Consider the following 54915-nt stretch of genomic DNA (forward strand, 5'->3'; position numbering starts at 1 on the left):
CGGCATCGAAGACCGCATTCGCCACCACCGCGCCGACCATGCCGATCACGATATTCATGAAGATGCCGAACCGGATGTCCATCAGCTTGCCGGCAAGCCAACCCGCCAGACCGCCGATGATGATCCCCGCCAACCAGCCCACTTCCATTCGGCATTCCCTTCGCATTCGTTCATCGGGCGGTACTCGCGCCGCCCAATCGTCATATGGGCGAGCCTATCGCCCCCTACAATGTGGCACGCCGCAAACGACGCTTCAGTCTCGCTGCCACCCTGCACGACACGTCCTCAACTCCCGTCATGCCGGACTTGATCCGGCATCCAGCCCGCGCAAGTCATTGCGCGAGAAATGCATTCCCTGCGCCGCGGACGCGACGCCGCTGGATCCCGGATCAAGTCCGGGATGACGGTTGAGAGTGGCTGACCGCTTTGCCCCAACCGCGAGAACCTGCGTCCGCGCCCCTCATCCGCCTGCCGGCACCTTCTCCCCGCAGGCGGGGAGAAGGACGGATGCCGCAACACCTCCGTCGATCGCCAGCCGCGCGTGGGCCACGTCCCCTCTCCCCGCTTGCGGGGAGAGGGCTAGGGTGAGGGGCAGCCCGAGAGGTTCGCTTGCCTTCCCTTAAGCGTTCAGCGCCCGCCCGTAAGCATCAAGCACGCTTTCCTTCAGCGTCTCCGAGATCGTCGGGTGCGGGAAGATCGTGTGCATCAGTTCTTCCTCCGTCGTCTCGAGGTTCATCGCCACGACGAAGCCCTGGATCAGTTCGGTCACCTCGGCGCCGACCAGATGGGCACCCAACAGCTCGCCGGTCTTCTTGTCGAAGATCGTCTTCACCATGCCCTGGTCCTCTCCAAGAGCAATGGCCTTGCCGTTGGCGACGAAGGGGAAGCGGCCGACGCGGATATCGCGGCCCTGCTCCTTGGCCTTGGCTTCCGTCAGCCCGACCGAGGCAACCTGCGGATGGCAGTAGGTGCAGCCGGGGATCTTCAGCTTGTCCATCGGATGGACGTTCGGCAGGCCGGCGATCTTCTCCACGCAGATCACCGCCTCGTGCTCCGCCTTGTGCGCCAGCATCGGCGGACCGGCGACATCGCCGATCGCATAGATGCCCGGCACGTTGGTCTTGCCGTAGCCGTCGATGGCGATGAAGCCGCGGTCGGTCTTCACGCCGAGAGCCTCCAGCCCGATGTTCTCGATGTTGGCCTGCACACCGACGGCCGAGATCATCCGGTCGGCGGTGATCTTCTCGACCTTGCCGTCCTTCATTTCCACATGGGCGGTGACCGAATTGGCGCCCTTCTCCACCTTGGTGACCTTGGCCTCCAGATGGATCTTCATGCCCTGCTTCTCGAACTGCTTCTTGGCGAGCGCCGAGATTTCCGCGTCCTCGACCGGCATCACCGTCTTCATCACTTCGACGACCGTGACGTCGACGCCGAGCGTGCGATAGAACGAGGCGAACTCGATACCGATCGCGCCCGACCCCATGACGAGCAGCGACTTCGGCATCGCTTCCGGCTTCATCGCCTCGAAATAGGTCCAGATCAGCTTGCCGTCCGGCTCGATGCCGGGCAGCGCACGCGGGCGGGCGCCGGTGGCGACGATGATGTGCTTGGCGGTGTAGGTGCCTTCCGGCAGCACATTCTTCGGCAGCGGCGCCTGCGGCTCGACCGGCGTCTTCGAAGTCTTGGAGACGACGATCTCGCCGGGTTTGGTGAGTTTCGCCTCGCCCCAGATGATGTCGACCTTGTTCTTCTTCATCAGGAAGCCGACGCCGCCGTTCATGCGGCTCGCGATGCCGCGCGAGCGGGCGACGATCGCCTTCAGGTCCGGCGTCACGCTGCCTTCGATCTTGATGCCGTAGTCGCCCGGATGCTTCGCGTAGTGGAAGATCTCCGCCGAGCGCAGCAGCGCCTTGGTCGGGATACAGCCCCAGTTTGAGCAGATGCCGGCCAGGTGTTCGCGCTCGACGATCGCGGTCTTCAGGCCAAGCTGGGCGGCGCGGATCGCGGCGATGTAGCCGCCGGGACCCGAACCGATGACGATGACGTCGTAGGCATTCGACATGAGCGCTTCCACTCCTCTTTATCTCTTCTGCGGGCAAAGGCCCCGCTCCGGGGACCGCGCGCCCTTCGTTGCAAGAGGAGCGGAAGCTGCCTTCCGTCCCTCAGGGAAGCTCGTCTGCGGCCTCAAACCGCGTCAGCGTCCCGTAGATCTCGTCCTTCAGCCGCATCCGTTCCTTGCGCATGTCGGCCATGCGAAAATCGTCTGCGGGCTCGATATCCGTCTCGGCCCGATGGATCGCCCGGTTCACCGCATCATAGGCATCCGTGATGCGGTGAAAGTGCCCGTCGACCTCCCGCAGGTGCCGGATCGTGCCGACATGCTCCGGAAATTCCTCTGCCAGCTGGTGCGGCGTGTTCGACATGGTCGCATCTCCTCTTCGAGTTTGATGCGACCAGCCTAGCCTACCCGTCCCCCTGCTCCTTGATCCCCGTCAACCCTCAAAGCCCGAGCATCATGCGCACCACCGGCTCCAGCCCGCGTCCGATCGCCCGTGTGTTCTCGGCGTCCAGATGCACGCCGTCGAGCGGCGACGTCTTCGCCACCGAGCCCGCGTCGAAGAAGCCGCAGCCCTTCTCGTCGGCAAGGTCGGCATAGAGTGTTGCCAGCATCGCCGACTGCTCGACTCCGCCCGAAAACATCGCCGCGAATGCCGTGTTCGCCGTCTCGCAGAGCGGCGGCGGCGAGACGATCAGGATCTCCGGCTGCTCCGTGCCGTCGAAGGACCAGGCATGGTGCCGCACCAGCTCGACCAGCCGCTCCATGCCCCGCATCGCGCCGAAGGCCGTGCCGCAGACGATAGGCTTCATGTCGTTGGCGCCGAGCATGATGACGACGAGGTCGATCGGATCGTGGCTGTGCAGGATCGTCGGCAGGATGCGCGCGCCGTTCCTGTCGCAATCGGCGAGGTTGTCATCATAGGCAGAGGTGCGGCCGTTCAGCCCCTCGACGATCACCTGCACGCCGGGCCCGAGCGCCCTTTGCAGCACGCTCGGCCAACGGTCCTCCGGCGCATGGCGCCCGAGCGTCACCGCGTCATAGCCCCAGGTGAGGCTGTCGCCATAGCAGAGGACCGTTTTCATGGCCGAATCTCCGCGCGTTAGACCAGCATCCCGATCGGACTTTCGATGTAGCGCTTGAACGCGCTCAGTAACTCCGCTCCCAGCGCGCCGTCGACGCAGCGGTGGTCGGTCGAGAGCGTGACCGTCATCGCCTGGACGATGACCATCTCGCCGCCCTTGACGACGACGCGCTGCTCGCCCGCGCCGACGGCCAGGATCGTCGCATGCGGCGGGTTGATGACGGCTGCGAAGTTCTTCACGCCCATCATGCCCATGTTGGAGACCGAGGTCGTGCCGCCCTGGTATTCCTCGGGCTTCAGCTTGCGTTCCTTGGCGCGCTTGCCGAGGTCCTTCATCTCGTTGGAGATGGCCGACAGGCTCTTCGTCTCCGCATGGCGGATGATCGGCGTGATCAGGCCGCCCGGGATCGACACCGCAACGCCGACGTCCGAATGCTTGTGCTTGACCATCGCGGCATCGGTCCAGGAGACGTTGGCATCCGGAACATCCCTCAGGGCGAGCGCCATGGCCTTGATCACCATGTCGTTGACCGAGAGCTTGTAGGCCGGCTTGCCGTCCTTCTCGTGCGCGGCGGAGTTCAGTTGCGCCCGCAGCGCCATCAGCGCATCGAGCTCGCAATCGACCGAGACATAGAAGTGCGGCACGGTCTGCTTGGATTCCACCAGCCGGCGGGCGATCGTCTTGCGCATGCCGTCATGCGGCACGAGCTCGTAGGAGCCTTCCTCGAACAGCTTCAGGACAGCATCGTCGGACGCGCCCTTTGCCAGTGGTGCGGCAGGCGCAGCAGCGGCAGCAGGCGTTGCCGCCTTCTTTGCGCCACCGCCGGAAACGGCGGCCTCGACGTCGGCCTTGACCACGCGGCCATGCGGACCGGAGCCGGAAACCGCCGAAATGTCGATCCCGGCTTCCTTTGCCAGACGTCGGGCCAGCGGAGAGGAGAAGGTGCGATTGCCGTCCGCCTTGGCGGCGGGAGCAGCCGCGGCAGGTGCCGATGGCGCCTGGGCCGGCGCAGCCTCGCTCTTTGCGGCAGGCGCGGGTGCCGCGGCCGGAGCCGCTTCCGCCTTCGGTGCCGGAGCGGCGGCGCCAGCACCACTGGCGGCAGCCTTCACGTCCTCGCCGTCCGCGGCAAGCACCGCGATCAGCGAATTGACCTTCACCCCTTCGGTGCCGGCCGGAACGACAAGCTTGGCGACGATGCCCTCGTCGACGGCCTCGACTTCCATCGTCGCCTTGTCGGTCTCGATCTCGGCGATGACGTCACCGGACTTGACCGTGTCACCCTCCTTGACGAGCCACTTGGAAAGGTTGCCCTCCTCCATGGTCGGCGAAAGGGCAGGCATGGTGATGTTGATCGGCATGTCTCCACCCTCCCGTTACTTGTAGCAGACGGTCTTCACCGCCTGGACGACTTCACCGACGTTCGGAAGCGCGAGCTTCTCGAGGTTCGCAGCATAGGGCATCGGAACGTCCTTGCCGGCGATCGTCAGGATCGGCGCGTCCAGGTAGTCGAAGGCCTGCTGCATGACGCGGGTGGCGATCTCGGTGCCGACCGAATTCTGCGGATAGCCTTCCTCGACGGTGACGAGGCGACCGGTCTTCTTCACCGATTCGATGATCGTCGGCAGGTCCATCGGGCGGATGGTGCGCAGGTCGATCAGTTCGACGTCAATGCCGTCCTTTTCGAGTTCCACGATCGCCTTCGTCGCATAGGTCATGCCGATGCCGAACGAGACGATGGTGACGTCCTTGCCGGTCTTGTGAATGCGCGCCTTGCCGATCGGCAACACGAAATCATCGAGCTTCGGCACGTCGAAGTGCTGGCCGTAGAGGATCTCGTTTTCCAGGAAGATGACGGGGTTCGGATCGCGGATCGCAGCCTTCAGCAGGCCCTTGGCGTCGGCTGCCGTATAGGGCATGACGACCTTGAGGCCCGGGATGTGGCTGTACCAGGCGGCATAGCACTGCGAGTGCTGGGCGGCGACGCGGGCGGCCGCGCCGTTCGGGCCGCGGAAGACGATCGGCGCACCCATCTGGCCGCCGGACATGTAGAGCGTCTTGGCGGCCGAGTTGATGAGCTGGTCGATCGCCTGCATGGCGAAGTTGAAGGTCATGAACTCGACGATCGGCTTCAGGCCGGTCATCGCCGCACCGACGCCGACGCCGGCAAAGCCGTGCTCGGTGATCGGCGTATCGATCACCCGGCGGTCGCCGAATTCCTGCAGCAGGCCTTGCGTGATCTTGTAGGCGCCCTGGTACTCGGCCACTTCCTCGCCCATGACGAAGACGTCGCCGTCGCGGCGCATTTCCTCGGCCATGGCGTCGCGCAGCGCTTCGCGCACGGTCGTGGAGACCATCTCGGTGCCTGCCGGAATGTCCGGATCGGCGGCGATTTCAACCTTGGGCGCTGCCGGAACCGGTGCCGCCGGAGCAGCCTCAGCCTTGGCCGGCTCGACTTCGGCACCCTTCGGGCCGGCCTCGACCTCGTCCTCGCCGACGCCCTTGCCGAGCTGGTCGACATCTTCGCCTTCCTCGGCGAGCACAGCGATCAGCGCGTTGACCTTCACGTTCTCGGTCCCGGCGGGCACGACGATCTTGGCGATCGTGCCCTCGTCGACGGCTTCCACTTCCATGGTCGCCTTGTCGGTCTCGATCTCGGCGATCACGTCGCCCGCCTTGACGCTATCGCCCTCGTTCTTGAGCCACTTGGACAGCGTGCCCTCTTCCATCGTCGGAGACAGGGCGGGCATGAGAATATCGATTGGCATGGTGTTTCCTCCGCCCGGATCAGATCAGAATGTCGGTGTAGAGCTCGGATACATCCGGCTCCGGATCGGACTGGGCGAAATCGGCCGAATCGGCAACCACGTCGCGGACGTCCTTGTCGATCTGCTTCAGTTCGTCCTCGGAAGCCCACTTCTTCTCCAGCAGGCGCGCGCGAACCTGCTCGATCGGATCGTGCTCGGAGCGCATCTTCTGCACTTCGTCCTTGGAACGATACTTCGCCGGGTCGGACATGGAGTGACCGCGATAGCGATAGGTCAGCATCTCGAGGATGATCGGCCCCTTGCCGGAACGGCAATGCTCGACAGCCTCGTCGGCAGCAGCCTTGACCGCGCGAACGTCCATGCCGTCGACCTGGTAGCCCGGAATGTTGAAGGAGGCGCCGCGCTGGGAGAAATCGGTCTGGGCCGAAGAGCGCGAGACCGAGGTGCCCATGGCGTAGCGGTTGTTCTCGATGATGTAGATCACCGGCAGCTTCCACAGAGCAGCCATGTTGAAGCTCTCGTAGACCTGGCCCTGGTTGGCAGCGCCGTCGCCGAAATAGGCGAGCGAGACGTTGTCGTTGCCGCGGTAGCGGTTGGCGAAGGCGAGACCGGTGCCGAGCGAAACCTGCCCGCCGACGATGCCGTGGCCGCCGTAGAAGTTCTTTTCCTTGGAGAACATGTGCATGGAGCCGCCCTTGCCCTTGGAAAGGCCGCCCTGGCGTCCGGTCAGTTCCGCCATCACCCCGCGTGCGCTCATGCCGCAGGCCAGCATGTGGCCGTGGTCGCGGTAGCCGGTGATGACCTGGTCGCCGTCCTTCAGCGCCATCTGCATACCCACGACGACCGCTTCCTGGCCGATGTAGAGGTGACAGAAGCCGCCGATGAAGCCCATGCCGTAGAGCTGCCCGGCCTTCTCCTCGAAACGCCGGATCAGCAGCATTTCGCGGTAGGCGTTCAGATCCTGTTCCTTGGAAAAGTCGACGACGGTGCCGCCGTTGAAGTCTTTTTTGACAGGCCTTGCCGCTGATTTGCGGCTCGATACGGTCGCGGTCTTGCGCGGAGCCATACAATCCTCCCGAGTTTCTGCCTTTGGCGGCAACATAGGGGAAGAAGGCGGCCTCAGCAATGCCATAAATGCATGGCTAGCATTCGCCATAAATATTTGAAATTGTTCAAATATTTTGAATTAACTTACTTCCGGTTAATCGCCGAAATCAGTGAAAAATCACGATCTCGTCGGCCCGGGACATGTTCAGCGCGAAGCGCGCCTTCTCGTCCAGCATGTCCCTTTCGAGCGAGCCGTCGCTCATCAGCGCCACCTCGCGCTCGAGCCGCTTGCGCTCGGCAACGAGCACGTCGAGCTTGGCCTGCCGCGTGACGCGCGTTCGCTCGAACGTCTCCATCGCCCGCAGGCCGAAGTCGCCATGGACGGAATGATAGCTGAAATAGGACAGAAAGGCGACGGTGATCGCCGGAACGATGAACCGGCCGAGCCGGCGCTTCTTGTGATGCTTGGTCCACATGGAAAAGTCCCGATACGCAGTACACAGGGACTCTAGCGCCGATCGGTTAACCGAGCGTTGACCATGATGGAATTGCGGAAGGATATACCTGTCGGGAGAGCGCCCCTCATCCGCCCTGCCGGGCACCATCTCCCGCACGCGGGGAGAAGGAAGCATGTGGCGAGGCTGCGTCACCTCTCCAGCCATTCAGGGAATCGCGAGGACGCAAAGCGTGCCAAAGTTTTGAGATGATCGATGCAAAGGCCGCAACGTCGGCAGCTCATGCCGCGTCCCCTCTCCCCGCCTGCGGGGAGAGGGTTAGGGTGAGGGGCAATCGCCTCACCGGCAAATGGTCGGCCGTCTCAGCCGCGCAGGATCGAGCGGCCGGCGTACTTTGCCTGCGGGCCGAGCTGCTCTTCGATACGGATCAGCTGGTTGTACTTCGCGGTCCGGTCGGAACGCGCCAGCGAGCCGGTCTTGATCTGGCCGCAGTTGGTGGCGACCGCGAGGTCGGAGATGGTCGAATCCTCGGTTTCGCCCGAACGGTGCGACATCACCGCGGTGTAGCTGGCCTTGTGAGCGGTCTCGACCGCGTCGAGCGTCTCCGACAGCGAGCCGATCTGGTTAACCTTGACGAGGATGGAGTTGGCAACGCCCATCTTGATGCCATCGCGCAGGCGCGAAGAGTTGGTGACGAACAGGTCGTCGCCGACGAGCTGGACCTTGGAACCAACCTTGTCGGTCAGCGTCTTCCAGCCGTCCCAGTCGTCCTCGGCCATGCCGTCCTCGATCGAGAAGATCGGGTACTTGGCTGACAGTTCGGCGAGGTAATCGGCCATGGCACCCGGCTCCAGCGTGCGGCCTTCGCCTTCGAGCACGTACTTGCCGTCCTTGAAGAACTCGGTCGAGGCGCAGTCGAGCGCGATGAACATGTCGTCGCCCGGCTTGTAGCCGGCCTTCTCGATCGACTTCATGATGAAGTCGAGGGCTGCCGGCGCAGACGCCAGCCCCGGCGCAAAGCCGCCCTCGTCGCCGACATTGGTGTTGTGGCCGTCGGCGGCGAGCTGCTTCTTCAGCGTGTGGAACACTTCCGAGCCCATGCGGACGGCGTCGCGGATGGTATCGGCGCCGACCGGCACGATCATGAATTCCTGGAAATCGATCGGATTGTCGGCATGCGCGCCGCCGTTGATGATGTTCATCATCGGAACGGGAAGGACGCGAGCATTGGGGCCGCCGACATAGCGGTAGAGCGGCAGGCCGGAGGCGGCCGCTGCTGCCTTGGCCACGGCGAGCGAGACGCCGAGGATGGCGTTGGCGCCGAGGCGGGCCTTGTTGGGCGTGCCGTCGAGCTCGATCATGGCGTCGTCGATCTCGATCTGGTTCTCGGCCTCAAGGCCGCCGATCGCCTCGAAGATCTCGCCGTTGACCGCATCGACGGCGCGCTCGACGCCCTTGCCGAGGTAGCGGGTGCCGCCGTCGCGCAACTCGACCGCCTCATGCGCACCGGTGGAGGCGCCCGACGGGACTGCGGCGCGGCCGAAACTACCGTCCTCGAGATGAACGTCCACTTCGACGGTCGGGTTGCCGCGGCTGTCGAGGATCTCGCGGCCGATGATGTCGATGATTGCGGTCATGGTTTTCTTCCCTGTGTATGAGCGGGTCAGCGGTGATCTAATCGATTGAAAGCTCTTAGTCGAAGCCGACGGAATTGCAAGCTCGCCGTCTCCGGCTAGCTGAGCCTTGTGACACCATCGTGATGACGGTGCCACGAATCCCGGTCAGCCCTTGGCGACGGCGTCGAAGGCGAGCAGCTTTTCCAGAAGCCGCGGCATGTCCTTCAGCGGCACCATGTTCGGCCCGTCCGAGGGCGCGTTATCCGGATCCTCATGCGTCTCGATGAAGACGCCAGCGACGCCGACGGCAACCGCCGCCCGCGCCAGCGTCTCCACGAACTCGCGCTGGCCGCCGGAGGAGCCGCCCTGCCCGCCCGGCTGCTGCACCGAATGCGTCGCGTCGAAAACGACCGGCGCGCCGAGCGAGGCCATGATCGGCAGCGAGCGCATGTCGGAGACGAGCGTATTGTAGCCAAAGGACGCGCCGCGTTCGCACAGCAGCACGTTCGGATTGCCGCTCTGGGTGAATTTCGAAAGCACGTTCTTCATGTCCCAGGGCGCCAGGAACTGGCCCTTCTTGACGTTGATCACGCGCCCGGTCTTGGCAGCGGCGACAAGGAGGTCGGTCTGGCGCGACAGGAAGGCCGGGATCTGCAGGACGTCTACGGTCGGCGCCACCAGCCCGCACTGTTCCTCGGTATGGACGTCGGTCAGGACCGGGAAGCCAAACTCCTTCTTGAGATCGGAAAAGATCTCCATCGCCTTTTCCAGGCCGATGCCGCGCTTGCCGGAAATCGAGGTGCGGTTGGCCTTGTCATAGGACGACTTGTAGACAAGGCCCATGCCGAGCTTGCCGCACAGTTCCTTCAGCGTGCCGGCGATCATGAAGGCATGGTCGCGGCTCTCCATCTGGCAGGGACCGGCGATCAGCGTCAGCCGCTCCTTCTGCGAGAACGTGACCTTGCCCTTGCCTTCCCCGGCGGTGACGACTGAATTGGTTTCCATATCATTCTCCAAAGACGAAAAGGGCGCCCTGCCCTGGCGCGGCCGGCACCAGCAGGCGACCGCCGCGCTCCATATATTCGATGGCGTTGTCTTCCAGATGCCTGCGGCAGCGACCGAGATCGGTCACCCGAAATACCACCGCCTCGCCCTTCAGCCCGCGATCGGTCGATGCCGGGTCGATGCCATAGAAGCCCTGCATCCCGGCGAAATTGAGCACGCTGATGCGGCCGCGTGGCGTATCCACGCTCATGCCGAAGGAATGGGCCTCGACCTCGCGCTCGTCCGCGGCTGTCTGCAGCAGATACTGAAAATCAGTCGGGTTCTGCTCCGACAGTACGACCTCGGACAGCGCGACCGCGCCATTGGCATGCTGCCCCAGGGCCTTGCGGTCAGACGGCAGGGCGACGACACGCTGCGAGGAGAAGAAAAAGAAATCGGGCGCGCGCGCATCGGCGGCAAACGCGAGCCGGAAGCTGCCGGTGGCGCTGCTGCCGTCCGGCAGCAGCATATCGCGGGAAAATTCCAGCATCTCGCCACCCGACAGGCCCTCGGCGCGATAGCGGGCATCGTCGTCGCGCGCGTCGTCGGTCGCCATCGCAATCCCCGAGAAGCCGTCGGCGCCGCGGCGAAAGCGGAAGGCCTGGTCCCGTCCAACAAAGACGTTGCCGGCCCGCGCTGCCGCCTCGCATTCCTCCCGGTTGGCGATCCCGAGCGGCTCCAGATAGCTGCCGTCACCGAGAAACACGCAGCAGTTTTCCGTCCCGAAGGGATGGCGCGCGTCGGCCGCGACGGTGAACCCCAGCATGGTCAGCCGCTGCCGTGCCGTTGCGATCTCGCAGACCGGCAGGATCAGGTGATCGATCGGACGCGCTGTCCTGGGCTTCGCACTCATGAAGGTGATCCGGGCTCATCCATTGGCCGTGCTTTGCCCTTTTTGAGACTGCATTGCAAGGGCGGCACGCGCGTGCATGCGCATGGGCGAAAAAGCTGCCGCTAAACTACCGTAACGTCAGGCTGCAGGACGGTTCCAACGGTTCAAAAAAAGCTGTTGATTACCTCCGGTTGCCTCGATCCGTGCAGGATCCCGTTTTGACAATTTTACCGCGAACGTCTTACCTGCTCGCGAAAGCCCGGAAGCGGGCCGACCATGCGAACATGCTGAAATACGGAAGTAAATGCGCAATTCGGGGGCCCTGGGGCGGGGTGTCGGGTTGCAGGACAGTTTGACGTCGCCGAGGGGCTGAGGGATGGTCATGAACCTTTTTCGTCGTAGTGAGGACAGCGGCAGGCATGCCGGCAATCCCGCAACCAGGTACCTGCCTGACGGAATTGGGATTCCCATTTCTGCAGCGCCGTCCGTCGATCCGGTGGCGCCTGCCGCATCCGCCGATCCGCTCGACTTTGAGGCCTTCGGCCTGGCGCTCGAGGAAAACAAGCAATCCTCGGAGGAACTCGTCACGACGCTCGCCCTCGTGCAGGATCGCGTATCGACGCTCGTCACCGGCCACGCGCGCCTGCTTTCCGAAGTCGGCGGGCTGCGGTCCGAATGCAACCGGCTCGGTTCGCTTCTGGAACACGAGACCGGCACCCGCCGGAGGCTCGAACAGGACAACGGCCGGCTTGCTTCCGACAGCAAGGAGGTCCGTGCCAGCAACGCACAGTTGCGCGTCGAGATCGACGCGATCCGGCAGGAGTTCGTCAAGCTCCAGGCGCTGCATGGGGTGACCTGCGAGGAACTCTCCATCGTGGAGATGCGACTGGCCGACGCCGAACGCGAGATGTCCGACAGAAGCGGCCAGTTCGACGAGGCGAACGCGCTGATGAAGCGCACGCAGAGGGAGCTGGAGGTCCGCAGCCGCGAACTCTCCGCACTGCGGGAGAAGCTCGACGTCGAATCGACAGCCCACCAACTGCTGATCGAGACCTCGCGCCGGGAGACCGCCGCGCAGGCGCGCGAGATCACGCGCGTCAACGAGGAAAAGAGCCAGCTGAAAAACACGCTGACCCAGCAGGAAACTCTCGTTCGCAGCCTGCAGGCAAGCGTCACCGGCCTCCGCCAGGAGATCACCGTCCTCGAGGAAAAGAACCGCAACCTCGAGGAGGAACTGGAGGGCGTCCAGAACGCAACCGCGCTGCAGATTGCCCATATGAACACGCGCCAGGAGGCTATCGGCTCCAAGGCGGATCTGGCGGAGAAGCTGCTTGCGACCGCCAACGGCCGCAACCGCATGACCGACGAGGAACTGCGCACGACGCGAGCCGAGCTGAAGCGCCTCAAGAGCGACGCGCACTCGACCACGGCACGTGCCGAACGGCTGGCGGACGAGCTGACGCGCGCACGTTCCGCCGGCAGCGAGAGCGAAAATGCACGCCGCGACCTTGCCATGCAGAACAGCGAACTCTCATTGAAATTGCGCGAATTCGAGGGCGTGCGCAACCAGCGCGATCGCGACTGGGAGGAAGCGCGCCGTGACATGGAGACCCGCGCCGATAGCGATCGCCACGAGATCAGCCAGTTGCGGACGAGCCTGGAGATCGCCAAGTCGGAGATCCGGCAGCTTCGCACCGATCGGGCGATCCTCACGGGTCAGTTGGAGGCCGCCCGCGGCAACCGCGCCGGCAACGTCCCGGCGCCGCTCCGCCAGGAGAGCGATCTTGAGCCCGTGCCTTCGGTTTCGCGTACCGGGACGTCGCAGCCGATCATCGATATCTCGGAGAATTCCCTGCGCGGCCGGGCCGCGCCGGGTGACGCGTCGGCAATCGGTGACAGGCTGCAGACGATGGATGTCAGCGAGTTGCCGCCGGCTGAGTGAAGCCAGCCGGATTGCCGGCGGGGGACATGATGTCCTCCGCCGGCAACGTCCATTCCACGATCGCCCGCCGGTCCTGATCGACCGGCGGGCGATTTTCGCTGGAATAATCCGACGGCTTCAAACGTGAGAGCGAAAGACCTTGGCGGGCCGGGGTCCAACCGCAACCCAACGAAAATGACGACAGGCACGGACGTGGCTACCCCTGACCAGATATCCGCCGACGCGCGCAGCCGCGGCCGCCACCCGATCGCCGGTCCCGTTTCGACGCTGATCCTCCTGTTCGCCCGTGCTGTCACAGCCGTCCGTGCCATCTGGTCGCCCGACGGTCCGCCGTCGCGCCAGCACGTCTACTTCGCCAACCACAGCAGCCATGGCGATTTCATCCTGATCTGGACTGTCCTGCCGCCGCGCGAGCGTCGCCGGACGCGACCGGTGGCCGGCGCGGAATACTGGCTGAAGTCGAGGCTGACGCGCTTTGTCGGCCGCGACGTCTTCAACGCGGTGCTGATCGAACGCCAGCCGGAGACCCGCAGCGACGATCCCGTCGCCCGCATGGCGGGCACGCTCGACGAGGGCGCCTCGCTGATCCTCTTCCCCGAGGGTACCCGCAACCAGACCGACGATCCGCTTCTGCCGTTCAAGAGCGGGCTCTATCACCTGGCGAAGCTGCGACCGGATGTCGAGCTCGTCCCGGTCTGGATCAGCAACCTCAACCGCGTCATGCCGAAGGGCGAATTCGTGCCGATTCCGCTGATCTGCACCGTGACCTTCGGCCAGCCCCTGCGCGTGTGCGCCGACGAGCCCAAGCAGGACTTTCTCGACCGCGCCCGCGCCGCCCTCCTTTCGCTCTCGCCGCACACGGACACCGCCGCATGACCGAGGCCCGCTCCGATCTCCTCACCCTCGTGCTCGGCATCTGCGCCTTCCTGATCATCGCGACCGTCATCGGCCAGGTGCTGCAACGCCGGCTGTCGCCGGATCGCAGCAACGCCTCCATCGAAAACCTGAACGCACGCATCAATGCCTGGTGGGTGATGGTGGCGCTGATCGGCATTGCGTTTCTGGCCGGCCGCGCCGGCGTGATCGTGCTGTTCGCCTTCTGCTCATTCGCAGCCCTGCGCGAATTCGTGACGCTGACCCGCACCCGCCGCGCCGATCACTGGGCGCTGGCCGCCGCCTTCTTCGTCGTTCTGCCGGTGCAGTATTATCTCGTGGCGACCGACTGGTACGGCCTCTATGCAATCTTCATTCCCGTCTATGCCTTCCTGCTGATGCCGATCGCAGCGGTGCTGCGCGGCGACACGGAACGGTTCCTCGATCGCGTCGCCGAGGTCCAGTGGGCGCTGATGATCTGCGTCTTCTGCATCTCCCATGTGCCGGCCCTGCTGACGCTGCAGATCCCCGGCTACGAGGGGCGCAACGTTCTGCTGATCGCCTTCCTCGTCATCGTCGTCCAGATGAGCGACGTGCTGCAGTATGTCTGGGGCAAGCTCTTCGGCCGCACCAGGATCGCCCCCCGCCTGTCGCCGTCCAAGACCGTCGAGGGTTTCTTAGGGGGCGTGGCGAGCGCGACGCTGATCGGCGCGGCGCTCTGGTGGATCACGCCGTTCACGCCGCTGCAGGCCGGGCTTCTCGCACTTGTCATCACGCTGATGGGATTCTTCGGCGGGCTCGTCATGTCGGCGATCAAGCGAGACCGCGGCGTCAAGGACTGGGGCCATATCGTCGAGGGTCACGGCGGACTGATCGACCGGCTCGATTCGGTGATCTTTTCCGCCCCGATCTTCTTCCACATCGTCCGCTACGGCTGGTCGCTGACATGACCGGAGCGATCCGCCGACTGGCAGGCAGCGGTCTCGGCCACATGGCGATAGCCTTTCTCGCCATGGGCGGCTGGGCCCTGTTCGCCAATCGCGATCACAGCCTGCCCCGGATGTTGGCGGCCGGCGTCGTGCAGGGCATGCTCTCCGCGCTGATCACGCTGTTCCTGAAGTCCACAATCGAACGGCTCGCCCGCCGCTTCAAGGGATCGGCTGCGCTCGGGGTGCCGCCCGCAATCGCAATCGCCCTCTCGGCCACGCTGCTTCTGGCCGTCCACATGCTCGCAGGCACGCCGGAAGTGGCAGGCACGGTCGCCCTTCCCCTGCTCGTCTCGACGAGCTATGCCGCCCTCTACAACTATTCGCTCTACCGCAAGGAGCAGCGCGCGCCATGACCGCCAGCGGAGACCGCCGCCCCCTTTCCAGCCGCGATACGCAATGGGCGAGGTCGATCGCCCGCTGGCTCGCCGCCCGGTCGGTCACGCCCAACCGCATCTCGCAGGCCAGCATGGCCGCGGCTGCCGTAGCCGGCGCCTGCTTCTGGCTCGGAGCCTCGCGGGAAGGCGCCCTCTCCATAATCCTGCTGCTTGCGGCCGCCCTCTTCTGCCAGTTGCGCCTGCTCTGCAACCTCTTCGACGGCATGGTCGCCGTCGAAGGGGGCAAGGCCGAGACCGACGGGCCCTTCTGGAACGAGTTCCCAGACCGGATCGCCGACATCCTGATCCTCGCCGGCGCCGGCTACGGGATCGGCTTGCCCGCGCTCGGCTGGTCGGCGGCCGCATTCGCCGTCCTGACCGCCTATGTCCGCGAACTCGGCCGCGCCAGCGGCGCCCCGGGCGACTTCTCCGGCCCGATGGCCAAGCAGCACCGGATGGCGGTGATGACGGCGGCAGCCGTCCTCTCCGCGCTTTCCGTCGCATGGGACCGGCAGCAGACGGTCATCGAGACAGCCCTCTGGATCGTCGCCGCAGGTGCAGCGCTCACCGCACTCCGCCGCTGCCACAAGCTGGTCCGCAGGTTGCGCAACGGCGGCTGACCCCGGAAACTCTCCGCCCGGACATGGATATGAAAACGGCCCGGCGTCGCCGCCAGGCCGCAAAAACAGAACCCTGTTCGTGAGAGGGCTACACCAGCCGCGACTGTTCCAGCGCCGCCTCGATGAAGCTTGCGAACAGCGGATGCGGATCGAGCGGGCGGCTCTTCAGTTCCGGATGATACTGCACGCCGATGAACCAGGGATGGTCGGGATATTCGATCGTCTCCGGCAGCACGCCGTCCGGCGACATGCCGGAGAAGACGAGGCCGCAGCTTTCGAGCCTGTCCTTGTAGTCGACATTGACCTCGTAGCGGTGGCGGTGGCGCTCGAAGATCTCGTTGGAACCATAGATATCGGCGATCTTCGTGCCGGACTTCAGCGTCGCGCGGTAGGCGCCGAGACGCATGGTGCCGCCGAGGTCACCGGACGCCGTGCGTTTCTGCAGCTCGTTGCCCTTCACCCACTCGGTCATGAGACCGACCACTGGCTCCTCGGTCTTGCCGAACTCCGTCGAGGACGCCTTTTCGACGCCGGCAAGATTGCGCGCTGCCTCGACCACGGCCATCTGCATGCCGAAGCAGATGCCGAAATAGGGAACCTTGCGCTCGCGGGCGAAGCGCGCCGCGTTGATCTTGCCTTCCGAGCCGCGCTCGCCGAAGCCGCCGGGCACCAGGATGCCGTGCACCTTTTCGAGGTAGGGCGCCGGATCTTCCTTCTCGAACACTTCCGACTCGATCCAGTCGAGCTTCACCTTCACATGATTGGCGATGCCGCCGTGATACAGCGCCTCGATCAGCGACTTGTAGGCGTCCTTCAGGCCGGTGTATTTGCCGACGATCGCGATCGTCACCTCGCCTTCCGGCGTCTTGATGCGGTCGGATACCGTCTGCCAGGCTTCGAGGCGAGGTTTGGGCGCCGGCTCGATGCCGAAGGCGGCCAGCACCTCGTCGTCGAGGCCTTCCTTGTGGTAGGCGAGCGGCACGTCGTAGATCGAGGCGACGTCGAGCGCCTGGATGACGGCCGTCTGGCGGACGTTGCAGAACAGCGACAGCTTCTTGCGCTCGGCCTCGGGGATTTCTCGGTCGGCACGGACCAGCAGGATGTCCGGGTGGATGCCCATCGCCTGCAACTCCTTGACGGAGTGCTGCGTCGGCTTGGTCTTCAATTCGCCGGCCGCCGGAATATAGGGCATCAGCGTCAGGTGGACATAGACGGCCGTGCCGCGCGGCAGGTCGTTGCCGAGCTGGCGGATCGCCTCCATGAACGGCATCGCCTCGATGTCACCGACGGTGCCGCCGATCTCGCAGATGACGAAGTCGTAGTCCTCGTTGCCCTCGGTGACGAAGGCCTTAATCTCGTTGGTGACGTGCGGGATGACCTGGACGGTGGCGCCGAGATAGTCGCCGCGCCGTTCCTTGTCGATGATGTTCTTGTAGATCCGGCCGGTGGTGATGTTGTCGGTCTTCGTCGCCGAGCGCCCGGTGAAGCGCTCGTAGTGGCCGAGATCGAGGTCTGTCTCCGCACCGTCGTCTGTGACGAACACCTCTCCGTGCTGCGTCGGGCTCATCGTGCCCGGATCGACGTTGAGATAGGGGTCCAGCTTGCGCAGGCGGACCCGGTAACCACGGGCCTGCAGCAACGCTCCGAGAGCGGCGGCGGCAATTCCTTTTCCGAGGGAAGAAACCACGCCGCCAGTGATGAATACATATCGCGCCATGGGATTCACCGGATACCTTTTCATAAATGATTCCGCCACCGAAAAATCGCCCTTGCGGGAATCTTTCCGTGGAGGAACGTCACTGGTCTACACAAGAAGAAGGCCGGCGGGCTTTACGCCTGCCGGCCGGTTCACGTCTTTTCCGACGATTACTGCCCTGTCGGAACGCCCGTGTTCGGGGCCGGCGCCGCAGGAGCGGCTGCACCACCCGTCGCCGGAGCGGTGCCGGGTGCCGCACCACTATCGGTCGGCACGCCGTTGGTCGGTGCCGCGGGAGCGGCCGGGGTTGCCGGGGCCGGCTGTTCGGTCGAGGGCGTCGCCTCGCCGCCGAGCGAATCCAGCACGCCGTTGCCCGTACCCGTCGTTCCGGGGATCCGGTCGAGAATGTCGGTCGGCTGCGTCTCGTAGCGCGACAGGATGCCCATGGCGAGCGCCAGCACGAAGAACAGCGTCGCGAGGATCGCCGTCGTCCGGGTCAGGGCATTGGCCGCACCGCGCGCCGACATGAAGCCGGAGCCGCCGCCGATGCCGAGGCCGCCGCCTTCGGACCGCTGGACCAGCACGATGCCGATCAGCGCCACAACGACCATGAGATAGATGACAAGCAATACGGTCTGCATGATTAAATCCTGCCCGAAGGCGCAAACGAGAAGATTGGCGGCTCAATATACCAAGCCGCCGGCCATTCCAAGCCCTGCGCGACAATTGCCGCCTTCAGGCCACCAGTTCTTCGTAAGCGCGGTAGATGGCAAGGAAATCGCCGGATTTCAAGCTCGCGCCGCCCACCAGCGCGCCGTCGACATTCTCCACCGCCATCAGTTCCTTCGCGTTCGCGGGCTTCACCGAGCCGCCATAGAGGATGCGCATCTTCGCCCCCTCCCCGCCGAACCGCGCCTTCAGTTCCGCGCGCATGAAGGCATGCGCCTCGGCGACGTCGGCCGAAGTCGGCGTCAGCCCTGTCCCGATCGCCCAGACCGGCTCGTAGGCGATCACGGTGTCGGCCGCCGTGGCGCCGTCGGGAACCGAGCCTGCAAGCTGGGTTTTGAGAACCTCGAGCGTCCTGCCGCCCTTGCGCTCGGCCTCCGTCTCGCCGATGCAGACGATCGCTACGAGCTCGGCCGCATGCGCGGCCTCCGCCTTGGTACGCACCAGCTGGTCGGTGTCGCCGTGGTCGGTGCGCCGCTCCGAATGGCCGACGATGACATGGGTGCCGAAGCAATCGGCGATCATTTCGGCGGAGACGTCGCCGGTATGCGCACCGGAAACCTTCTCATGGCAGTCCTGCGCACCGATCAGCAGCGGGCTGTCGTCGCAGAGCGCGGTGGAGACATAGAGCAGCGTCACCGGCGGGCAGATCAGCGCCTCGACCTTCTCCGAAAGCGGTCCCTTCACGCCTTCGCCCATCGCCTTGATCTCGTTCAGCGAATCGCGGGTGCCGTTCATCTTCCAGTTTCCCGCCACGAGCGGTGTCACATCCGGGGTCATCTTGCCTCCTCAAGGTTACGTTCGGCTCAGGGCGCGCCCTAGCAGAAGCGCGCGGTCAAAGTAAGGGCTGCGCGCCGGATCCGGGGACCTGGCGATATCAATGCGCAAAGATCCAGTTCAGCGTCTCGCGCCAGTCGGTCATGCGGACCGGCGTGCCATGCGATCCGGTGCGAAAGAGGACGAACCGGGTTGGGATCCCCGCGCCCAGCAGCTTGCGGAACAGGGCAACCTGGTCCTGCGCGGCATAGACCTTGTCGCCTTCGCCATGGGTGAAATAGACGGGCAGCTTCGCCTTGTAGGCGGCGCTGCCGACGTAGCCGGGATCCGTCGCACCACCCATGACGATGATGCCGGCAAGGTTTTCCACGGCCGCAGGATCGCGGGCGATCTGCCAGCAGATGAAGCTTCCCATGGAAGCGCAGCTGAGAACGATCGGCGTCCCCGGAGAATTCCGCCGCGCCACTTCGATCAACCCTGCGATCGCTGCTGCCCCCTTCTCGTCGAAGCTCGTGACGCTGGCGGAATAGTAGACACCGCCGTTGCGCACGGCGAGGTTCTTGAGGCGGTTGAAGTTGCCGCCGAAGCTCCAGTCGTTGTTGCCGAGCCTGCGGTCGCCGCCGCGCCCGTGGATGAAGATGACGGAAAAGGCGGCCCCCTGTTGCCTGCCGGTGACGGCGACGTCGACCGGTCCGGCAGGCGTCGAAAGCGTCAGGTTCTCCTGCTGCCGCTTCACCGCGGTCGAGACATAGGCCGCCTTGGCGCGCCGCTCCGGCACCTGGTCGCGGCCGTTGATGTCGCGCATTTCCTGATAGTCGACCACCCGGAGCGCGCCGCCGTCGCTGCTCTCGATGACAGCCGGATAGCCGAACAGCTCGTCCTTCCAGGGCGCGAGCTCGGTGGCCAGGGCGGAAAAGGCGGGCAGCGCCGACACGACGAATGCGGCCAGAACAAGCCGCGTCCGTGCGAAAACGGCCCTTGCGCGGCAATGAATTGTGGACTGCGACATCAAGTCTGGTTCCCTTCGGGCGGAAAGTCTTGCCATTCCGGGTCCGGCGACGCAATCCTCGGGCGACGATTTCATCGGCGCGATGCCGGCCTCAAACGAGAACGAATCGCGAAACCGGCCGAAATCTGGCAAACTGCCGGTGATTCGCCGATCCGGTGCGAACCCTTGAAATTCCAAGCCGAAGCGGCCTACCTCCCCAGGCAGCCTCCCACGGCCGCAAGCTTAGAAGTCTGAAAAGCCCGATGGACGACAACAACGATCTCTTCGCCAACATCGACAGCACGCCGAAGTCCGCCCCTGCCGCCGCGGAGACGCCGGCCACGCCGCAGCCGCCGGCCGCTGCCGTGCCCGTGCCTCCCGCGGCCCCGCGCCCGGCGACGCCGGCAGCCGACGGCGGCAACTACGATGCCTCCGCCATCCGCGTGCTCGAAGGGCTCGAGCCGGTCCGCATGCGGCCGGGCATGTATATCGGCGGCACGGACGAGAAGGCGCTGCATCACCTCTTCGCCGAAGTGATCGACAACTCGATGGACGAGGCGGTCGCCGGACATGCCAACTTCATCGAAGTCTCGCTCGACGTCGAGGGCTACCTGTCGGTGACCGACAACGGCCGCGGCATCCCGGTGGAAAACCACCCGCAGATGCCGGGCAAGTCGACGCTGGAGGTGATCCTGACGGTGCTGCATGCCGGCGGCAAGTTCGACGGCAAGGCCTACGAGACCTCGGGCGGCCTGCACGGCGTCGGCGTCTCCGTCGTCAATGCGCTGTCCGACGATCTCGAGGTGGAGGTCGCCCGCAACCGCAAGCTCTATCGCCAACGCTTCTCCCGCGGGGTGCCGCAGGGGCCCCTGGAAGAGATCGGCGACGTGCAGAACCGCCGCGGCACCAAGGTGCGTTTCCATCCCGACCCGGAGATCTTCGGGCCGCATGCCCGCTTCGATCCCGCCCGCGTCTTCCGCATGGCCCGCTCCAAGGCCTATCTGTTCGGCGGCGTCGAGATCCGCTGGAGCTGTGATCCGGCGCTGCTGCCGGAAGGCTCCGAGACGCCGGACAAGGCCGTCTTCCATTTCCCCGGCGGCCTGAAGGACTACCTGCAGGCCACGCTCGGCAAGGAGTACACCGTCACCCGGGAGATCTTCGCCGGCAAGACGGAGAAATCCGGCGGCCACGGCGCGCTGGAATGGGCCGTCACCTGGTACGGCGGCGATTCCCTCATCCACTCCTATTGCAACACGATCCCGACGGCTGACGGCGGTACCCACGAGGCGGGTCTGCGCATCGCGCTGACCAAGGGCCTGAAGAACTATGCCGAGCTGACGCAGAACAAGCGCGCGGCGGCCGTCACCACCGACGACGTCATGATCTCCGCCGTCGGCATGCTGTCAGTGTTCATCCGCGAACCCGAATTCGTCGGCCAGACCAAGGACAAGCTCGCTACCGTCGAAGCCCAGCGCATCGTCGAGAACGCGCTGCGCGATCCGTTCGACCACTACCTCGCCGACAACCCTGCCGAAGCGGACAAGCTGCTCGAATGGGTGATCGAGCGCGCCGAGGAACGTCTGCGGCGCCGCAAGGAAAAGGAAGTCAACCGCAAGACCGCGGTGCGCAAGCTGCGCCTGCCCGGCAAGCTTGCCGACTGCTCGCAGAATTCCGCGGCCGGCGCCGAACTCTTCATCGTCGAAGGCGATTCGGCCGGCGGTTCGGCCAAGCAGGCGCGCAACCGTGCCAACCAGGCGATCCTGCCGCTGCGCGGCAAGATCCTCAACGTCGCCAGCGCCGGCCGCGAGAAGCTCGGCGCCAACCAGCAGCTCGCCGACCTGATCCAGGCGCTCGGCTGCGGCACCCGCTCGAAGTACCGCGAGGAGGACCTGCGCTACGAGCGCGTCGTCGTCATGACCGATGCCGACGTCGACGGCGCCCATATCGCCTCGTTGCTCATCACCTTCTTCTACCAGGAAATGCCCGAGCTGATCCGCGGCGGCCACCTCTATCTCGCAGTCCCCCCGCTCTATCGGCTCAGCCAGGGGGCGAAGGTTGGCTATGCGCGCGACGACGCGCACCGGGAGGAGCTGATGCGGACGGAGTTTTCCGGCCGCGGCAAGGTCGAGATCAGCCGCTTCAAGGGCCTCGGCGAGATGCTGCCGGCGCAGTTGAAGGAAACGACGATGGATCCCAAGAAGCGGACGCTGCTGAAGGTCGCGATCGACGACGTCGATTTCGAGGGCACGCGCGATGCGGTCGACAACCTGATGGGCACCAAGGCCGACGCCCGGTTCCGTTTCATCCAGGAACGCGCCGTCTTCGCCGAGAACCTCGACATCTGATTGCAGGATCACACGCCACAATTCCGTGCCATTGACCCCGTCTAAGCCCTGGATCGGCGCAGCTTTTGCGAATCGGTGAAACGCAATTTCGGGGACAGGCAAAGGTCGTGTCCCCGGACAGGAAGGACGCCCGCGCATGAAGGCCGCACTCATCGTCATGACCATCCTCGGCTGCGACGATTCGGTCACGCAGTGCCACTATATCGACACCGTCGACAGCACCTGGCAGTCGGTGGCCCTGTGCGACGCCCAGTCCGAAGCGCAGATGACGCGCTACCAGAACGCCAACTATCCTGTCGTCGTCGCCGTCTGCGAAAGCAGGAATGGCCAGCAGAATGCCGAGGCACCGGACGTCCTCGCGCCGCAACCCGGCGCCCAGGCAACCGCCCTGCCGACTCCCGCGACCGAACCGGCGGCGCCTGCCCCGCCCGAACCGTCATCGGCCGCGTCCAAAGAAGGCGGCATCACCACGCGCACGATCGCCATGCTCCGCCGCAATCTTCCGGACACAGGCGCCATTCGCGACACGGTGACAAAACCGTTCCGTTATGCGGAAGACGGCTATAGCTGGGTGGTGCGGAAGTTCGCCGACTGACGCCTGCCGCGCGGAAGCACGGGGCGCTCTGCGGCAAGGGCAGGAAGCGCCAGGAACAAATCTGGAAGCTCGCGACGTATCTGGAGCCTGAAGGCCTACGCGGCGTCCTGCGCAGCCAGCAGGGCAAAGCTGCGGGCGGATTGGCGCTGCTCGGCGAGCGCAAGCCCTTCGATCATCTCCAGTAAGGCTGCAGACGCGGCCCCTCGCGCTTCGCGCGTGCGCATCGCAAGCCGCGCCGTCACCGTCATCCTGCCGGCGCCGTCGCGCGCATCGTTTCGCCACAACAGCACGGCCTCGGCAAAGAGCGCGCTGATGTCGCGCCCGAGTCCCGCCGTCTCGAACAGCGCACCGATCGCCTGCCGACGGCCATCGGCCAGGATCGAACGCACGCGCCTCTCGCTCTGTCCCGAAAGATTGACCATGGTGGCCGCGAAGAACGCGATACGCCCGGCGCAGAGCGCCTGCATCAGAAGCACCGGCGTCAAGCGGCCGCCAATGCGCAGGTGCTCGACCAACTGGTCCATCTCGCCCGTCTCCAGCTCCGCGGCGAGCGTGATCGTGGCGACGTCACAGGCCTCGCGCGCGACCCGTTCAATCCGGCCGCTGCCCACCATCGCCTGAACGAGCGCGTCGCCGGCAAGGGCTGCGCCCACCTTTTCGACAAGGGCATGCCGCGCATCGCAGGGAAGGTCGTCCCGATCGAAGAGAAGAGCGCGAATTTCGGCATCGTCCCCATGCCTCTCGCAGATCCGCTTGAGGCTGCGGGCGCCGATGCAGGCGCCGTCGTTTTCGAGCAGCGTACGCACGTCGAAGACATTGCCGACCTCGATCACGGCCGCGCACACGGCGCGCGACACGCTGGGCCGGTGGGCGATCAGCGCACGGGTCAGGGCGCTGGCCCGGGCGGCGAGATCGACGAGATCGGCATCGGTAAGGACCGGCGAACGCAGGATGACCTGGGCGGCGATTTCCGGCTGATCCTCCGAAAGCGGCACGATGACCGCGCGCGGTGCGTCCGGATGATCCGCTATCCCCTCTGCCATTGCGAGGCGGACCTTCGGCGCGGGATCGTCGAGCAGGAAGATCATCGCCATTTCCGCGGCGTGCCGCTCGTCGATGCCGATCGATGCGTTGGCATAGGCACGCGCCAATGCGCCTGCCGCCCGCGCCCGATCGCCCGCCTTGGCGGTTTCCACCCATCGGAGAAAGGCGTTGATGATCACAATGTGCCCCAGCGTTCGGATATTCTGTGCGATGGGGAAACGTTAGCGATAAATGGTTTACGTTTGGTTCACCATGTTCCTTAACGACCGCCGGGCACCCCGATTGCGGCGATTTCGCAGCCGGCTTACAAGGAGCGATGATCGGAAGCCTGCATTCCCTCCTCGAATGGACCGAAGACACCGCGGCCGAAGAGATCGCCGCGGCCGATGCCCTCGTCTGCCGCGCCCCGCCCCTGCCAGCGCCAGGAACCTGCATCGTCCTTGTTCCCGCTGACGAAAGCGAGGCCACCCTCCGTGCTGCGGTTCGTCTGAAACCGTTTGCGCTCGCACTCATGGGTTGCCGGTCGGGCGCAGACGTCCAGCGGCTGGATGTGCTGCTGTCGGTCGCAGAGGCGATCGAAGGCGTGGCTCCGGGGACGACGCGCATTCTCGCCTGGACCGACGGTATCCTGCCCGCCCCCTTCGACGACGCCGGATTCGACGGAAAATCGGCGCGGCTTTCCGGCCTCGTCTGGGACTGGCGGGCGCTGGCACGCCTCCTCGGCGCCTCACGCTGCCGCAACGATGACGGCGCCTGGACGCATGCCTTCGCCAGCGCGCGCACGGCGACGCTGATGTCGGCGAAGGTTGCCGGTGTCCCGGTTTACGAGGTGGCAGAAGGCGGCAGCGATTTTGCGGCCGATTGCCGCCGCGCCCGCGCGGACGGATTCGACGGCCGCGTCGCCGTCGCTGCCGGCCAGCTCGCGATCATAAACCAGGCGTTCGCATCGCCGCCCTGAGCGACCCGCCCCGCAGGCCCGGCCTACCGCCGCTGCGGCCGCATCATCTCGAACACGTCGCCGGCATCGCAATAGTCCATGTAGCCCATGCGGCCGATCGGCCGCGCCGCCGCCATGTCGAAGCGTCCGTCACGGATCGCCTCTTCCTTGATGTGTATTCCGACCACCTGGCCGAACACCACCCAGCTTTCCGACAGCGTCCCGTCCACGTCGCGCGGGCGCATAACCTCCGTCATCCGGCACTCGAGCACAGCCAGCGCCTCGGCGACGAAGGGCGCGTCGACGAGATTGGCCTGCTGCGGGGTCAGGCCAGCCAATTCGAACTCGCTCTCCTCGTAGGGCGCCGTCAGCGAGGTCATGTTCATCTGCTCCATCAGGCCGCGACCGACAAAGCTGCAGGTGAAGACGCCCGTCTCCTCGATGTTACGCACGCTGTGCTTGTGGCCGCTGGAAGAAAACATGACGAGCTTCGGCTTGTCGCTGATCGCGTTGAAGAAGGAATAGGGTGCGAGATTGTGGATCCCGCCCGCGCCCCGGGTGCCGATCCAGCCGATCGGCCGCGGGGAGACGATGGCCTTGAACGGATCGTGGGCCAGGCCATGCGCATTCGCCGCCGTGTCGTAGAACATTGCTTGCGCCCTCACCCCTCTTCGCCGACCCAGGAGACGATCTCCTTCAGGTCCGGCCGTGGCCTTTCGGTGGGCGGCACCATTGCGGTTCCGATATGGATGAAGCCGGCCACCTTCTCTCCGGGCTTCACGCCGAGGATCGGATAGGCGCGCGCGTCGAAGGCGAACCATTCCGTCAGCCAGTTGGAGGCAAAGCCGTGCGCATTGGCCGCCATCAGAAGGTTGAGGCACACAGCCCCTGCCGACATCAGCTGCTCCCACTCGGGAACCTTGAAATGCGGCGCTGCCGTGCTCACGACCGCGACCACGACCGGAGCGCGCGACAGCCGCGTGTTCTCCACCGTGACCATCTCCGCCGAAAGGTCGGGCTTGTCGGCGATCGCGATCCTTGCCAGCTCGGCGCTGATTCGCTCCCGCTCCTGGCCGCGATAGACGATGAAGCGCCAAGGTGCGAGCTTGCCGTGGTCCGGCACGCGCGAGGCGAGCCTGAGCATCTGCTCGATTTCCGCGCGGCCGGGTCCCGGCGCCGCCATCTGGAAGGCGGGGATCGAGCGGCGGTTGGAAAGATAGTCGATAAGTCTGATATCGGTTTTCATCAGGGGGAAGTTCCACTAACGTGCGGCCATCGGTCGGCCATGAAAATGCCATTTGCCGGGCATTGAAGTGGAACCAACGATTAAGGAAGTCAACCTTCGCCATGCCCACCCCAAGCATTTCCGCCCTTGCCAGGATCGCCTGCCTCTGTACGGCGGTATGCGCGGCATTTCCGGCATTGGCCCAGGAGACGCTGGACAGCTTTTCCCAGATCACCACGCCGAAGAAGAGCGGCAAGCTCACTTCCTTCAATCCGCTCGTCACTGGCGAGGTGGAGCCGAAGAACCTGCGCGATATCCTGTGCGAGGCGCTGCTGACCAAGGACGGCAAGCCGATGCAGCACGGGCTCAGCTGGCGGGTCTTCTCGCCCATTCCCGACGCCGACGGCAAGCTGCCGCTGCTGGCCTCCTCGGAGGGCGGCTCGGCCGCCTTCCAGCTGGTTCCGGGCGAATACTTCGTCAATGTCGCCTTCGGCCGCGCCGCCGCAACGAAGAAGCTGCTGGTGCCCGAGACCGGCCCGGTCGAAAACCAGGTCATGGTTCTCGATGCCGGCGGCATCATGCTCAATGCCGTGTCCGGTTCGGACGTGCGCATTCCGCCGAACGAACTCACCTTCTCGATCTACGCCTCCGAAGTCGGCGAGGACGGCGAGCGCAGCCTCGTCGTGCCGAACGTGAAGGCGAGTACGGTCGTCCGGCTCAATGCCGGAACCTATCACGTGGTTTCCGACTACGGCACGGTCAATGCCGTGATTCGTGCCGACATCCAGGTCGAGGCCGGCAAGCTGATCGAGGCCACGATCCAGCACCGCGCGGCGAAGCTCACGCTGAAGCTCGTCTCCGAGGAGGGCGGCGAGGCGATCGCCGACACCGCCTGGTCGATCCTCACCTCGTCGGGCGACGTCGTCAGCGAAAGCGTCGGCGCCTTCCCGACGCTGGTGCTCGCCGAGGGCCAGTACACGGCCGTCGCCCGCAACAAGAACAGGATCTACCAGCGCGACTTCACCGTCACCGCCGGGCAGAACACCGATGTCGAAGTGCTGCTGACCGAGAACCCCGACCAGCAGGCGCAGATCGCCACCGAAGCGGACTGATCCCCGGCGGATCGCCGTTTGCGCCCTACCCCCGTCAACCCGCCCGCTTGAACCGCAGCCGCCGCGGCGGCTGCATGGCAAACACGGCGTCGTAGATCCGCGTCAGGAGATCCTTGCGGTCCGGGATCGCGCTCAGCTGGTCCCAGCCGATCATGGCGCCGATGCGCACCGAGATCGTCGAGCCGGACAGCCGCTTGAATTCCCGGATCAAGAGCGACAGCCGCAGCGTCAGCGAGATCTTGCTGGCGATGTGGAACAGCGCGCCGTTCTGCCCCTCGAAGAAGATCGGGATGACATTAGCCTGCGCCGCCTGGATCAGCTTGGCCGGAAAGATCTTCCACGGCAGGTCCTGCGCCCGGCCGAAGCCGCGCTTCGCAGTCGCCACCCCGCCGGCGGGAAAGACGATGATGGTCACGCCTTCCTTGAGCAGCCGCACCGCTTCGTGGCGTGTGCGCATGTTGATTGCCAACGCCTCCTTCGTCTCCTCGAAGGAGACCGGCAGCGAATAGGGCTCCATTTCCGGCACCTTGAGGAGATCCTTGTGGATCATCACCCGGAACGGCCGGCCGAGCTGTTCGGCCAGCGCCAGCACGGCGATGCCGTCGCCGATGCCGAAGGGATGGTTGGCGACGATGACGAGCGGCGCGTCGGGCAGGTCGCGCGGCGGCCAGCTGCCCGCCACGTCCATCTTCACGTCGATGATGTCGAGCATCTCGCCGAAGACGCGTTCGCTGCAGCCGACGCTCTCGGCACGCCAGCGCTCATAGAGCGCCGCATAGCGGTTGCGGCCCGAAAGCCCCTCGATCGAACGGATGAACCAGCGCTTCAGCCGCGGGTCGTTTTCGTTGGCGTAGGACAGTTCCTTGAACCGCACCGGCATCCCCTGCACTTCACAATTGCGAACAGTCTACGACAGTTTTGTTGCATTCATCTGACAGATGCAGGGGTCGAGGGGTACGGGCGCACCCCTCGAGCGGCAGCCTTCAGGCGGCAGCGCGGGCCGCAGCCTTGCGCTTCACGTCGGGCGGCGTCGCTTCGTCGATCAGCGTCGCCATCGCCTCGTCCAGCGACATCGCCGTCTGCTTCTGCGAACCCAGCCTGCGGATGTTGACCGAGCGTTCCTCGGCTTCGCGCTTACCGCAGACGATGATGACCGGCACCTTGGTCACCGAATGCTCGCGGACCTTGTAGTTGATCTTCTCGTTACGAAGATCGGTCTCGACCGTGAGCCCGGCGTCACGCAGCTTTTCGGCCACCTCGCGGGCATAGTCGTCGGCTTCCGAGGTGATGGTCGCCACCACCACCTGCAGCGGCGAGATCCACAGCGGCATGTGGCCGGCGAAGTTCTCGATCAGGATGCCGAGGAACCGCTCCATCGAGCCGCAGACGGCGCGGTGGATCATCACCGGCTGCCGCTTCTCCGAGGCCTGGTCGATGTAGAAGGCGCCGAAGCGTTCCGGCAGGTTGAAGTCCACCTGCGTCGTGCCGCACTGCCATTCGCGGCCGATCGCGTCCTTCAGCGTATATTCGAACTTCGGTCCGTAGAACGCGCCCTCGCCCGGCAGGCTGCCGGTCTTGATCTTGCCGCCGGACTGCGCCTCGATCTGCTTCAAGACATCCGTCATCACGCTTTCGGCGCGGTCCCAGAGCTCGTCCGAACCGACGCGCTTGTCGGGCCGGGTCGAGAGCTTCACCACCACCTCGGAGAAGCCGAAGTCCTCGTAGACCGACAGGATCAGGTCGTTGATGCGCAGGCATTCCGCCGCCATCTGCTCGTCGGTGCAGAAGACGTGCGCATCGTCCTGGGTGAAGCCGCGCACGCGCATCAGCCCGTGCAGCGCACCGGAGGGCTCGTAGCGGTGGACGTTGCCGAATTCCGCAAGACGGACAGGCAGTTCGCGGTAGGACTTCAAGCCGTGCTTGAAGATCTGCACATGCCCCGGGCAGTTCATGGGTTTAAGCGCAAACACGCGGTCGTCGTCGGTGTCGTCGCCGGCCACCGTCACCTTGAACATGTTGTCGCGGTACCAGCCCCAGTGACCCGAGGTCTCCCACAGCGACTTGTCCAGCACCTGCGGCGCGTTGACTTCCTGGTAGGTGTTGGCGAGCCTCCGGCGCATGTAGGCCACCAGCGTCTGGAAAATGCGCCAGCCCTTGCCGTGCCAGAACACGACGCCCGGCCCCTCCTCCTGGAAGTGGAACAAGTCCATCTCGCGGCCGAGGCGGCGGTGGTCGCGCTTCTCGGCCTCGGCGAGGATGTTCAGGTAGGTGTCGAGCTCTTCCTGCGTGTGCCAGGCGGTGCCGTAGATGCGGGTCAGCATCGGGTTGTTACTGTCGCCGCGCCAGTAGGCGCCGGCCACCTTCATCAGCTTGAACGCCGTGCCGATCTGCCCGGTCGAGGCCATGTGCGGCCCGCGGCAGAGGTCGAACCAGTCGCCCTGATAGTAGATCTTCAGGTCCTGGCCTTCCGGGATCGCATCGACGAGCTCGACCTTGTAGCTCTCGCCCTTCCTGGAAAAGACCTCCCGCGCCTTCTCGCGCGGCCAGATTTCCTTGGTGAAGGGCTTGTTGCGCTGGATGATCTCCTTCATCCGCTTTTCGATCTTCGGCAGGTCTTCGGGCGTGAACGGCTCGTTCTTGGCAAAATCGTAGTAGAAGCCGTTCTCGATCACCGGACCGATCGTCACCTGCGTCCCCGGCCACAGTTCCTGCACGGCCTCGGCCATCACGTGCGCGGCATCGTGGCGGATCAGTTCCAGCGAGCGCGGGTCGTCGCGGGTGACGATCTCCAGCCGGCCGTTCGAAACTGGATCGGACAGGTCGCGCAGTTCGCCATCAAGCGCGATCGCCACGGCCTTCTTCGCCAGCGACTTCGAAATCGCCTCGGCAACATCGCGCCCAGTCGAACCGGCGGGATACTCGCGGACGGAACCATCGGGAAAAGTGAGGGAAACGGGTGCAGACATGAAATTCTCCTATCCAGTCCCGCCAACGAATGCGGGTGGTATGCGGTGAAAGCGCCAAAAGCGGGCGCATGCGCTGCGCGATATAAGGGGAAAACGGGGGGATGGGAAGGGGTGGCCCGATGGCGGCGCTACGGGCTTTGGATCTGCAACACGAAAACAGGGCGGCAACACCGATTGCCACCCCTGCCGCCGGAACCCTGTGCTATGTGCGGGTGATCGATACCCCGCCGTCTACAAGCGATGCCGTGCCGGTCACGAAGCTCGCGTCATCGGAGGCGAGGTAGAGAACCGAGCGCGCCAGTTCCTCCGGGGATGCGACCCGTTTCAGCGCATGCAGCCCCGTCACAAATGCCTGCTTCTCGGCGGTGTCGTTCACGTCGCGATACATGTCCGTATCAACGGCGCCGGGAAGTATGGAGTTGACCCGCACGTTCTGCGGCCCGTATTCGGCAGCCAGCGTTTGAGTCAGACCGATAAGACCGGACTTGCTTGCGGCGTATGCAGCGACGCCGGGAAAGGCAAAGCTGTAGCCGATGAAGGTGGAGGTGAAGATGATCGAACCGCCACCATTGGCCGACATTGCGCGCACCTGATGCTTGGCAGCAAGGAAGGAGGCCGTCAGGTTGATTGCCAGCGTTTCGGAAAAGCCGGCCTCTGACACATCGGTGCTTGGCCCCGATTCGCCGATCGTACCCGCGTTGTTGAATGCGATGTCGAGCTTGCCGTAGCGCTCGACAGCAGTCTCGACGAGCACCTTGTGATAATCTTCCGAGCGGACATCGCCCGCGACAGCAACGGCACTGCCGCCGTGTGCTTCGATTTCCCTTACCAAAAGATCGAGTTCTGTTTGCCGACGCGCTCCGACCACGACCTTTGCGCCTTCGGCGGCAAAGAGCGCAGCGGTGGCCCGCCCTATGCCGGAACTGGCGCCTGTGACGATTGCGACCTTGTTGATCAACCGATTCATTGTTTCGTCTCCTGAACATCGCGGATGGCCCGGTGCCGTCCGCTGCGATGACCGGAAGATGGCATTTTTCAATCGTTCGGATTAGTCTTCGAATATTGGAACTGTAATCCGGATTCACCGAACAATGCTAAAGACGGAAGGCATCGCGGCCTTTGTCGCAATCGTCGATGGCGGCTCGATTACCGAGGCTGCAAGACGGCTTCGCCTCTCTAAGTCGGTCGTCAGCGAAAGGCTTGCGGAACTGGAGAAGGCGGTCGGCGGAATACTTCTGCACCGCACGACGCGCAAGTTGACATTGACGGAGGACGGCTCGGCGTTCCTTGAACGCGCGCGCCGCATCGCTCGTGAAATCGAGGATGCCACCACCGACATGTCGGAACGACGCGGAACGCTCGCCGGTCCCATACGAATCGCAGCCCCGGTGACTTTCGGGCGGCTCCATCTCGGCCCGGCTCTCTATCCGTTCCTGCGCGAGCATCCGGAGCTTGAATTGACCCTTGATATCGATGATCGGCGTGTGGATGCCGTATCCGATGGCTACGATGCGGTGATCCGGAACGGGCCGATATCCGATTCCCGCCTCATCGCGTGGAAACTGGCTCCGAGCCGCAGAGTGTTGGCAGCTTCGCCCGACTACTTGAGCCGGTTTGGTGCTCCCCGCACCTTGAGGGACCTCGAAGCACACCAGGGCATTTTCTACACCAACCGCGGGGTTGCCGACTGGCGCTTCCAGACCGAGAGCGGGACTGTCATCGTCAGGGCGCGATTCGCGCTCGGCATGAACAACGGCGACATGTTACGCGATGCCGCTGCCGCCGGTCTTGGGGTGGCGATGCTGCCCGCATTCATAGCCGGACCGGCGATCAGGGACGGACTGCTGCAGGAAATCGAAGTGGACCAGAAGCCGGAGCCGGAGTTCATCTACATGGCTCATCCGCAGGGACGAAACCCGTCCGCGAAGTTGCGCGCCATCGCCGATCATCTGAAGAAGACATTTGGTGATCCGCCCTATTGGGACCTTTGATCGTTGATCACCAGGCGGGCATTTCCGACTTAGACTGCACGCTGGCCGGACCCGACTTAGACCCGCCACAGCCGCCACGGCGCCCACGCGACGCCCGCAGCCAGCCGCTCGGGCACCGGATCGAAACCCGACGTTCCACCCGGCCCGCAGCGGGAGACGCGGAACAGCGTCATCCAGCCGCCTCGCCACAGGCCATGGCGGGCGATCGCCTCGTAGCCGTATTCCGAGCAGGTCGGCACGTGCCGGCAGGAATTGCCGATGAATCCGGAGAGCGTCAGCTGGTAGAGGCGGATGAAAGCCATGCCGAACAGGCGGCCCGGGGTCTTGCGGAACGGGCCGGACCAGTTGCGGCCCGTCGGGCGCGGACTGCCGGCGCGGGGTTCTCGGCCAGCGGAATGCCCGCCGCCGCGCTTGCAATCAGGCCCGCTACACATCGATCGGCCAGGCTCCCGACTTCTCCGTCATGCCGGCCCCCGAGCCGGCATCCAGCGGCGCCGCGTCTGCGGCGCGGAAGAAGTTCTCTGCGCTCAAGGACTTGAGCGCGCTGGATCCCGGCTCGGGGGCCGGGATGACGGAATAGGGCGATCGCGCGCGCATCGCTTACCCCGCCTTCTCCAGCCGCCGTGCCTCGACCTGCCCGAGCGCGTCCACCACGGCATCGAAGGTCAGCATGGTGGAGGCGTGGCGGGCCTTGTAGTCGCGTACCGGCCGCAGGAAGCGCATGTCCTCGAAGCGGCCCTCCGGCCCCTCGCCGTCCGCCTTCAGCATCGCCAGCATGTCCTCGCGGGCCTTGCGCAACTCGGCGGCCGTGGCGCCGATGACGTGGCGCGCCATGATCGAGGACGAGGCCTGGCCGAGCGCGCAGGCCTTCACCTCGTGGGCGAAATCCGACACACGGTCGCCGTCCATCTTCAGCCAGATCTTCACCCGGGAGCCGCAGAGCTTGGAATGGGCGCTCGCCTCCGCATCGGCATCCTCGAGCGTCCCGGTCCGCGGAATATTGCCGGCAAATTCGAGGATGCGGCTGTTATAGATGTCGTCCATAAGGATTTGTCCACGTTTTCATGGGTTTCTGCATCTCTGATGGATCCGGGCACGATATTCTATCGTTTCCGCGAAAAAAGCATTCCGTGTCGCCGCTGGCCTCTTCCACAGCTATCGGGCGATACTATATGCTATGTCGTGTTGGGGCGAACGTTTTGCAACAAGAAACGTTTGCCTGTTGTTTGGGAAACCGTGCCGGACGATCGGGCGTGAAAACGCCGCGATCCGAAAGCCCCGGAGCCCGCCAACGGAACCCAAGCCTGCAGGGTTAGGCGAATGGCCAATGGCGAGTCCGACATTGACGGAAGTCAACGTGCAGAAAGGCCGTGGCACCATGGACGCCATCATCAAGAATTTCCCCGTCGGCGACGACGGCCGCCCGACCCAGAAGGAAGCGGAAGACGCTGTTCGCGTGCTCCTGCGCTGGGCCGGTGACGACCCCTCGCGCGAAGGGCTGATCGACACGCCCGCCCGTGTCGCCAAAGCCTACAAGGAGCTCTTCTCCGGCTACACGCAGGATCCCGAAGACGTTCTCGGCCGCACCTTCGAGGAGGTCGCCGGCTATGACGACATCGTCCTCGTCAAGGACATCCCCTTCTATTCGCATTGCGAGCACCACATGGTGCCGATCATCGGCCGCGCCCACGTCGCCTACCTGCCGAACGGCCGCGTGCTCGGCCTGTCCAAGATGGCTCGCGTGGTCGAGATCTTTGGCCGACGCCTGCAGACGCAGGAAACGATGACGGCGCAGATCGCCACCGCGATCGACGAGACGCTTCGTCCGCGCGGCGTCGCCGTCATGATCGAGGCTGAGCATATGTGCATGGCGATGCGCGGTATCCAGAAGCAGGGCTCGACAACGCTGACCACCACCTTTACCGGTACGTTCAAATCCGAGCCCGCCGAGCAGGCGCGCTTCATGACCATGATCCGGGGCCGCGGCTGACGCCGCCGGCTCCGGCAGACGGAGCCGACGATGGCCATCGACTTTCCATCTCCTTCCAGGGACAAGCGCGAACTCGAAGCGGCCGGCGCCTTCAGCCCACGCTTCGACGAGCACGGGCTCGTCACCGCCGTGGTGACGGATGCGCGCGACGGAGAACTGCTGATGGTCGCGCACATGAACGCGCAGGCGCTGGCGCTGACCATCGAGACCGGCATCGCCCACTACTGGAGCCGCTCGCGGCAGGCGCTGTGGAAAAAGGGCGAGACCTCCGGCAACCTCCAGACGGTGATCGAGATGCGCACCGATTGCGACCAGGACGCCGTCTGGCTCAAGGTTCAGGTCGCCGGCCACGACGCCACCTGCCACACCGGCCGCCGCTCCTGCTTCTACCGCACCGTCAGCCGTGACGGCAGCGAGGCACGGCTCGAGATCGTCGACGACCGCATCCAGTTCGACCCCGCTGCGGTCTACCGGAAGGACAAGACGGAGTAGGACGCCGTTCCGTTTCGACGCGAAATTTACCCTTTGGCAAGGAAATCGGCCTGTAGTGGTGGCAGCAACAGAAGCGTAGCGTACGAACCACCATGCCAGTCCTCACGCCAGCAACCACCCGGATGCCGCAGCATGCGAAGGCGACGAAGCGGGCATCCCGGCGCCCCTGCCCCGACTACGCCCAATTGATGAGCCAGAGCAAAAGGAACGGGCTCACCGTTCCACGCTCGCCTGCTATTCTTGAGCCTACTGCGATGGGGCTCGCGGTTCATTATGCAGGACAGTTTGACGCGGCGCCGGAACTGAAAGCATGGCGACGAAGTTCTGTCGTCGTCGGAGGCCTATTATGCTGAACTGGAGTCTAAACCGGGTTATGGTGACGGCAGATGCGTCGGAGCCGGATGGTCCCTCCATGAATCATATGCCGCTTCCCGCGACACAAGGGACCCAGCCCCGTTCGCGCATCGCACTGGCGCTGGGCGGTGGTGCGGCTCGCGGCTGGGCGCACATCGGCGTCTTGCGGGCATTCGACGAAGAGGGGATCGAGGTAAGCATGATCGCCGGCACCTCGATCGGCGCGCTCGTCGGCGGCTGCTATCTTGCCGGCAAGCTCGATGAACTCGAGAGCTTCGCCCGGTCGCTGACCATGCGCCGCATCGCCAGCCTGCTCGATTTCACCATCCGCGGCAGCGGCCTGTTCGGCGGCATGCGGCTGACCAAGCGCATGCAGGAGCACCTTGAGCACCATTCGATCGAGGAACTCGACCGTCCCTTCGTCGCGGTCGCAACCGAGATCAACAGCGGTCATGAAGTCTGGATCACCAGCGGCTCGCTGATCACGGCGATACGCGCCTCCTACGCCCTGCCCGGCATCTTCGAGCCGATCAAGTGCAACGGCCGCACGCTGGTGGACGGCGCGCTGGTCAACCCGGTCCCCGTCTCCGTCTGCCGCGCGCACGAGGAGCCGCTCGTCGTCGCCGTCAACCTGAACTACGACCTTTACGGCCGGTCGGCGGTGATCAAGCACACCGCCACCGTCCAGGACATCGACCGCGCGCCGCGGCAGGAAAACAGCGAAGCGCGCCTCGGGCTGATGGGTGCCATGGTGCAGTCGTTCAACATCATCCAGGATCGGATCGCCCGCGCCCGCCTGGCCGGCGATCCTCCGGATCTTTCGCTGCTGCCCCGCCTCGGCGACATCGGCCTTTCGGAATTCCATCGCGCCGGCGAGGCGATAGACCGCGGCTACCTCGAGGCCAAATCGAAGATTTCGGAAGTAAAGCGCATGCAGGAAGTGCTGTCGCGCTGACGCTGGATCGCTCTCGCGGTTTTCAAGGCGAGCGTAACGAGGCGCCGCCGGCGCCCCGTCCTTATTTTCGCAAGCCCACTTCAGCAAGGATGCGTGATCAGCCGGCGATGTACGCCTTGATCTCGGCCGCTTCGCGTTCGATCGACCGGATATGCGCCTTCACCACGTCGCCGATCGAGATGATGCCGACGAGGCGTCCGTCCTTTTCGACCGGGATGTGACGGGAGCGCAGCGTGCTCATCATTTCCATCACTTCTTCGACCGTCGCAGCTTCGCCGCAACGATGCACGTTGCCCCACATGATGGACGAGATCGGCCTGTCGAGACAATCGGCCCCGCTCTTGGCGATCGCGGCGACGATGTCGCGCTCTGTCAGGATGCCGGAGATCTGGTCGGTACGGTCGACGATGACGATCGCGCCGATGTGATTGTCATGAAGATAGACAGCAGCCTGACGAACGGTGAGCTGCGAACCGGCGGTAACGACGTTTCGGCCCTTTTCGTCAAGAATGGACTTTACATACATGCAATTCCTCCCGTGTGCATCATGCCGCAGAGAGGCAGGGTTTCCGGACAGGGACACCCTGCCAACCGGTGGACCGGTCAAGGACAGACCCACCTGCGTTCCGGCGTGCATGTGCCAGCCGGAACATGACAATCGTGCGCCAGGGGGCCGTGGAATGCAAGTCCGGACCGAGCTTAGCCTTAACCGGCCCGGCGCTCGGCGTCCGCGACGGGCGGCAGCCGGTCGAACAGGGGAAAGCAGAAAAAGCCGAACAGGAATCCGCCGATATGGGCCTCCCAGGCGATCGACGCACCCTCCGTGTCGCTGAAAAGCTGGCCGAAGCCGATGGCGAAATTGGTGAGGAACCAGATCGCCGAAAACACCAGGACGGAGCGGTTCGAGAGTGCCTCGCGGATCGTCATCCGCCGGTTCACGTGCGCGAACTGCCGGCTGATTCGCCCGCTTGGCGAGAAGACGAAGCGCGCGGCCGCCCCCATCAGGCCGGAAACGACGCCGGAAGCGCCGATCACCACGACCACCTCGCCCCAGTGAAACGCGCAATGAAGCCCCACCGACGCGGCCGCCGACAGGCACCAGAACGCGAGGAAGCGCCGGGTGCCGATCCGGCGGACCACCGGCGCCCCGAATGCCACCATCCAGAAGCCGTTGAAGATCAGGTGCTCCCAGCTGCCGTGCAGGAAGGAATAGGTCACCGGCGTCCACAGCCAGGCCCAATCCGCCGCCATGAACTGCGGCAGGTATCGGGCGGAAATGAAAGCGAACTGCAGCAGCACCCACTCGTCCTGCTGTGGCGTCAGCAGGTAGGTCCGTACGACATGGACGAATGTCAGCAGGGCAAGGGCTGCGACGAGGCTGCCCGGCAGGTTGAAGGCCGGCTCCCGCTTCCTGGCACTTTCCGGGACCACAAGGCCGCTGTCGTCAGTATCACTCATAAAATCCGCCGATAAGAAAATGTATGACCAGCGCTTATACAGATAAAATAAGGGCCGTACAGCTTTCGCCATACGGCCCCGAGCCCCCAAAACCCCGGCCCTGAAATGCGTGCTGAAGGTTTCCCCTCAGGAAGTCGTGACTATCCTGTGCCATGCCCGGACAAGACGCACAATCGAAACCAAGGGTTAACCTTAATGTCGGGGCTGGCACGATCTTCGCTTGGTAATTCCGAACCGGCGGACGCCGGCACATGACGTGCCGGTTTGATACAGCGCGGGATGGAATACCGATGCAGGCGACGACGCGAGCGATCTATCAACACTGGTCGGCGGTGAAAGGAAACCGCGACATCCCCAACCGGCGCGACATCGCACCGGCGGCGCTCCAGCATTTTCTACCCGACCTTTTCATCCTGGAACAACTCCCGGGCGGCGGTGTGTCGTTCCGGCTCGCAGGTACGAGGCTGTGCAGCCTGTTTGGCCGCGAACTGCGGACGACCAGCTTCGAACGATTGTTTCCCGCCGACCTGCGCCCCCGCATCCTGCGGATCTGCCACAACATCACCAGCCAGCGCACGCCCGCCGTTCTGCATGCGGCCGCTTACGGGCGCTCGGTCCAGGCCACCCCCGTGGAGATCACGCTCCTGCCGATGACGTCGCACACCTCGCGCGCCGACCGCATCTTCGGCGCCTTCTGCCCCCTCACCGCCGTCCAGCCGCTGGACATGCCGCTCCGTCACCTGCTCCTGAAGACGGTCGAGGCCATTCCCATGGCACTCGCAGACGTGGATGCCGCCGAGGCCTTGCCTGCGAACCCCGCGACTGCCGTCGTCGCCGTCCGGCGCCACGAATTCGGACAGGCCGTCCGCCGTATCCTTCACCTCAAGGTGTTCGATGGCGGCCGCCAGAACGAGCCGTGAGCGCCTACAACCGCAAATCATTCCAATTGCCAACAGTTGCAACGACGCAGGAACGAACTATTAACCTCGAAAGATTAGGAGTTGGAAAGAGAGATTAATCAGGCCCCCGTCCGCCCATGTATTCGTTTCAGCAAACGTCGCCGGCGACTCATAGAACACAGCCTGACCAGCGGAGTTTCCAGCGCGTTTCCGTCAATCTCCCCGGCCGCCTCATGCTGCCCAATCACGACGAATACGAATGCACCGTCATCAACATGTCACCGGGCGACGTGTTTTTCGCCTGCCACGCGCGTCCGCGTGCGGGCGAACGGATCATCGCCTATGTCGACCACCTCGGTCGTATCGAGGGCACCGTCAGCAAGAGCACCGACGACGGCTTCGTCATCCTCGTCAACGCGACCGAACGCAAGCGCGAGAAGCTCGCGGCCCAGCTCACCTGGATCGCCAACAAGCATGAACTCGGCTTGCCCGAAGACCGCCAGCACGATCGCCTGACGCCGCGGAACAGCCGCACCGAGCTCGCTCTCGACGACGGCCGCCACTATCCGTGCCGCATCATCGACCTCTCCCTGTCTGGCGCGGCGATCGACATCGAGGTTCGCCCGGCCGTCGGCACCCCGGTCCAGCTCGGCAACATGCGCGGCAAGGTCGTCCGCCATTTCCAGGAAGGCGTCGCCATCGAGTTCTCGAGCGTGCAGTCCAAGGAAGCCCTGACGGCCTTTCTCTGATCCGAACCGGCACATTCCCAAGTCGTCCCGAAATTTTTCCGTCGGACGCGAGTTCGATTTGCAGACGTCGAAGGCGATCGAAGCGCCGTGAATGACCCGGCATCGATGGCCGGACAGCGGCGCCACGAGCGGACCACCCGCGCCGCGCCTGCACCTGCAGCGCCGTACCGCTTTATAAAACCACGTAAATACAATGACCTGCGTGGATGGCACCGACGCGGCATGCCCTTCTGCGCCCCAGAAAATCGATACAATTTTACTTAAATTTGCCTCAAATACAGATCAAATGAAGTTTGCATTTTATTCTTACTCGTCGAAATATTGATCTCAATTATACTTCGCAACTTCGCGTGGAGTAAAAAAATTAGTGCCATTGTTCCCTCAACACAGGGACACGGCAATGATCAAGAAGACTTCCTGGACAGGGACGCTCGCAGTTCTGATTTCCGTCGCATTCGGCTCGGCCGCTGGCGCAGCGCCTGCGAGCATGTCGATCGCGGGGCCGACGAACCAGCCGATCGGCCACTACGAGTTCTGCAAGCAGCACGCTGACGAGTGCACCGCCACCGAGGCGGACCGCCCGCTCGCGCTGACGGAAAAGAGCTGGAAGCAGATCCTCGAGATCAATTACAGCGTCAACAGCTCGGTTGAACCGATGACGGACGACGAGATCTACGGTGTGGAGGAACGCTGGAGCTACCCCGGCAGCGCAGGCGACTGCGAGGATTACGTCCTCCTCAAGCGCAAGCGCCTGATCGAAGCCGGCTTCTCCGCCTCCGACCTGCTGATCACCGTGGTCCTGCAGCCGAACGGTGAAGGCCATGCCGTCCTCACCGTCCGCACCGATCGCGGCGACCTGGTCCTGGACAACATGCGTGACAAGGTCCTGCTCTGGTCGGAGACCGAGTACCGCTTCCTCAAGCGCCAGTCCGAACGCCACGCCGGCCGATGGGTCAAGCTCGAGGACGGTCGCGCGACGGTCGTCGTCGGCAGCGTGAAGTAGTCGTCGATCCCGGACGCCCTCCTTCGGAAGGGCTACGGCCTGCAGCAAGAGAAAGGGCCCGGTCAGTCCCAATCCCCGTCCCGACCACGGCCCTGGCGGTCGGCTCTGTCCCTTGGGCCGGCCGCCGTTTTTTTGAAGACCTGCATCCGTCTTCGACCGCCCGTTAACCGAATATCAACCGTAACTGAAACACCTTCGGTTGCATGCAAGCAAGCTCCGCGCCGGGTCCACCCGGTAGCGTCTCGCTTGGCCCCACTCCCCCTCGGGTCGCTACGGGACGATCATGCACGCAGGCCCACACGCCATGGACACCGAAGCGGACACCCTCGTTTCGCCCCGCTTCCTCAAGCGGTTGACGTTCGGTGTCGCCGTGCTTGCCTGCCTGACCGTCGCCATCAGCATCGGCGGGCGGAAGCTCGGCGAGCACATCGCGCTTGCGGGACACACCGAAGACCGCGCCGTCGTGAACGTCCTGATCGGCCAGGACCTCCTGCGCCTGCCGGCCAACGCCATCCGCTTCGAAGACCAGCGCACGAGCGGCCCGACAGACCGGATCGACCTCTACCTGACCTGGCCGGAGATGGAGGGCTACACGGCCGTAAACCGAAGCCGCTTCAACGACGTGGCAAGCCCGGAAAGCTTGATTTTCGCGCAACTGTCGCAGAGCACGATGTCACGCGACATGTCCGGGCGGGTCGAGCCGATCTATTCGCATCTCTTCGACGGTGTGCCGGAAAAAGCTCCGGCGGGCCTGACCCTGCGCCGGCTGAAGGCAAGTTCGGGCTACGAGCAGGAAGTGCTCCTCACCGCACCCCTGCCGGACGGCTCCACCTACGCCGTGCGCTGCATCCTGCCGGGGCCCGATCACGCCACCACCAGCGCCGATTGCCAGCGGGATATCCACATCGGCGACGATCTGTCGCTGATTTACCGATTCTCGAGCAGACTTTTGCCGCAGTGGCAGGCGATGGAGCAGGCCATCCGGACCTTCGCCAGCGGCAGCCTGGCCGAGAAGGGGCACACCTCCCCCAGCCGCCCCGAAGATCAAAAAGCGACAGAAACATTCAACCAATGATTCATCATAAACCGATTGGTAACCCTGCACCGATACGATCGCTCAAATCATCGTTCGCCTCCCCTGTCCGAACGAAACAGCAATCAGAGACTTGAAGAGTAACAGCGTGTTCCGTTCCGTATTTTCCGTCCTCCTGTCGCGCGCGGCCGGTCTTGCAGGTGCAACGGCAAAATGCCTGCTCGTGGCGGGCACCATCGCCGCAGCCACGGCCTCCACCGCACAGGCAGATCCGAAATATGCAGGCATCGTCATCGATGCGAAAACGGGCAAGGTCCTCTACGGCGAAGCCCCCGATGCGCTGCGCTACCCCGCCTCGCTGACCAAGATGATGACGATCTACCTGACCTTCGAAGCACTCGAGGCCGGCAAGATCTCGAAGAACACGCTGGTTCCCGTCTCCAAGCATGCCGCCGGCGAACCGCCCTCCAAGCTCGGCGTCCGCCCGGGAAGCAAGCTCACCGTCGAGCAGGCCATCCAGGCGCTCGTCACCCGTTCCGCCAACGACGTGGCCACAGCGCTCGGCGAATTTCTCGGCGGCTCCGAAGACCGCTTTGCCCGCATGATGACGCAGAAGGCGCGTGCACTCGGCATGACGCGTACCGTCTATCGCAATGCGCATGGCCTGCCCAACACAGCACAGGTCACGACCGCGCGCGACCAGGCCCGGCTCGGCCTGGCGCTGCGCCAGCATTTCCCCCAGTACTACGACTATTTCAGCACCCGCAGCTTCCGATACGGCAAGCAGACCATCGGCAACCACAACCGGCTGCTCGGCGCCGTTCGCGGCGTGGACGGGATCAAGACGGGCTACACGCGCGCCTCCGGCTTCAACCTTGTGACCTCCGCGCAGGCGGATGGACGCAGCGTCGTCGGCGTCGTCCTCGGCGGCCGTTCGGGCGGCTCCCGCGACCAGCAGATGAAGCGCCTGATTGCCAGCTACATGCCGAAGGCATCGCGCCGCGGCAGCGGCAACCTGATTGCCGAAACCGAAGATGCACCGACGCTGACCGCCGGCGCCGCCGCAAAGGCCGTATCGGCGAGTGTCACCGCTGCCGCCCCTTCCTTCGATCTTCCCGACAACGGCCCGGTCCCGACCTATCGCTACGAGGAATCCCGGATCGAGACGGCCTACGCAGCCACCTCCGGCGCGAGCGCTGCAGGCGTCGTCGGCAAGGAGGCACTCGCCGCGACGCTGCGCATCCAGCGCGAAGTCGCGACGCCACAGCAGGCGCCCGAGGACGTGATCGAGCAGGGAGACACCGACAATTCGGTCGACGCGCTCACCACCTCTTCCACCGCCGGCAGTGCCTCGGAACGGTCGGTTCCCTCCGGCTGGGTGATCCAGATCGGCGCGACGCCGGACCGGACCCAGGCGCAGGCGCTCCTCGACAATGCAAAGGATCGCGGCGGCAAGGCCTTGAGCGGCGCCCAGCCGTTCACCGTCGCCGTCGGCGAAGGCAACGGTCAGCTCTACCGGGCCCGCTTCGCCGGCTTCTCCGGCCAGGACGGCGCCGTCAACGCCTGCAAGGCTTTGAAGAAAAAGGGGTTCGCTTGCTGGGCGAGCCAGCAGTAACAGCATCGACGACGCAGGGACACGATCACAGATGGACCAGCGGAGTTCGAAATTCAGCCTCGGTCGAGGCATTCGCCGGATGGGTTTGATTATCGGCGGTCGAGACCAGGCAGGCGGAGCCATCTTCCGGCATCCGCCGACCTCGATTGGGTATTGCGTACGAGGGACAACACGGCGATGAACGAGAACGTTACCGGCACAAGGCATGGCCCCAAACGGGACCTTCGGAGCGGCTTGCACCCGCTGCACGAGGCGGCACTTCGCCTCGCCGACATCGGGCTCAATCGTTCCCGCGCCCGCACCAAGGATCTCGTCGGCATGCTGCTGGCGCACGGCGCCCGCGCCTGGCGCACAGCGCAGCCGGAAGTCGGCATCCATCTGCACGTCCATCGCAGCGGCCGCAGCCACCCCGTCCGGATGCGTGTCAGGTAGAGACGGACGCGCCCTTTCGACCGGAGACTCGATCCTCGGAACGATTGCCGGTCTCCGTCATTTGCCGCAGCAATTGCCGTAACGCTTGCCGGAACCGCAGGGGCAGAGATCGCCGCTGCGCCGTTGCAACCGGGCGATCAACGGCAGCATCAGCGCGGACGGCACCACGGACGACGCGAGTGCCGTGAGCTTTGCGGACATGCCCGGGATGACTAGCCGGCGTCCGGCTCGGAACCCGCGCCAGGCGCGTTCCGCCACATAGTCGGCATCCAGCCGCGGCAGCACCTTGAACAGCATGGACTTCCCTGCCCCCGAAAGCTCGAGGAATTCGGTCGCGACCGGCCCCGGGCACGCACAGGTGACCGTCACGCCGATGGGGAGCATCTCCGTGTAAAGCGCTTCCGAAAATGAGCGGACGAATCCCTTGCTGGCATAGTATATCGCCATGCCGGGTCCCGGGGTGAAACTGGCGATCGAGCCGAGATTGAGCACGCCGCCGCGCTTGCGGGCCGCCATTCCCTTCAGGAAATGCAGCGTCAGTTCGCTGAGCGCGCGGATGTTGAGATCGACGATGCGGATCTGGTCCTCGACAGGCAGGAGCGTCGCCGCCCCCCGCAGCCCGATCCCGGCGCTGTTGACGAGAACGTCGCAGTAGAGACCGCTGCGGTCCAGTTCCGCCTGCAGTAGCTGTGCCACGTCCCCGGACATCAGATCGAGGACGACCGTAAACGGCTCCGCCCCCGCAGCGCGCACCTCGGCGGCCACCTCGGTTAGTCCTTCCCGTGAGCGGGCGACAAGAACGATCGGTCCGCCCTCGCGCGCGGCCACCCTGGCAATCGACCGACCGATGCCGCGGGAGGCGCCGACGACGACCACGGCGGGCCGGCTCTCTGCGGAAGCGGCGGTCATCCCGTCGTCCTCGCCACCGGATGCTGACCGGGGCCTTCCGAAGACGCGCCGCTGCCCGGCATGCCGTTGACCTCGGCAGCCACCTCGCCGTTCAGGATCGCCTCGAAGCGCTCGAGCGCACGGGCGACATTCGCTCCGTCCATCACGCGGTGATCATAGAGGATGCGCACGGTCACCGTGCCGTCTTCGCGGATCGGACCGTAGTTCAGAAGCGTCGTCAGCGGCGTCAGCGGGTTCAGCGATTCCGCACCGAGCCCCGAATAGACCGAGAACTGGAACGTGCCGAAATGACGGCCGCGCCGCCGGGCGATATTGAGACCCAGCCACATCAGCAGCCAGCGCAGCGGGCCTGGCAGCCGCGCGATCTTCAGCGCCCGCCGGAATTCCTTGTTCTCCAGCACCGGGCGCGTCCGGGCGGTCTCCATCATCGCCTGGAGTTCGGCAATGGAGCGCCGCTCCGGCCCCTTGATGGAGCCGAGCAGCACGATCCGCTCGCCCTCGAATTCGCGCTCGTGGGCGACGGAGGCGACGCTGAGCCCAAATTCGTAGAAGTGCGGCCAAGGCAGCTTGACATAGGCACGCCGCAGTTCCGGCACTTCCTGGGAAAGAAGCCCGTAGCCCTTGACGAAGAGGACGCTCCAGGAGGGTCTTTCCGGCCGGGCGGCACGTGCGGACAGGAGCGGCGCGAGGTTCATCTGCCGCTGCACGGTGACCCGCGGGATGCCGATCGAAAAGCGCATCAGATCGCAGACGAGCCGCCGCGGTGCCGAAATCTTGAGGGCCCTGCCTCGCATCCTTCCTCCGAAACCTCGCGCATGTTCACCTGCGCCTGTGAACCATGTTGTTGATGAAAGTGCCTGGTTCGGCGATCACGACATGGTGGAAATACTCACCCGGAGCGCGGCAAACGACCCTGAAAGCTCGCGGCACGCCCTAATAGACAAACGGTATGATTCGCTTCGTCCTGTCCATGTAGTCCCGGTAGTCGGTGCCGAAGGTGTCGAGCATCATCCGCTCTTCCCTGTCCACCCGCAGGAAGAACAGAGCTGCGAATCCCGCGAGCCCTGCCAGTCCTACGAACCAGTTGGCCAGCAGCAGCGCCTGCCCCACCGCCATCATCAGGAACGAGGTATACATCGGATGGCGAACGAGCGAATAGGGGCCGCCGGATATCAGTTTGTGCTTGTCGCGGATCTCGAGCGTGATCGACCAGTTCTTGCCGAGTTCCTTGTGCGTCCTCCGGAAGAGCCAGACGGCGGCGAAGAACAGGGCGGCGCCGAGCACAACCCGGAAAGCACCGGCCGGATAGTCGGCGGATGCCGGAAAGCCGGTGGCGACATAAATCGCCGGCACCAGTCCCATGCCGAGCATCGCAGCACCCAGGCCGCACATGTCGACCGGCGACCGGCGGTTCAGCACGACCTGCGTCCGCCGCGCCCGCCGCTCGAACGGATAGCGGATGACGTACCAGGCGATCCCGCCCAGCGCCCACAGGACCGCCCCCAGGGTAGCGACAGACATGCCCATGCCGTTCACCGCAAGCCCTCATCCGGCCGCGGCGTCGACGTCTCCCGATAGGTCATGGTCTTATCCCCCATTCATCTCACGAAGCTTCGTGATGAACTGCTGCGGCCGGAGCCAGATCGCCGGTGCCTTGTAGCCCATGGAACGGGCGATCTCCGCCACGAAGGCGTTGCAGTTGTAGACGGAAGCCTGCCAGACCTTGGACTTCGCCTGCAGTTGCCGGATGAAGGCCACCGTCTTGCGGTACTCCGCCTCGGTCAGCATAACACGCCAGCTTGCCGACCTGTACTGTTCTTCCAGGTCGCCGTCGCTGGCGCCGGTCTCTGCCGGCACGGGAACGATATGGCCAAGCACGTAGGGGGCGGGGTCGTTCGAAGCCGGTGCGAGGCCAGCGACCTCCTGGGTAACCGGCCGGCCGCCCTTCCCCATCTGGCCGAAAACCACATAGGAATGACCGTAGGTGAGCGCATATCGCGATCGGAATTCGATGAAATAGCGCGCCGCGCTCCGGTTGGATTCCGGCGTGCCCGCATAGCCGCGATATTCGGATGTGTAGCGGGGGAGTGGTGGCTTGTCCTCCGATTGGCAGGAGGCGAGGGCCAGGGAAAAGAGGATCAAAAGCGATGCATGGCTCTTGCCCAGCGTCATGAATACGCTCCGTCGCATGCCACGTATGTCGTAGGCCTGCACTGTATCTGAGATTGCCTTATGCGCTCCGAGCCGGAACGCGCATTTCGAGCTGGACGGGGAAGCACCGCAAGGCGCCTCCCCGGACCAAGGTCAGTCTTTACTTATAGACCGGAGCCGGCTGTTCGACCGGAGGTGGAGCCTTGCCCTTGCCCTTGCCAACGGTGTCACACGCGGTGAGACCGGCAACGGAAAGCACTGCTACTGCCACAATGAAAAGTCTGCTCATCCAGATGTCCTCTCCTTGATTCGGAATAGGTTTTTCGAAGGCAACGCACTAGTAATAGCCGCAAAAACAACAAAGGCATAGTGCAGAAACACCACAAAGTTAATTCGCAGGAAGAGCGGCCAAGATCAGATTTTTCAACAGCTTGTAGCAATTGCGTGATGAGCCTGGGCTGTACCCGCCGTTTGCGCGGGGAGGCATGTCCGCAAGCGACGATATTCGCTCCGGCGAATCGAATTCTTGCAGGATCGCCCCCTGGCAGGCGGGCGCAGGATCACCGGCGCGAACATCTGTTCCGCGGGCGCCGGGCGGCCGTCAGATGATGACGACCTTCGCCCCGACGGGGGTCCGGCTGTAGAGATGCACGATGTCGTCGTTCGTCAGCCGCACGCAGCCGTTCGAGACGGCCCGCCCGATCGACCAGGGCTCGTTGGTACCGTGCAGCCGGAACAGGGTGTCCTGGCCGCCCCGATAGAGATAGAGCGCGGCTGCACCCAGCGGATTGTTGGGTCCGCCCTCGACGCCGCCTGCATATTGCGCCAGATGCGGCTTCCTGCGGATCATCGACGCCGTCGGCGTCCAGGATGGCCACTCCGCCTTGCGGCCGACGCTCGCCTCGCCCTTGAGCGTAAGCCCCTCCTCACCGACGGCAACGCCGTAGCGCGTCGCCTGCCCGCCGCCCTCGACATGGTAGAGGTAGCGCTCATAGGTGTTGACGACGATCGTACCCGGCTGCTCGTAGCCGTCATAGGCCACGGTCTTGCGGCGATACTGGCGGTCGACGCGATAGCTGGAATAGTCCGAAGGCATGTAGCGGGAGTATATCGAACGGCAGCCGGAGGCGCCGGTTGCCACAAGGCCGAGGCTGGCGAGCAGCAGGGCCCGGCGGCTGGAAACGAAGTCTTTTTTCATGAGCACCTGTCAGCGATCAGACCAACCCTTGCGGCTAGACTTAGCATCACGGTGCCGATTGGCCAAGCCTCGCAGCAAGAAGGATTGCCGGAACTCATGCGCCACGATCCGCATTACAGCGACGCAGGGTGCTTTCCACACCGCACCTCCGGCCGGGGACGAAATGGCTTGCTTCCGTTAGCGGCCTCTGTTCGACTGGGTAAAAACAATGGATGGGAGGGAAACGATGACCTCTGGTTTTTCCGGAAAAGTGGCGCTCGTCACGGGCGGCGGATCGGGAATCGGTGCGGCCGTCTGCCGGCGCCTCGCTTCAGATGGGGTGCAGGTCGTCGTCGCCGACATCGATTCGGACGCGGCCCGCAAGGTCACGGCCGCGATTCGCGAAGACGGCGGCGAGGCGCGGGATGTCGCCGTCGACGTCACCGATGCGCAAGCGGTTGAGCGGCTTGTGGAATTTGCCGTTTCCAACTGTGGCGGGCTCCATCTTGCGGTCAACAACGCCGGCTTCCAGGGCAGCCTCGCGATGACGGCGGACTACCCGCTCGACAGTTGGCGCAAGCTTATCGACGTGAACCTCAACAGCGTCTTCTATTCGATGAAGTACGAGATCAACGCCATGCTGGCCGCAGGCGGCGGGGCCATCGTCAACATGGCTTCCGTGCTCGGCTGCGTCGGCCTGCCGGCGACCGCGGCCTATACGGCCGCCAAGCACGGCGTGGTCGGCCTGACCAAGGTCGCGGCGATCGAGTATGCGCGGCACGGCGTGCGCATCAATGCGGTCGCCCCCGGCTGGATCGAGACGCCGCTCCTGTCGGAGCATGCCAAGCTCGCCGCCAACAAGCGGCTGGAGGCGCTGCAGCCGATGGGCCGCCGCGGCACGCCGGAAGAGGTCGCAGCCCTCGTCAGCTTCCTCCTCTCCGACCAGGCGAGCTTCATCACCGGCAGTTGCCACCTCGTGGACGGCGCCTACACAGCACATTGACCGGGTGATGCACCGAGCGGAGCCCCGGCCAGCCTGAACATCTAGAGCAGACCGAGTTCGGCGAGTTCGCGGCGAAGGTCCATCGGCAGTTCGGCGCCATCCGCCCCGAGGCTCTTGAGGTCGCGCGGCGCTTCCTCGTCCTTCAGGTAGCGCCAGCCCTGGAAGGCGCGCTTCGGCTGGAATTCCGTCTCAATGACTTCCGGCCCGAGCACCAGTTCGCAGCGGCCGATCCCGTCGGCGTCGGTGAAGGTCTTCAGGTCGATCAGCCGCTGCCGCGCCTGCACCTGTCCCTTGATCACCCAGTAGAGCGAACCGCCGTCCAGCAACTCCTCGGCGCGCTTCGGCACCATCCGGGTCGTATGGCTCGAGCTCGGCTCGAGCCCGGCAGCCATTGCCACCAGCGCTCGCCTGGAAACCCATTCGCGCAGGTCCTCGATCGAGTCCGCGCCGACACAAAGCTTGATGAGATGCAGGGCCATGGCCCCTTCAACGCCTTTCCGCGGCCGGCGTCAAGCCGGAGGAAACTGCTCCACAGCCGCAGCCGCCGTCAACATTCGACGACGTTGACGGCGAGGCCGCCGGTGGAAGTTTCCTTGTATTTCTCGTTCATGTCCACGCCCGTCTGGCGCATGGTCTCGATGCAGGCGTCGAGCGGGACGAAGTGGGCACCGTCGCCCTTGAGGGCCAGCGAGGCGGCCGTCACAGCCTTCACCGCACCCAGCGCATTGCGCTCGATGCAGGGGACCTGGACCAGGCCCGCCACCGGATCGCACGTCATGCCGAGATGGTGCTCCAGGGCGATTTCGGCCGCGTTCTCGATCTGCTCCGGCGTGCCGCCCATGACGGCGGCAAGTCCTGCAGCGGCCATGGCCGATGCCGAACCCACCTCGCCCTGACAGCCGACTTCGGCGCCGGAGATGGAGGCGTTATGCTTGATGATGCCGCCGATCGCGGCTGCGGTCAGCATGTAGTCGCGAATGCCTTCGGCGTCGGCGTCCTCGTGGAAATGCAGGTAGTAGCGGATCGTCGCCGGCACGACGCCGGCCGCGCCGTTGGTCGGAGACGTGACGACCCGACCGCCCGCGGCGTTCTCCTCGTTGACCGCCATCGCATAGACGCTGAGCCAGTCGTTTGCCAGAAGCGGATTGGACTTGTTCGAGCGCCATTCGGCATGCAGCTTGTCGTGGATCATGCGGGCGCGGCGCTTCACCTTCAGCCCGCCGGGCATGATGCCCTCGCCCTGCAGCCCGCGGTCGATGCAACTCGTCATGGCGGTCCAGATCGCGTCGAGGCCGGCATCGAGTTCGGCGCGCGACATCGCCGTCTCCTCGTTCGCCCGCTTCATCTGGGCGATCGTCAGGCCGGAGCGCTGCGCCATCTCCAGCATCTCGCTGGCGGTCGCAAACGGAAACGGCACCTTGCGCTCGCCTGCCTGCGCCTTGGTGGCGCGCATCGCCTCCAGCTCCGTGTCCGTGACGACGAAACCGCCGCCGACCGAATAGTAGATGCGCTTCAGCAACTGCCTGCCGTCGCGATCATAGGCGGAAAAGGTCATGCCGTTGGCATGGCCGGGCAACGGCGTCTTCTTGTCGAACCCGAGGTCGTGCTTGGGCTGGAAGGCATAGGACGGATGACCGGGCGGCGTGATCCGGCCGGTGCGCTCGACCTCGGCGATGATGTCGTCCATCCGGTCGGGATCGACCAGGTTGGGACGCTCTCCCATCAGCCCGAGGATGACGGCACGGTCGGAGCCGTGGCCGACGCCGGTGAAGGCGAGCGAACCGTGCAGGCTCATCCTGATCGCCGCGACGGCAGCACCGGTCGGGCGCGGCCAGTCCGAAGACAGGATCAGGTCGAGGAAGCGATTGGCCGCCGACATCGGTCCCATCGTATGGGAACTGGAGGGGCCGATACCGATCTTGAAGACGTCGAAGACGGAAAGAAACATGCCGTGGACCTGCCGAAACCATGGGCCGCGTCGCAGCCCGAATTCACCTGTAAGATGGCGACGACAGGTGCGGACGGCAATATGTGAAACCTTCAGGAAAGCTACGCGATCGCATGAAGAGTCCAAGGCGGCGACCCGACATCCGTTACTGCGCCTGCGACATCGCCCCAGCAGGGCACGTCGAACGCCAGGGGCCCCACAAAAAAGGCGCGCCGGAGATCGGCGCGCCCTTCTGGTCTCTATCAGTGAACTCTCTCAGTTGCCGCCGAAGAGGTACACGAGGCCGAGAAAGCCTGCAAAACCGAGAACCATGCGGAACGTAAGGCCCCAGCAGGCCTTCTGAACGGAACTTTCCATGATTTCCCCAAAATGGTGAAAGACATGTCGTGTGGTGCCTATCGCCCCGCCGACGGCCCCTCATTAGTGAAGGAATGATGAAAAGGCAATGCGGGAAAATGGCGAAAGCATGGCAAGTGCACAACGGCGGTATTTTAGCAGTATTGCATTTTATTTAAAATCAAAAGGTTACCCTTCGGAGGCATGTGTCGGTTGCATGCCTGCCCGCCACACAATAGCCGGCAATATGAAAATTGCTGCCCATGCAGCCCGGCACCGGTTTGCAAAATGCGCAAACCGTGGCAAATCACAGACCCATGACCATCGCCGATCCGATCGCTTTCGCCATCTTCATCCTGCTGTGGCTGGCCTATGCCAGGACCACGGACAACCGGCGCTTCCGCAACCGCGTGAGTCTGACGCGGGCGATGAATGCCCAGCGCGCCGCCTGGATCCGCAATGCGATGCGCCGCGACCTGCGCATGATCGACACACAGATCATGGCGGGCCTGCAGAACGGCACCGCATTCTTCGCCTCCACCTCGATCCTGGCACTCGGCGGATGCTTCGCCCTGCTCGGCGCCACCGAACAGGTCTTCATGATCTTCGGCGACCTGCCGCTGGTGTTCCAGGCGGGGCGCGCGGGCTTCGAACTGAAGGTCGGCGGGCTGGCCTGCATCTTCGGCTATGCCTTCTTCAAGTTCGGCTGGTCCTACCGGCTGTTCAACTACTGCACCATTCTTCTCGGCGCCGTGCCCATGGCGGGCGACATCCACAAGGACCCGGCCGCAGCCGACCTCGCCGCAGACAAGGTCATCCGTATGAACATCCTCGCCGCCAGCCATTTCAATGCCGGGCTGCGGGCGATCTTCCTGTCGATCGGCTACCTCGGCTGGTTCGTCAGCCCCTATCTCCTCATGATCACCACCGCCCTCATCATCTTCGTTCTCATTCGCCGGCAGTTCTATTCCGAGGCGCGCCAAACCGTGCTCGAACAGGCCGACTGAATTCGGTAAAGGCCAACCGATACCGGTTGCGACGGGTCATTCCGTGGTCTAGCCATGCACCCTAGCCAGAACCCGCGTGAACAGGCATCCATAACCGAGCACTCATGACCGATCGACTGACGCCCGCCCCCACCGAACAGACACCGGCCGCGACGACATCGCCTGCGGGCGCCGTTCCCGCCCGGCGACTCGCCTGGCTCGATGCGGCGCGGGGGCTGGCGCTGGTCGCCATGGCGATCTACCACTTCAGCTGGGATCTCGACTATTTCGGCTATATCGCCCAGGGCACCGCGGCCACCGGGGGCTTTAGGATCTTTGCCCGCCTGATCGCCGGCAGCTTCATCTTCCTGGCCGGATTCGGCCTCGTCCTCGGCCATCGCAACGCAATCCGCTGGCGCCCGTTCTGGATCCGGCTGGCGAAGATCGTCCTTGCCGCGCTTACGATCACGGTCGCGACCTATTTCATCTTCCCGACCGGCTTCATCTTCTTCGGCATCTTGCACCTGATCGCGGCGGCGAGCCTGCTCGGCCTGCTGTTCCTGCGCCTGCCGGTCGCAATCGTGCTGCTGTGTGCGGCCGCAGCCTTCGCAGCGCCGCATTTTCTTCGCAGCGCCCTCTTCGACTTGCCGGCGCTCTGGTGGGTCGGCCTGTCGCTGACGCCGCCGCGGTCGAACGACTATGTGCCGCTCCTGCCCTGGTTCGGCGCGTTCCTCCTGGGGATGGTCGCTGCGCGGCTCTACGTGAAATGGGCAAAGCCCCTGCCCGCCGCACCGGGCCGGTTCTCCGAAAGCCGGGCCGTATCGCTGCTGGCGACGGCCGGCAGGCATAGCCTGGCGATCTATCTCATCCACCAGCCCGTGCTGATCGCGCTCGTCTATCTCTATTCGCAGGTCGCGCCGCCGCCGGCGCGCGATCCGGTCGAAAGCTATCGCGGCAGCTGCGTCGCAGCCTGCAGCAGGGACACCGACGCGGGTTTCTGCCGCACGTTCTGCGATTGCACGCTGGACCAGTTGGTGCAGAAGAACCTGTTCGATGCGCTGAACCAGGGCACGGTCAACATGACCGACGCCCGGATCGCCGCGATCTCGCAGCAATGCACCGCCGAGGCCTACTCGACGGTCCCGCCCGGCGGATGAGAGAGCGTCAGGTGCCGACGCCGATTTCGGCCAGCCGCGTCAGGCAGGCTTCCTCGACATTGTCGAGCTCCGCCAGGGTTTCGTCGATGTCGCGCCGCTTCTGGCGCAGGTCGTCGCGCTTGACGCTGACCTTCTGCATGAGAAGCTGCAATTGGCCCATCTCGCCGGGAGGATCCTTGTAGACCTCGATGATCTCGCGAATTTCTGAAATGGTGAAGCCGATGCGGCGCCCGCGCAGGATTTCCTTGATCAGGTGCCGGTCCGCCGGCCGGAACAGGCGGGTGCGCCCGCGACGCTCGGGATGGATGAGCCCCTCGTCCTCGTAGAAGCGCAGCGTCCGGGTGGAGACGCCGAATTCGCGCGTCAGCTCTGTTATGGTGTAGTACTTGTTCACGCCGGCTCCGAAAGTTTCAGTTCGGGGCAATTTTATTTACTTTTACGTGAAAGTCAATTTTAGCGGTTCACCCGATCGAGAACCACCAGGTCGCGAGCCCGAGAAACGAGAAGAATCCGGTCGTATCGGTCACGGCGGTCACGAACACTGCGGAGGACACCGCGGGATCCGCGCCCACCTTGTCGAGCACCAGCGGAATCAGGATCCCCGCCAGCGCTGCGGCCATCATGTTAATCAGCATCGCCGTCGCGATGATCCCGCCGATGTTCGGATCCTGGAACCAGAGCCCGGCGACGCAGCCGATCAGGGTGCCGCACAACATGCCGTTGAGGAGGCCGACGCCCGCCTCGCGGCGCACGACGCGCCAGGCGTTGTGAATATCGAGATTGCGCGTGGCGAGCGCGCGCACGGTCACCGTCATCGTCTGCGAGCCGGCGTTCCCGCCCATGCCGGCAACGATGGGCATCAGGATCGCCAGCGCCACGATCTCCTCGATCGTCGCCTCGAACAGCGAGATGACGGACGCGGCGAGCGAGGCGGTGAAGAGGTTGACGAGCAGCCAGGGCACGCGCGAGCGCGAGGTCTCGAGCACCGTGTCCGATAGTTCTTCATCGCCAACGCCGCCGAGGCGCATCAGGTCTTCCTCGGCCTCTTCCTGGATGACGTCGACCATGTCGTCGATCGTCAGCACACCGACGAGGCGGCCGTTCTCGTCGACGACGGCGGCCGAAAGAAGGTCGTACTGCTCGAAGACCTGCGCCGCCTCCTCCTGGTCCATCAGCGCCGGGATGGGATGGCTGGTCTGGCGCATGACCGTCTCGACCTTGACGTCGCGCTTGGAGCGCAGCACGCGGTCGAGCTCGACGACGCCGAGCAGGCGGAAGGTCGGGTCGATCACGAAAATCTCGGTAAAGCTTTCGGGAAGATCGTCGTCCTCGCGCATGTAGTCGATCGTCTGGCCGATCGTCCAGAACGGCGGCACGGCGACGAATTCCGAGCGCATGCGGCGGCCGGCCGTGCTTTCCGGATAGCCGAGCGAGCGGCGCAGCCGCACGCGTTCGGTAAACGGCAGCTTGGCAAGGATCTCCTCGCGGTCCTCCTGGTCGAGATCCTCCAGGATGTAGACGGCATCGTCCGAATCCATCTCGCCGATCGCGGCCGCGATCTGCTCGTTCGGCAGGTGCTCGACGATGTCGAGACGGATCGCCTCGTCGACCTCGGTCAGCGCCGCAAGGTCGAAATCCGCACCGAGAAGCGAGACGAGCGCACGGCGCTGGTCCGGCTGGATCGCCTCCAGCAGGTCGCCCATTTCCGATTCGTGCAGATGGGCGACGTGACGGCGCAGGAACAGGATATCGCGATCGGCGACCGCGGCCCCGACCTGCATGAGGAAGTCGCTGCGAACGGAACCGTCCGGTGCGTAGATGTCGTCAACATCGGCGGCGTGCGCCTCGGCAGGGCGGGCGCGCTCGCGATCGTCTTCGCCGGTGTCCGTCATCCGAGCCGCTCCTACGAAATGCGTGCCCCGGCACCGCGCCAGCCTGAAACGCGAACGGGACGGGAAAATGGGATCTGCGCCGCCTTGCCGGCAAACAGGGAGAGAGCATCCCTGCAGCCGGTTCCGTGCTAGCCGAAAGCATTGACATGGTCCACAGCGCGCTCAGCAATTCCGGGCGTGTTCGCGGCAAAATTCTGCGACTGTTGCCGATGGCCCAAACCCCGTCCGCACGGTATCGCCTGCAGCATTGGTGCCCGCCCGGGGCGCGGCCGA

58 protein-coding genes (1 of these 58 cut by a window edge) are annotated in these 54915 nt (G+C 64.6%); 22 read left to right on the forward strand and 36 right to left on the reverse strand.

Annotated elements, in window-relative coordinates:
- The 11 genes from GGQ64_RS00530 to GGQ64_RS00580 all read right to left on the reverse strand — a co-directional run.
- Positions 1–148: the 5' portion of a GlsB/YeaQ/YmgE family stress response membrane protein gene (locus tag GGQ64_RS00530; protein WP_183797789.1), read on the reverse strand. The gene continues 98 nt to the left of window position 1, outside the view; 148 of the gene's 246 nt are visible here — the first part of the coding sequence; the start codon lies at positions 146–148; its stop codon lies off the left edge, out of view.
- Positions 149–619: 471 nt separating this feature from the next.
- Complete coding sequence (gene lpdA, locus GGQ64_RS00535) at positions 620–2065, reverse strand: dihydrolipoyl dehydrogenase (RefSeq protein ID WP_183797791.1); 1446 nt, start codon at positions 2063–2065, stop codon at positions 620–622.
- A 100-nt stretch (positions 2066–2165) separates the two neighbouring features.
- Positions 2166–2426: an HP1242/YdcH family protein gene (locus GGQ64_RS00540; RefSeq protein WP_183797792.1), complete on the reverse strand. Its 261-nt coding sequence runs from the start codon at positions 2424–2426 to the stop codon at positions 2166–2168.
- A gap of 76 nt (positions 2427–2502) precedes the next feature.
- Positions 2503–3144, reverse strand: coding sequence for an SGNH/GDSL hydrolase family protein (locus GGQ64_RS00545; protein WP_183797794.1), 642 nt, complete (start codon positions 3142–3144; stop codon positions 2503–2505).
- Between the two features lie 17 nt (positions 3145–3161).
- The gene (locus GGQ64_RS00550) at positions 3162–4502 is read right to left on the reverse strand and encodes a pyruvate dehydrogenase complex dihydrolipoamide acetyltransferase (RefSeq protein WP_183797796.1); all 1341 of its coding nucleotides are present in this window, start codon (positions 4500–4502) and stop codon (positions 3162–3164) included.
- Positions 4503–4517: 15 nt separating this feature from the next.
- A complete protein-coding gene (locus GGQ64_RS00555; RefSeq protein WP_183797797.1) occupies positions 4518–5909 on the reverse strand; it encodes a pyruvate dehydrogenase complex E1 component subunit beta in 1392 nt (463 codons plus the stop codon).
- Positions 5910–5928: 19 nt separating this feature from the next.
- Positions 5929–6975, reverse strand: a complete 1047-nt coding sequence (gene pdhA, locus GGQ64_RS00560) for a pyruvate dehydrogenase (acetyl-transferring) E1 component subunit alpha (protein ID WP_183797799.1) — start codon at positions 6973–6975, stop codon at positions 5929–5931.
- 148 nt (positions 6976–7123) lie between these two features.
- Positions 7124–7432 (reverse strand): FtsB family cell division protein, encoded by a 309-nt coding sequence (locus GGQ64_RS00565; RefSeq protein ID WP_183797801.1) that lies wholly within the window; start codon positions 7430–7432, stop codon positions 7124–7126.
- A gap of 341 nt (positions 7433–7773) precedes the next feature.
- On the reverse strand, positions 7774–9048 hold the full coding sequence (gene eno, locus GGQ64_RS00570; protein ID WP_183797803.1) for a phosphopyruvate hydratase: 1275 nt from the start codon (positions 9046–9048) through the stop codon (positions 7774–7776).
- A 144-nt stretch (positions 9049–9192) separates the two neighbouring features.
- On the reverse strand, positions 9193–10032 hold the full coding sequence (gene kdsA / locus GGQ64_RS00575) for a 3-deoxy-8-phosphooctulonate synthase (RefSeq protein WP_183797805.1): 840 nt from the start codon (positions 10030–10032) through the stop codon (positions 9193–9195).
- A 1-nt stretch (position 10033) separates the two neighbouring features.
- On the reverse strand, positions 10034–10924 hold the full coding sequence (locus GGQ64_RS00580) for a VOC family protein (protein WP_183797807.1): 891 nt from the start codon (positions 10922–10924) through the stop codon (positions 10034–10036).
- A 361-nt stretch (positions 10925–11285) separates the two neighbouring features.
- On the opposite strand from GGQ64_RS00580, the gene GGQ64_RS00585 reads away from it, so the two are divergent.
- From GGQ64_RS00585 to GGQ64_RS00605, 5 genes are all read left to right on the forward strand, one after another.
- Positions 11286–12845 (forward strand): coiled-coil domain-containing protein, encoded by a 1560-nt coding sequence (locus tag GGQ64_RS00585; protein ID WP_246422216.1) that lies wholly within the window; start codon positions 11286–11288, stop codon positions 12843–12845.
- A gap of 192 nt (positions 12846–13037) precedes the next feature.
- Complete coding sequence (locus GGQ64_RS00590) at positions 13038–13721, forward strand: lysophospholipid acyltransferase family protein (RefSeq protein WP_343059376.1); 684 nt, start codon at positions 13038–13040, stop codon at positions 13719–13721.
- A complete protein-coding gene (locus tag GGQ64_RS00595; RefSeq protein WP_183797813.1) occupies positions 13718–14668 on the forward strand; it encodes a phosphatidate cytidylyltransferase in 951 nt (316 codons plus the stop codon). The genes GGQ64_RS00590 and GGQ64_RS00595 overlap by 4 nt, the downstream gene beginning before the upstream one ends.
- Positions 14665–15060, forward strand: a complete 396-nt coding sequence (locus tag GGQ64_RS00600; RefSeq protein ID WP_183797815.1) for a hypothetical protein — start codon at positions 14665–14667, stop codon at positions 15058–15060. Before GGQ64_RS00595 ends, GGQ64_RS00600 begins: the two co-directional genes overlap by 4 nt.
- The gene (locus tag GGQ64_RS00605) at positions 15057–15701 is read left to right on the forward strand and encodes a CDP-alcohol phosphatidyltransferase family protein (RefSeq protein ID WP_183797817.1); all 645 of its coding nucleotides are present in this window, start codon (positions 15057–15059) and stop codon (positions 15699–15701) included. Before GGQ64_RS00600 ends, GGQ64_RS00605 begins: the two co-directional genes overlap by 4 nt.
- 88 nt (positions 15702–15789) lie before the next feature.
- Here GGQ64_RS00605 and pyrG read toward each other — a convergent pair whose 3' ends face one another.
- From pyrG to GGQ64_RS00625, 4 genes are all read right to left on the reverse strand, one after another.
- On the reverse strand, positions 15790–17418 hold the full coding sequence (gene pyrG / locus GGQ64_RS00610) for a CTP synthase (RefSeq protein ID WP_183797819.1): 1629 nt from the start codon (positions 17416–17418) through the stop codon (positions 15790–15792).
- A gap of 149 nt (positions 17419–17567) precedes the next feature.
- The gene (secG, locus tag GGQ64_RS00615) at positions 17568–18038 is read right to left on the reverse strand and encodes a preprotein translocase subunit SecG (protein ID WP_183797821.1); all 471 of its coding nucleotides are present in this window, start codon (positions 18036–18038) and stop codon (positions 17568–17570) included.
- 94 nt (positions 18039–18132) lie between these two features.
- Positions 18133–18903 carry a triose-phosphate isomerase gene (tpiA, locus tag GGQ64_RS00620; RefSeq protein WP_183797823.1) on the reverse strand — a complete coding sequence of 257 codons (771 nt, stop codon included), beginning with the start codon at positions 18901–18903 and terminating at the stop codon, positions 18133–18135.
- A gap of 97 nt (positions 18904–19000) precedes the next feature.
- On the reverse strand, positions 19001–19909 hold the full coding sequence (locus GGQ64_RS00625) for an alpha/beta hydrolase (protein WP_183797825.1): 909 nt from the start codon (positions 19907–19909) through the stop codon (positions 19001–19003).
- A gap of 242 nt (positions 19910–20151) precedes the next feature.
- On the opposite strand from GGQ64_RS00625, the gene parE reads away from it, so the two are divergent.
- Together parE and GGQ64_RS00635 are read left to right on the forward strand one after the other, a co-directional pair.
- A complete protein-coding gene (gene parE, locus GGQ64_RS00630) occupies positions 20152–22233 on the forward strand; it encodes a DNA topoisomerase IV subunit B (RefSeq protein WP_183797827.1) in 2082 nt (693 codons plus the stop codon).
- A gap of 136 nt (positions 22234–22369) precedes the next feature.
- A complete protein-coding gene (locus GGQ64_RS00635; protein ID WP_183797829.1) occupies positions 22370–22828 on the forward strand; it encodes a hypothetical protein in 459 nt (152 codons plus the stop codon).
- 95 nt (positions 22829–22923) lie between these two features.
- Here the strand turns inward: GGQ64_RS00635 and GGQ64_RS00640 are convergent, their stop codons facing one another.
- On the reverse strand, positions 22924–24051 hold the full coding sequence (locus tag GGQ64_RS00640; RefSeq protein ID WP_183797831.1) for a DUF2336 domain-containing protein: 1128 nt from the start codon (positions 24049–24051) through the stop codon (positions 22924–22926).
- Positions 24052–24188: 137 nt separating this feature from the next.
- On the opposite strand from GGQ64_RS00640, the gene GGQ64_RS00645 reads away from it, so the two are divergent.
- Positions 24189–24830: a hypothetical protein gene (locus GGQ64_RS00645; RefSeq protein ID WP_183797833.1), complete on the forward strand. Its 642-nt coding sequence runs from the start codon at positions 24189–24191 to the stop codon at positions 24828–24830.
- A 23-nt stretch (positions 24831–24853) separates the two neighbouring features.
- Here GGQ64_RS00645 and GGQ64_RS00650 read toward each other — a convergent pair whose 3' ends face one another.
- Both GGQ64_RS00650 and GGQ64_RS00655 read right to left on the reverse strand, forming a co-directional pair.
- Positions 24854–25459, reverse strand: a complete 606-nt coding sequence (locus tag GGQ64_RS00650) for a flavin reductase family protein (protein WP_183797835.1) — start codon at positions 25457–25459, stop codon at positions 24854–24856.
- 11 nt (positions 25460–25470) lie between these two features.
- A complete protein-coding gene (locus GGQ64_RS00655) occupies positions 25471–26055 on the reverse strand; it encodes a nitroreductase family protein (protein ID WP_183797837.1) in 585 nt (194 codons plus the stop codon).
- Between the two features lie 101 nt (positions 26056–26156).
- Here GGQ64_RS00655 and GGQ64_RS00660 point away from each other — a divergent pair, with 101 nt between their 5' ends.
- On the forward strand, positions 26157–27146 hold the full coding sequence (locus tag GGQ64_RS00660; RefSeq protein ID WP_246422218.1) for a hypothetical protein: 990 nt from the start codon (positions 26157–26159) through the stop codon (positions 27144–27146).
- 34 nt (positions 27147–27180) lie between these two features.
- On the opposite strand, the gene GGQ64_RS00665 is transcribed toward GGQ64_RS00660, so the two are convergent.
- The 3 genes from GGQ64_RS00665 to GGQ64_RS00675 all read right to left on the reverse strand — a co-directional run bounded on the left by GGQ64_RS00665 (position 27181) and on the right by GGQ64_RS00675 (position 31079).
- On the reverse strand, positions 27181–28020 hold the full coding sequence (locus tag GGQ64_RS00665) for a 1-acyl-sn-glycerol-3-phosphate acyltransferase (RefSeq protein ID WP_183797839.1): 840 nt from the start codon (positions 28018–28020) through the stop codon (positions 27181–27183).
- A 109-nt stretch (positions 28021–28129) separates the two neighbouring features.
- Complete coding sequence (thrS, locus tag GGQ64_RS00670; protein WP_183797841.1) at positions 28130–30112, reverse strand: threonine--tRNA ligase; 1983 nt, start codon at positions 30110–30112, stop codon at positions 28130–28132.
- 202 nt (positions 30113–30314) lie between these two features.
- Positions 30315–31079: an SDR family oxidoreductase gene (locus tag GGQ64_RS00675; RefSeq protein ID WP_183799071.1), complete on the reverse strand. Its 765-nt coding sequence runs from the start codon at positions 31077–31079 to the stop codon at positions 30315–30317.
- A gap of 124 nt (positions 31080–31203) precedes the next feature.
- Here GGQ64_RS00675 and GGQ64_RS00680 point away from each other — a divergent pair, with 124 nt between their 5' ends.
- Positions 31204–32103, forward strand: a complete 900-nt coding sequence (locus GGQ64_RS00680; RefSeq protein ID WP_183797843.1) for a LysR family transcriptional regulator — start codon at positions 31204–31206, stop codon at positions 32101–32103.
- Between the two features lie 56 nt (positions 32104–32159).
- On the opposite strand, the gene yidD is transcribed toward GGQ64_RS00680, so the two are convergent.
- The 3 genes from yidD to GGQ64_RS00695 are packed head-to-tail and all read right to left on the reverse strand — an operon-like array spanning position 32160 to position 33147.
- The gene (gene yidD, locus GGQ64_RS00685) at positions 32160–32537 is read right to left on the reverse strand and encodes a membrane protein insertion efficiency factor YidD (protein ID WP_183797845.1); all 378 of its coding nucleotides are present in this window, start codon (positions 32535–32537) and stop codon (positions 32160–32162) included.
- Positions 32530–32700 carry a hypothetical protein gene (locus GGQ64_RS00690; protein ID WP_183797847.1) on the reverse strand — a complete coding sequence of 57 codons (171 nt, stop codon included), beginning with the start codon at positions 32698–32700 and terminating at the stop codon, positions 32530–32532. The genes yidD and GGQ64_RS00690 overlap by 8 nt, the downstream gene beginning before the upstream one ends.
- A 3-nt stretch (positions 32701–32703) precedes the next feature.
- Complete coding sequence (locus GGQ64_RS00695) at positions 32704–33147, reverse strand: iron-sulfur cluster assembly scaffold protein (protein ID WP_183797849.1); 444 nt, start codon at positions 33145–33147, stop codon at positions 32704–32706.
- Positions 33148–33481: 334 nt separating this feature from the next.
- On the opposite strand from GGQ64_RS00695, the gene folE reads away from it, so the two are divergent.
- The 3 genes from folE (at position 33482) to GGQ64_RS00710 (ending at position 35894) form a co-directional block, all read left to right on the forward strand.
- Positions 33482–34093 carry a GTP cyclohydrolase I FolE gene (gene folE / locus GGQ64_RS00700; protein WP_183799074.1) on the forward strand — a complete coding sequence of 204 codons (612 nt, stop codon included), beginning with the start codon at positions 33482–33484 and terminating at the stop codon, positions 34091–34093.
- Positions 34094–34123: 30 nt separating this feature from the next.
- Positions 34124–34585, forward strand: a complete 462-nt coding sequence (gene hisI / locus GGQ64_RS00705; protein WP_183797851.1) for a phosphoribosyl-AMP cyclohydrolase — start codon at positions 34124–34126, stop codon at positions 34583–34585.
- 346 nt (positions 34586–34931) lie between these two features.
- A complete protein-coding gene (locus GGQ64_RS00710) occupies positions 34932–35894 on the forward strand; it encodes a patatin family protein (RefSeq protein WP_183797853.1) in 963 nt (320 codons plus the stop codon).
- Positions 35895–35991: 97 nt separating this feature from the next.
- On the opposite strand, the gene GGQ64_RS00715 is transcribed toward GGQ64_RS00710, so the two are convergent.
- Both GGQ64_RS00715 and GGQ64_RS00720 read right to left on the reverse strand, forming a co-directional pair.
- Positions 35992–36420 (reverse strand): CBS domain-containing protein, encoded by a 429-nt coding sequence (locus GGQ64_RS00715; protein WP_183797855.1) that lies wholly within the window; start codon positions 36418–36420, stop codon positions 35992–35994.
- 179 nt (positions 36421–36599) lie between these two features.
- Positions 36600–37352, reverse strand: a complete 753-nt coding sequence (locus GGQ64_RS00720) for a rhomboid family intramembrane serine protease (RefSeq protein ID WP_183797857.1) — start codon at positions 37350–37352, stop codon at positions 36600–36602.
- Between the two features lie 290 nt (positions 37353–37642).
- On the opposite strand from GGQ64_RS00720, the gene GGQ64_RS00725 reads away from it, so the two are divergent.
- From GGQ64_RS00725 to GGQ64_RS00750, 6 genes are all read left to right on the forward strand, one after another.
- The gene (locus tag GGQ64_RS00725; protein ID WP_183797859.1) at positions 37643–38272 is read left to right on the forward strand and encodes a PAS domain-containing protein; all 630 of its coding nucleotides are present in this window, start codon (positions 37643–37645) and stop codon (positions 38270–38272) included.
- Positions 38273–38388: 116 nt separating this feature from the next.
- Entirely contained in the window at positions 38389–39000 is a 612-nt protein-coding gene (locus GGQ64_RS00730; protein WP_183797861.1) for a PilZ domain-containing protein, read from the forward strand.
- 400 nt (positions 39001–39400) lie between these two features.
- A complete protein-coding gene (locus GGQ64_RS00735; protein ID WP_183797863.1) occupies positions 39401–40003 on the forward strand; it encodes a transglutaminase-like cysteine peptidase in 603 nt (200 codons plus the stop codon).
- Positions 40004–40307: 304 nt separating this feature from the next.
- Entirely contained in the window at positions 40308–41078 is a 771-nt protein-coding gene (locus GGQ64_RS00740; protein WP_246422220.1) for a hypothetical protein, read from the forward strand.
- Between the two features lie 106 nt (positions 41079–41184).
- Entirely contained in the window at positions 41185–42651 is a 1467-nt protein-coding gene (locus tag GGQ64_RS00745; RefSeq protein ID WP_343059377.1) for an SPOR domain-containing protein, read from the forward strand.
- Between the two features lie 177 nt (positions 42652–42828).
- Entirely contained in the window at positions 42829–43083 is a 255-nt protein-coding gene (locus GGQ64_RS00750; protein WP_183797867.1) for a hypothetical protein, read from the forward strand.
- 57 nt (positions 43084–43140) lie between these two features.
- On the opposite strand, the gene GGQ64_RS00755 is transcribed toward GGQ64_RS00750, so the two are convergent.
- The 6 genes from GGQ64_RS00755 to GGQ64_RS00775 all read right to left on the reverse strand — a co-directional run bounded on the left by GGQ64_RS00755 (position 43141) and on the right by GGQ64_RS00775 (position 47341).
- A complete protein-coding gene (locus tag GGQ64_RS00755) occupies positions 43141–43992 on the reverse strand; it encodes an SDR family NAD(P)-dependent oxidoreductase (RefSeq protein ID WP_183797869.1) in 852 nt (283 codons plus the stop codon).
- Positions 43989–44786: a hypothetical protein gene (locus GGQ64_RS00760; protein ID WP_183797871.1), complete on the reverse strand. Its 798-nt coding sequence runs from the start codon at positions 44784–44786 to the stop codon at positions 43989–43991. Before GGQ64_RS00760 ends, GGQ64_RS00755 begins: the two co-directional genes overlap by 4 nt.
- A gap of 139 nt (positions 44787–44925) precedes the next feature.
- Positions 44926–45513: a protein-S-isoprenylcysteine O-methyltransferase gene (locus tag GGQ64_RS00765; protein WP_183797873.1), complete on the reverse strand. Its 588-nt coding sequence runs from the start codon at positions 45511–45513 to the stop codon at positions 44926–44928.
- 66 nt (positions 45514–45579) lie between these two features.
- A complete protein-coding gene (locus tag GGQ64_RS00770; RefSeq protein ID WP_183797875.1) occupies positions 45580–46164 on the reverse strand; it encodes a hypothetical protein in 585 nt (194 codons plus the stop codon).
- A gap of 139 nt (positions 46165–46303) precedes the next feature.
- Complete coding sequence (locus tag GGQ64_RS27680) at positions 46304–46432, reverse strand: ABC transporter (protein WP_246422222.1); 129 nt, start codon at positions 46430–46432, stop codon at positions 46304–46306.
- A 312-nt stretch (positions 46433–46744) separates the two neighbouring features.
- A complete protein-coding gene (locus GGQ64_RS00775; protein WP_183797877.1) occupies positions 46745–47341 on the reverse strand; it encodes a L,D-transpeptidase in 597 nt (198 codons plus the stop codon).
- A 226-nt stretch (positions 47342–47567) separates the two neighbouring features.
- On the opposite strand from GGQ64_RS00775, the gene GGQ64_RS00780 reads away from it, so the two are divergent.
- Positions 47568–48323, forward strand: coding sequence for an SDR family NAD(P)-dependent oxidoreductase (locus GGQ64_RS00780; protein WP_183797879.1), 756 nt, complete (start codon positions 47568–47570; stop codon positions 48321–48323).
- A 41-nt stretch (positions 48324–48364) separates the two neighbouring features.
- Here the strand turns inward: GGQ64_RS00780 and GGQ64_RS00785 are convergent, their stop codons facing one another.
- Both GGQ64_RS00785 and GGQ64_RS00790 read right to left on the reverse strand, forming a co-directional pair.
- Positions 48365–48802: a DUF1489 family protein gene (locus tag GGQ64_RS00785; protein ID WP_183797881.1), complete on the reverse strand. Its 438-nt coding sequence runs from the start codon at positions 48800–48802 to the stop codon at positions 48365–48367.
- Positions 48803–48870: 68 nt separating this feature from the next.
- Entirely contained in the window at positions 48871–50271 is a 1401-nt protein-coding gene (locus GGQ64_RS00790; protein ID WP_183797883.1) for an L-serine ammonia-lyase, read from the reverse strand.
- A 653-nt stretch (positions 50272–50924) separates the two neighbouring features.
- On the opposite strand from GGQ64_RS00790, the gene GGQ64_RS00795 reads away from it, so the two are divergent.
- Complete coding sequence (locus GGQ64_RS00795) at positions 50925–51614, forward strand: DUF599 domain-containing protein (RefSeq protein ID WP_183797885.1); 690 nt, start codon at positions 50925–50927, stop codon at positions 51612–51614.
- 104 nt (positions 51615–51718) lie between these two features.
- Positions 51719–52750, forward strand: coding sequence for a heparan-alpha-glucosaminide N-acetyltransferase (locus GGQ64_RS00800; protein ID WP_183797887.1), 1032 nt, complete (start codon positions 51719–51721; stop codon positions 52748–52750).
- Between the two features lie 7 nt (positions 52751–52757).
- On the opposite strand, the gene GGQ64_RS00805 is transcribed toward GGQ64_RS00800, so the two are convergent.
- Together GGQ64_RS00805 and mgtE are read right to left on the reverse strand one after the other, a co-directional pair.
- Positions 52758–53144, reverse strand: coding sequence for a MerR family transcriptional regulator (locus GGQ64_RS00805; protein WP_183797889.1), 387 nt, complete (start codon positions 53142–53144; stop codon positions 52758–52760).
- Between the two features lie 67 nt (positions 53145–53211).
- The gene (gene mgtE, locus GGQ64_RS00810; RefSeq protein ID WP_183797891.1) at positions 53212–54642 is read right to left on the reverse strand and encodes a magnesium transporter; all 1431 of its coding nucleotides are present in this window, start codon (positions 54640–54642) and stop codon (positions 53212–53214) included.
- Positions 54643–54915 lie beyond the last annotated feature (273 nt).

It is taken from the genome of Mycoplana azooxidifex, from assembly GCF_014196765.1.
In the GTDB taxonomy this organism is placed as follows: domain Bacteria; phylum Pseudomonadota; class Alphaproteobacteria; order Rhizobiales; family Rhizobiaceae; genus Mycoplana; species Mycoplana azooxidifex.

Coding starts and splice junctions, on each gene's coding strand:
- lpdA (WP_183797791.1), bottom strand. CDS start 2,065: ATGTCGAATGCCTACGACGTCATCGTCATCGGTTCGGGTCCCGGCGGC.
- GGQ64_RS00595 (WP_183797813.1), top strand. CDS start 13,718: ATGACCGAGGCCCGCTCCGATCTCCTCACCCTCGTGCTCGGCATCTGC.
- GGQ64_RS00760 (WP_183797871.1), bottom strand. CDS start 44,786: ATGCGAGGCAGGGCCCTCAAGATTTCGGCACCGCGGCGGCTCGTCTGC.
- GGQ64_RS00715 (WP_183797855.1), bottom strand. CDS start 36,420: ATGTATGTAAAGTCCATTCTTGACGAAAAGGGCCGAAACGTCGTTACC.
- GGQ64_RS00645 (WP_183797833.1), top strand. CDS start 24,189: ATGATCGGAAGCCTGCATTCCCTCCTCGAATGGACCGAAGACACCGCG.
- GGQ64_RS00655 (WP_183797837.1), bottom strand. CDS start 26,055: ATGAAAACCGATATCAGACTTATCGACTATCTTTCCAACCGCCGCTCG.
- GGQ64_RS00750 (WP_183797867.1), top strand. CDS start 42,829: ATGAACGAGAACGTTACCGGCACAAGGCATGGCCCCAAACGGGACCTT.
- pdhA (WP_183797799.1), bottom strand. CDS start 6,975: ATGGCTCCGCGCAAGACCGCGACCGTATCGAGCCGCAAATCAGCGGCA.
- secG (WP_183797821.1), bottom strand. CDS start 18,038: ATGCAGACCGTATTGCTTGTCATCTATCTCATGGTCGTTGTGGCGCTG.
- hisI (WP_183797851.1), top strand. CDS start 34,124: ATGGCCATCGACTTTCCATCTCCTTCCAGGGACAAGCGCGAACTCGAA.
- GGQ64_RS00695 (WP_183797849.1), bottom strand. CDS start 33,147: ATGGACGACATCTATAACAGCCGCATCCTCGAATTTGCCGGCAATATT.
- GGQ64_RS00730 (WP_183797861.1), top strand. CDS start 38,389: ATGTATTCGTTTCAGCAAACGTCGCCGGCGACTCATAGAACACAGCCT.
- GGQ64_RS00545 (WP_183797794.1), bottom strand. CDS start 3,144: ATGAAAACGGTCCTCTGCTATGGCGACAGCCTCACCTGGGGCTATGAC.
- GGQ64_RS00725 (WP_183797859.1), top strand. CDS start 37,643: ATGCAGGCGACGACGCGAGCGATCTATCAACACTGGTCGGCGGTGAAA.
- thrS (WP_183797841.1), bottom strand. CDS start 30,112: ATGTCTGCACCCGTTTCCCTCACTTTTCCCGATGGTTCCGTCCGCGAG.
- GGQ64_RS00540 (WP_183797792.1), bottom strand. CDS start 2,426: ATGTCGAACACGCCGCACCAGCTGGCAGAGGAATTTCCGGAGCATGTC.
- kdsA (WP_183797805.1), bottom strand. CDS start 10,032: ATGGAAACCAATTCAGTCGTCACCGCCGGGGAAGGCAAGGGCAAGGTC.
- eno (WP_183797803.1), bottom strand. CDS start 9,048: ATGACCGCAATCATCGACATCATCGGCCGCGAGATCCTCGACAGCCGC.
- GGQ64_RS00785 (WP_183797881.1), bottom strand. CDS start 48,802: ATGGCCCTGCATCTCATCAAGCTTTGTGTCGGCGCGGACTCGATCGAG.
- folE (WP_183799074.1), top strand. CDS start 33,482: ATGGACGCCATCATCAAGAATTTCCCCGTCGGCGACGACGGCCGCCCG.
- GGQ64_RS00675 (WP_183799071.1), bottom strand. CDS start 31,079: ATGAATCGGTTGATCAACAAGGTCGCAATCGTCACAGGCGCCAGTTCC.
- GGQ64_RS27680 (WP_246422222.1), bottom strand. CDS start 46,432: ATGAGCAGACTTTTCATTGTGGCAGTAGCAGTGCTTTCCGTTGCCGGT.
- GGQ64_RS00790 (WP_183797883.1), bottom strand. CDS start 50,271: ATGTTTCTTTCCGTCTTCGACGTCTTCAAGATCGGTATCGGCCCCTCC.
- GGQ64_RS00795 (WP_183797885.1), top strand. CDS start 50,925: ATGACCATCGCCGATCCGATCGCTTTCGCCATCTTCATCCTGCTGTGG.
- GGQ64_RS00710 (WP_183797853.1), top strand. CDS start 34,932: ATGCTGAACTGGAGTCTAAACCGGGTTATGGTGACGGCAGATGCGTCG.
- GGQ64_RS00625 (WP_183797825.1), bottom strand. CDS start 19,909: ATGTCGCAGTCCACAATTCATTGCCGCGCAAGGGCCGTTTTCGCACGG.
- GGQ64_RS00555 (WP_183797797.1), bottom strand. CDS start 5,909: ATGCCAATCGATATTCTCATGCCCGCCCTGTCTCCGACGATGGAAGAG.
- GGQ64_RS00585 (WP_246422216.1), top strand. CDS start 11,286: ATGAACCTTTTTCGTCGTAGTGAGGACAGCGGCAGGCATGCCGGCAAT.
- mgtE (WP_183797891.1), bottom strand. CDS start 54,642: ATGACGGACACCGGCGAAGACGATCGCGAGCGCGCCCGCCCTGCCGAG.
- GGQ64_RS00660 (WP_246422218.1), top strand. CDS start 26,157: ATGCCCACCCCAAGCATTTCCGCCCTTGCCAGGATCGCCTGCCTCTGT.
- GGQ64_RS00635 (WP_183797829.1), top strand. CDS start 22,370: ATGAAGGCCGCACTCATCGTCATGACCATCCTCGGCTGCGACGATTCG.
- GGQ64_RS00580 (WP_183797807.1), bottom strand. CDS start 10,924: ATGAGTGCGAAGCCCAGGACAGCGCGTCCGATCGATCACCTGATCCTG.
- GGQ64_RS00780 (WP_183797879.1), top strand. CDS start 47,568: ATGACCTCTGGTTTTTCCGGAAAAGTGGCGCTCGTCACGGGCGGCGGA.
- parE (WP_183797827.1), top strand. CDS start 20,152: ATGGACGACAACAACGATCTCTTCGCCAACATCGACAGCACGCCGAAG.
- GGQ64_RS00690 (WP_183797847.1), bottom strand. CDS start 32,700: ATGCGCGCGCGATCGCCCTATTCCGTCATCCCGGCCCCCGAGCCGGGA.
- GGQ64_RS00755 (WP_183797869.1), bottom strand. CDS start 43,992: ATGACCGCCGCTTCCGCAGAGAGCCGGCCCGCCGTGGTCGTCGTCGGC.
- GGQ64_RS00740 (WP_246422220.1), top strand. CDS start 40,308: ATGGACACCGAAGCGGACACCCTCGTTTCGCCCCGCTTCCTCAAGCGG.
- yidD (WP_183797845.1), bottom strand. CDS start 32,537: ATGTGTAGCGGGCCTGATTGCAAGCGCGGCGGCGGGCATTCCGCTGGC.
- GGQ64_RS00605 (WP_183797817.1), top strand. CDS start 15,057: ATGACCGCCAGCGGAGACCGCCGCCCCCTTTCCAGCCGCGATACGCAA.
- GGQ64_RS00735 (WP_183797863.1), top strand. CDS start 39,401: ATGATCAAGAAGACTTCCTGGACAGGGACGCTCGCAGTTCTGATTTCC.
- GGQ64_RS00650 (WP_183797835.1), bottom strand. CDS start 25,459: ATGTTCTACGACACGGCGGCGAATGCGCATGGCCTGGCCCACGATCCG.
- GGQ64_RS00720 (WP_183797857.1), bottom strand. CDS start 37,352: ATGAGTGATACTGACGACAGCGGCCTTGTGGTCCCGGAAAGTGCCAGG.
- GGQ64_RS00775 (WP_183797877.1), bottom strand. CDS start 47,341: ATGAAAAAAGACTTCGTTTCCAGCCGCCGGGCCCTGCTGCTCGCCAGC.
- tpiA (WP_183797823.1), bottom strand. CDS start 18,903: ATGACCCCGGATGTGACACCGCTCGTGGCGGGAAACTGGAAGATGAAC.
- GGQ64_RS00680 (WP_183797843.1), top strand. CDS start 31,204: ATGCTAAAGACGGAAGGCATCGCGGCCTTTGTCGCAATCGTCGATGGC.
- GGQ64_RS00550 (WP_183797796.1), bottom strand. CDS start 4,502: ATGCCGATCAACATCACCATGCCTGCCCTTTCGCCGACCATGGAGGAG.
- GGQ64_RS00765 (WP_183797873.1), bottom strand. CDS start 45,513: ATGTCTGTCGCTACCCTGGGGGCGGTCCTGTGGGCGCTGGGCGGGATC.
- pyrG (WP_183797819.1), bottom strand. CDS start 17,418: ATGGCGCGATATGTATTCATCACTGGCGGCGTGGTTTCTTCCCTCGGA.
- GGQ64_RS00600 (WP_183797815.1), top strand. CDS start 14,665: ATGACCGGAGCGATCCGCCGACTGGCAGGCAGCGGTCTCGGCCACATG.
- GGQ64_RS00565 (WP_183797801.1), bottom strand. CDS start 7,432: ATGTGGACCAAGCATCACAAGAAGCGCCGGCTCGGCCGGTTCATCGTT.
- GGQ64_RS00770 (WP_183797875.1), bottom strand. CDS start 46,164: ATGACGCTGGGCAAGAGCCATGCATCGCTTTTGATCCTCTTTTCCCTG.
- GGQ64_RS00800 (WP_183797887.1), top strand. CDS start 51,719: ATGACCGATCGACTGACGCCCGCCCCCACCGAACAGACACCGGCCGCG.